Here is a 45,593-nt window from a genome sequence, read left to right as displayed (position 1 = left end):
TGTGCGTTGTTCGGTCTTGAGTGCACGATCTACATGGGTGAGATCGACACGGAGCGTCAGGCGTTGAATGTGGCGCGGATGCGGATGTTGGGTGCCGAGGTCATCGCGGTGACGTCGGGTTCGCGGACGTTGAAGGACGCGATCAACGAGGCGTTCCGTGACTGGGTCGCGAATGTGGATCGGACGCATTACCTGTTCGGTACGGTCGCGGGTCCGCATCCGTTCCCGGCGATGGTGCGTGATTTCCATCGGGTGATCGGTGTGGAGGCGCGGCGGCAGATCCTGGAGCGTGCGGGGCGGTTGCCGGACGCGGTGGCGGCGTGTGTGGGGGGCGGGTCGAACGCGATCGGTCTCTTCCACGCGTTCATTCCGGACGCGGGGGTGCGGTTGGTGGGTTTCGAGCCGGCCGGGCACGGGATCGAGACGGGCGAGCACGCGGCGACGTTGTCGGCGGGTGAGCCGGGGATCCTGCACGGTTCGCGTTCGTACGTCCTGCAGGACGAGGAGGGTCAGATCACCGAGCCGTACTCGATCTCGGCGGGTCTGGACTACCCGGGGATCGGCCCGGAGCACGCGTATCTGAAGGACTCGGGCCGGGGCGAGTACCGCGCGGTGACCGATGACCAGGCGATGCAGGCCCTGCGCCTCCTCTCCCGCACGGAGGGGATCATTCCGGCGATCGAGTCGGCGCATGCGCTGGCGGGTGCGTTGGAGTTGGGCAAGGAGCTGGGCAAGGACGGGTTGATCATCGTGAACCTGTCCGGTCGTGGTGACAAGGACATGGACACGGCGGCCCGCTACTTCGGCCTCTACGACGGCACCGAGGGGGAGAACAAGTGAACGCGCACTCCGGAAACGTAGAACTCCTCGCCCGCACCCTGGCGAAGGCGAAGTCCGAGAACCGTGCGGCCCTGGTGGCCTACCTCCCGGCGGGTTTCCCGACGGTGGACGGCGGGATCGAGGCGGTCAAGGCCGTCATCGCGGGCGGCGCGGACGTCGTCGAGGTCGGGCTGCCGCACAGCGACCCGGTCCTGGACGGCCCGGTCATCCAGACCGCCGACGACATCGCGCTGCGCGGCGGCGTGAAGATCGCCGACGTGCTGCGCACGGTCCGTGAGGCGCACGAGGCGACCGGGGCGCCGGTCCTGGTGATGACGTACTGGAATCCGATCGACCGTTACGGCGTGGAGCGGTTCGCGGCGGAGCTGGCGGCGGCGGGCGGGGCGGGGTGCATCCTGCCGGACCTGCCGGTCCAGGAGTCCGCGCTGTGGCGCGAGCACGCCGACAAGCACGGTCTCGCGACGGTGTTCGTCGTCGCACCCTCCAGCAAGGACGCCCGCCTCGCGACGATCACGGCGGCCGGTTCCGGCTTCGTCTACGCCGCCTCCCTGATGGGCGTCACCGGAACCCGCGTCTCGGTCGGTGAGCAGGCGCAGGAGCTGGTGGCGCGGACCCGCAAGACGACCGACCTCCCGGTCTGCGTGGGCCTGGGCGTCTCCAACGCCGCGCAGGCCAAGGAGGTCGCGGTCTTCGCGGACGGCGTGATCGTCGGCTCGGCCTTCGTCAAGCTCCTCCTGGACGCCCCGGACCTCCCGACCGGCCTCGCGGCCGTGCAGGCCTTGGCGGCCGACCTCGCGGAAGGCGTACGCCGGAACTAGGCCGCCCCGGAGGGGTCTACGGAACTACGTCGCGCAGCCCTTGCAGTACCCGGGCTCGGCCGCGCGGTAGGCCCGGTCGCACCGCTCACAGCTGCGCAGCGGCAACACCGGGGGCGCCGACGCCCCCGGTGTGCCGATGCCCGCCCGGCCCGACCTTTCGGGCGGAATCTGCGCGGTGAGCCGGTAGCCGATCAGCCCGGCCGGATTCCGCGGCCGCGGCGGCAGGTGGCCCGTGAGCGCGGCGGTCACGGCGTCCGGCGAGGCCCCGCGCTCCAGCCAGGCCTCGACCGCGGGCGCGAGCCGCTCGACGTCCCGCTGCCCGAGCAGCAGCCGCGGATCCACCCCGCGCAGCCGTACGAGCACCTGCTCCGCCGCGTCCCTGCGCGCGGCGCTGGCCGGTCCGGCGGGCCGGGGGAGCGGCCGCAGCGGCGTGGCGACCGCCACGGGTGGCGGCTCGGACTCCGCCTCCGCCTCCACGGCCACTGCCACGGGCCCGGCTTCCCGCCCCGCGTCCTCCTCGGGAACGGCGTATCCGGGCCGGTTGTAGAACACGGTCCGCGTGACCACCTGCCCGCCGGGCAGCCGGTCCCGGGTGCGCTCCAGGTACCCGTACTGCTCCAGCTCCCGCAGCGTCCGGGCGATCCGGTACTCGCTCTCGGGGAAGCGGGCGGCGAGGTCCTTGATGCCGACGGGGGTGCCGGTCGGCAGCGACTGGATGTGGGTGGCGAGGCCGATGCCCATCAGGGACATCTCGGGGTGCTGGGCGAGGTGGTTGCCCACCACGGTGAAGCGGCGGGTGTGCCGGATGTTGACGTGGATGACCCCGTACCCGGGGCTCCCGCCGGCATTCCGGGACGAGGCGCGCGAGCGCGCGTTAAGCTGCTGATTACCCATCGGGAAGTTCGTTCCTTCTCGCTGGTCAGGCCCCCGCCCGGGATTGCAGTCCCGCCGGGGGCCGACGCATGTCTGGAGTTGTAGCGCCGAGCATATGCCAGCCAACCCCCTCGGAAACCACCCCAGTTGGCCCAATTCACCCATGTGAGCTACCCCCGCCCCACCCCGCCCCCGGGAGGCTGGAGGGGCTTGGCAAGGGCCTTTCGCTCCCCCAGTACTAACCCCCTGGACGACTAACCCCACCGCATCGCGGCAACCCGCGACGCGGCTGCCTACGGCCGGTGCCCGTCGACCGCGTCCAGCGCCGACGCCCACGGGTCCGGACGCTTCTCCCCCGGCGCGTTCGGCTCGAACCCGCCCGCCCCGAACAGCCCCCGGACCCCGGCCGCGCGCAAGGTCCCCAGCGACAGCGGGAACAGCGGGTGCCACGCGTACGCCGAGTTCACGCAGGGCATCGCGGTCAGCGGGATGCCCTTGCCGATCGCCTCCGCGACGAACCCGACGAGCCACGTCCCGGTGCTGCCGAGGGCCCAGGAAGCGGTCCGCGCACGGCGGGGCCGGACCTGGTCGGGAAGCGGGGTCGGACAGGGCAGCGAACGCGGAGAGGAAGAAGGTCCGTTTGAGCTGCTTGTTTCCCCTCCGGGAGGGCTGTTCGCCGCGGATCGATGAGCCCGAGTTACGGGTCGCTGGGGCGAGACCCGCAGAGGAGGCGAGGTGGGCCGCGGAGGGGAAGTTGCTGCCGTCGCCGACGTCGATGAGGATCCTGGCTCCGGTCCTGATGCCGACACGTGCGTCCTCCGGTCGTACTTCCTCAAGCACTGCTGAAGGGGTGGCGACCGTTTGGTGATATGCGCACCGTCTGGATCAGGACGTTCGCTACTTGGCTCCTAGGGGGATTCGGGCAATGGCGTCAGCGCCGTCCTGCCTCGGCAATTCCCTGGATGATGAGGTCCATGTCCTTGTTGGCCTCCTCGCAGAACGCCTGATCTGTTTGCACGATTAGACGGCGGGCCTCCTGCATGCCTTCTCCATTCGGTCCCGTCGACGCATTAGCGAGCCGCAGGGGGAGGATGAATGAATTCTTGCGTTCGTGAAAGGTCCACTCGGTGTTCTTCGGTGCAGTGAGTGCGATCGACGCGAATAGTTCGCGTAGCTCGTCGTGAGGTTCGGCGAAGCGCCATACCAGGTCTGGGAGCTGCCAGTACCCATAGGTGGGATGGATCGCGGCAGTGGACTTCAGCTGGGCGACCTGGGCGAACTGCTCAAGTGCTGCCCGTGCCCGAAAGAATCGCGGATCATCCTTCATGCCGCAAGTCACCTCCACGGTTTCTTCGGAGAAGATAGGTCGTGCGGTCCATTTTGCCTGATGACTCGCTCGTCGTTCTGAGACCGCAGGGACCTTTCGTAGTCGCCGCGAGGGATTGGGTCGGCGCTCATTGTCGGGTCGTAAATGTATCGACCGTCGGTGTACACCTCATGGAATACCCATGTAGGCACGTCGGCTCCGCCCGCTTCGGGCGTTCGTATGTCCCCCGACGGAGTGATGTAGTGGATTATCTTCCCTTCGCCGCCGGCGCGTTCAAATATGAAGTTCGAGATGTCTGAACAGTCCACATAGTCTCCCTTGGGTGCCGCTCGCATGAGATCCGTCAGCTTTTGGCTCGGGGGGTGGTCGGGGTGAGGGTCTCGGAAATCGTAGGGACCTCGCGCCGGGCACTCCTCCGGCGCCAGACCCAGGGGGTCCGACCAGGTGTGCGGGTTGTGGACGTACGTCGTCGGGTTGGGGGCGGGGGAGAGGCCCAGGGGGTCCGGGGTGAGGTAGCGGGCGGTTTCGGGGTCGTAGGTGCGGAAGACGTTGTGGTGGAGGCCCGACTCCGGGTCGTAGTACTGGCCCGGGAAGCGGAGCGGGGTGTACGCGGTGGCGTCGCGGTTCCAGGTGGTGGTGCCCCACAGGGTGGTGCGGGTGTGCCAGGCGACCTCGCCCGCCTCGTCGATCAGCTGGGTCGGGGTGCCGACCAGGTCCGTGACGATGGCGAAGAAGCGGTCGGCCACCCCGTCCTGGTCGTGACGCTCCGCCTGGGTCAGGGGGTGCGGCCCCCGGTGGGTCCAGGTGAGCGTGACGGGCCCCGCGGTCTGTTCGCAGAGGGTGGGGCCGTCCCAGGTGAACACGACCTCCTCCGTCGGGCTCCGCTTCGAGGTGCGGCGGCCCAGGGGGTCGTAGGTGTAGGTCCAGCGCGTGCCGTCCGGGGTGGTGACCGCGGCCAGCTGGTCCTGCGCGTCCCATTCGTAGCGCCAGGTGTCGGGTTTGCGGGACGGGCGCGCCTTCTGGCGCAGTACGGTCCGGCCCAGGGCGTCGTACTCGTAGCGGACCGCGCCCGCGGTGGTGAGGCGGGTGCCCGCGTAGCTCCGGGCGCCCCGGGCCTCCGCGCCCGGGTGGCGGTCGGGCCAGTCGGCCGAGGTCTGGTTGCCGGCGTCGTCGTAGGCGTACCGCTCCGACCACGACCCGGCGTCCCCCGCGTCCACCGCGGTCACCCGGGCCGCCGCGTCGAGCGTGAAAGTGCGGGAGCCCGTGAGGGAGTCCTCGATCCCGGTCAGGCCGCCGTCGGCGCGGTAGCGGTAGCCGCGCCGTTGGAGGGTCCGGCCGTCCCGTGAGAGCAGCGACTGGGTGGTCGGGCGGCCGAGGTCGTCGTACTCGTGGGTGAGCGACGTCGGGCCCACCGTGCGCGCGAGTTCCCGGCCCGCCGCGTCGTGCGCGAAGGCCAGGGTGCGCCCGGAGGTGGTCAGGGCCGTGCGCCGGCCCGCCGCGTCGTACGTCCAGTGCGACTCGGCGCCGCTGGGGGTCGTACGGGAGCTGCGGCGGCCCAGCGCGTCGTAGGAGTACGCGAGCGTGCGGCCGTCGACCGTCTCCGAGCGGATCCGCCCCGCACGGTCGCGCAGCCAGCTGATCGTGGAGTCGGGGGACGAGGCCGACACCAGCTGGTCCGAGACGTCGTACTCGTAGGACGTGACGCCCGCGGGCGTCTCCTTGCGGACGACCTGGCCCAACAGGTTGTGCTCGTAGCGCGTGACTTCCGACAGGGCGTTCGTGCGGGAGGCGAGGTGGCCCGCCGGGTCGTGCGCGTACGTCAGGGCGCGGCCGTCGAAGTCGGTCTCCGAGGAGAGTCGGCCGACCGGGTCGTAGGCGTAACTCCACGTCAGACCTTGGGGGTTGGTGACCGCGGTCAGTCGCAGCTCCGTGTCGTGCGCGAAGGAGTGCCGGGCGCCGTCCGGGCCCGTGCGCGCGACCAGCAGGTCGAAGTCCCCGTACTCGGAGACCGTCACGCCTCCGACCGCGTCCGTGTGGGTCAGACAGTTGCCCTCGCCGTCGTACGTCCAGGACTCGGCGCTGCCGTCCGGGTACGTGCGCCGCAGCAGGCGGCCCTCCACGCTCCAGGCGAAGCGGGTGGTGCGGCCCGTGGGATCCGTGATCGCGACCGGGCGTCCGAAGGGGTCGCGCGCGTGGACCGTGCGCGCCCCCAGCGGATCCGTCACCGAGACCACGAGACCCGCCGCGTCGCACTCGACCGTCGTCACGGCGCCCAGCGCGTCCGTCACGGCGGCCAGATGACCCCGCACGTCGTACGCGAAGCGGGTCGTGGCGCCGGCCGTGTCGGTGACCGACGTGCGCCGCCCCTGGGCGTCGTAGGTCTGGCGGACCGACGTGCCGTCCGGGTTCAGCACCCTCACGGGGAGGCCCCGGGCGTCGTACTGCGCCCGGACGGCGCTGCCGTCCGCCCGGACGACGCGCAGCGGGTGTCCTTCCCCGCTCCACTCGAAGTGCGTGGTGCGGCCCAGCGGGTCGGTGCGCGCGAGGAGACGGCCGCGGCCGTCGTACGCGTAGTGCGTGGTCGCGCCCGTCGGGTCGGCCTCGGACACCACCCGGGCCCGGTCGTCGACCGCGTACAGCTTCCGGTGGCCCAGCGAGTCCGTGACGGTGGTCAGGCCGTCCGCGTAGGCGAACCGCAGGTTCAGGTGGCCGTTGCTGCCGGACTGGGCCACGCAGCGGTGGCGGTCGTCGTACGTGTAGTCGAAGCGCCGCTCGTTGGTGTCGGTCCAGGAGGTGATCCGGCCGAGGTCGTCGTAGCCGAAGCGCAACGGGCGACCCGAGGAGTTGGTGACCGCGGTGAGGTGGCCGTCCGCGTAGGCGTAGCGGAGGATCCCGGTGCCGCAGGCGCTCAGGCCGGTTATTCGGCCGTCGGCCGAGGTCAGGGTCACCTCGTAGCCGCCGCTGTGGGTGATGCGCAGCGGCGCGCCCGTCGTCGCGTCGTACGCGTACGAGATCCAGGCGCCCGAGCGGTCGTCCAGCTGGGTCAGCAGGCCCTCGGGCGAGAAGTGGCGGACCTGGCCGCTCTCCGGGTCGGTGACCGTGTAGCCGCCGTCCGGGTCGCGGGTCAGCGGCCAGGGCTGGCCGAGCGAGGGGAGGACGGGCAGCCCCGGCGCCGGGTGCGGATAGGCGAGCAGGCTGCCGTCCGCGCGGACCAGGACCACGCCCTCGGCGTCGATCTCCAGGCGCTGATCGACGGTGGACGCCCAGGTGGGGCCGAACCAGCGCCCCGATCGGTACGAGGATTCGAAAGTTCGGCTGAATATCAGGGGTAGCGAGCCGGGGAGGACCAGGTCGGTCTGGGGGAGGACCATCCGGCCCGTCGCGACGTCGACCGGATCGCCCTCGCAGGTCTTGCACGCCTGGTCGCGCGCCTTGTCGTGCTCGGCGCCGCGCAGCTCCTCGCGGGCGGCCGACCGCTCCAGGGCGCTAGCCTCCCGTGCCCCCTTGGCACCCGCGCGCAGGCCCTCGCCGATCCGGCCCGCGCCCTTGGCGCCGATGAGCTCGGGGATGAGCCTGCCGATGCCCTCGCCCGGGTCCTTCGCGAACTCGTCGATCATCGCCCGGCCGGCGGCGACCGGGTCGTTCGCCGTGACGAGCAGTCCGGCGGCCGTCCGGTTCAGCCGCATCCGGTATTCGGCGGGGTGCGTGAGGTTGTACGGGTCGTGCGGGTCCAGGGACCGCACGAAGTTGACCAGACCCGCCGTTCCCTTGACGACGCCTCCCGCCACGTGACCGGCATTGAGCGAGGTCAGGGCCATGGCGCTGACCTGCTGCTCCGCGAACGATGGCATCGGCGGGGCCGCGTCGCGCGCCGCCTCCAGGGCCGTGGCCGCCGTGCGGGCGGCGTCGTCGCGCTGGCGGCGGGCCTCGGCCAGCTTGTCGTGCGCGGCCTTGAGTCCCTCCGCGCCCGGGTCGGTGAAGCCCGAGGGGCGGGCGGGGAGCGGGGCCGCCCCGGCCTCCAGAGCCGCGTTGTAGGCGTCCACGCGCCCGTTGTAGGCGGCGCGCGCCGTCCGGGAGTTGCTGAGCGCCTTCTCGTACGCGTCGATCGCCTCCCGGGCCTGGCCCTGGGCCCATTCCACGGTGTCCGCGAAGTGCGTCAGCGCGCCCGCCGCCTTCGCGAAGGCGTCCGCGGCCTTGAACCAGGGCGGTGTGCGCCGGGCCAGGGCGGCGCGGAACGCGTCGGCGCTCTCGCCCTTGAGGGCGGCGGAATCCAGCCCCTTGAGGCCGCCCCCGGTACGGTCGCAGGCCGCCTGGAGGTCGTTCAGGTGGGCGGCGGTGGAGCGGAGCTTCGAGGGGCTGCCGTGGACCAGCTTCCCCGGGTCGTCGCTCTGGCCGAGCTGGACCTCGCCGACGTCGGCGCCGAGCCAGTTCGCGGCGGAGTCCACCGTGTCGCGGACCGCGTTCGCGCCCTTCTGCCAGCCCGCCGCCTCCAGGGTGTCGGCGGTCTTGTCACCGACCCACTCGACGCCCTCGCCGACGACCTCGGCAGCGCCGTCCGCCCAGTCGGGCAGGAAGTCCTTGAGCCCCATCAGCCCTCGTCCCCCCGGGCGCCTTCGGCCTGGGACCGGTCGACGAGGGCCGGATCGATGCCCGCGGCGCCGGCCAGCCGGTCGACGGCCGCACCGCCGAAGCCCTCGGTGGAGACTTTGCGACCGGCATCGGCCCAGGTCCGCTCGAAGTCCTCGGCGGCGCGACGGTCGGCCTCCGCGCTGAAGTCCGGCCTGTACGGGTTGCCTTGGAGGATCTCGTCCCAGGACCTGCCCTCGATCTCGTCCTCACTCGCGTGCGGGTTGCCGTAGAGGGAGTTCGCGCCGACCTTGAAGGCGCCCTGGAGGTACTGGTCCTCCTCCCAGAGCGCGCCCGCCGACAGGCCCAGGTCCCGTGCCAGCGTGCCGACGCCCTGCACGAGTGCCCGTACGCCCCATTCCCAGCGCCCGCAGAAGTCCTCGAAGACCGTCGCGACGGCCGGGTGTCCCGCTTCCATGCCGGTCAGCGCCAGCCCCGCGAAGCCCGCGCCGAAGGAGGCGCCCGCCGAGGACGCGTCGATGCCGCCGATCTCCGACAGCTCCGCCGTCGTGGCCTTCAGCCCGCCCAGCACCTGCTCGACGGCCACCGGATCCACCGCCAGGTCCTTCGACGGGTCTTTGCTGCTGCCACCGCTCATGATCCACCCCCATGGTCCGCAGAGCAGGCTACGGGCCCCGGGCGGGTGGAGTGATCTTTACGCGTGTGGATCCGGCCAGCGGGGGAGAGGGCCCCTGCCAGCAGTCCCCCCACCCCGTTCCCGGGCTGGTCAGGGGCTGTGAGAGGGTCCGGTGCACGTATGGATCTTGGGGGAGCGGGGAGCATGGCGAACGACGGAAGAGGCCGTGGGGACGGGGCCGGGGTTTCCGACGAGGAGTGGGAGCGGTTCGTCCGGGCGGCCGAGGGGGGCGCGGGGGAGGCCCCCAAGGAGCCTTCGGCGCGGGCGCGGATGGTCACCGAGCGGCTGCGCCGTGAGGACGAGCAGCGGGCCGCGGCCGCCCGCGGGCGCTTCGGGCGGCGCGGCAGGTCCGTGCCCGCGGAGCCGCCCGGCTGGCGGACCGGGCCGGCATGGCAGGAGATGCAGGGCCGGGGCAGGGCCAAGCGGCGGATCAAGACGACCCTGGCCGTCGTCTTCGTGGCCGGGCTCGCGATGGCCGCCCTGCGGCCCGAGCTGCTGGTCGACAAGCTGACCGGCGAGGGGGAGTCCCGGGACGGGGCCCGCAGCGCGGCTCCGCTGCCCGCCGAGACCGCACGTCCGACCGCGCCTCCGGGCCCGGTGGACCCGGACCGGCCGACCCTCGCGGAGCCCTTCCGCGGCTCCCCGGCCCTGCAGTGGGCGGACGGCGCCGCCGGTATCGAGCTGCCGGCCGCCACCGCCGTGAACGGGATACCCCAGGACCGGGTCGCGTCCCTGCTGACCCGCACCCGGGAGCTGCTCGTCGCCTCGAACCTGGACCCCGCGGTCCTGGCCGGGGGACGGCCCGAGGTCGCCCTGGGGCTCCTGGACCCGCTGCAGGACGACGTCAAGGGCCTCATGGAACGGGCGCTGGAGAAGCCCTCCGCGCAGGACAACCCGCTGTTCCTCTTCAGCCGCTTCGATCCGGCGGAGGTGCGCTTCCACGGCGGGGTCGTCAAGACCCGGGGCCGGATGACCGTCGAGGGCGGCAAGGAGGGGGAGGTGCTCGTGCACGCCGACTACACCTTCGTCTACCCGGTCGTGCGGGCGAAGGGCGGTTCCGACGAGGTGGCCCGCACGATCGTCCGGCGCACCGTGACGACGGCCTACCACGACCCGAAGCGCTGGCAGACGACCGACGGCACGCTGCAGCTCGTGGAGTGGAAGGAGAGCGCGGGCAACGACGACTGCTCCCGGGACGGGTCCGGCTACCTGCACCCGAAGTTCGCCAGTGACGCGGACACGGGGCCGAGCCCGACCGGGTCGGTCATGGACCCGTACGACCGGAGCACGTCGCTGGACGCGCTGCCGCAGGACTGCGGGACCGTCTCCCGGTCCTGACCCCCGCCCGGCCCCGGGCCCCGCACGGCGGCGTGCTGCGTGGTGCAGTTTGACCACGCAGCGCGACGGGGTATTGTTCTGCGCCCGATTGGCGCCATACGTGTCGGGTATGGCAGACTACTCAAGTTGCTCGGCTGAGTGCCGATGCTGCGCGCCTCCCGCCGGGAGGACCGGAAGCGAGTCCCACAGTACTCGTCGCCTTCATCTGCCCTCCGGGGCAGCACTGGGGCGGACGTACGGGAATCTTCTGGGAAGTGTCAGCACGGAGTAGGCCAGGCACTCGGTGGGTGTTTCTCCCCCGATGCGCGGTCCTGGGACCGCACCCCCTTGGCAGGGAATTTCCCTATGGAAATTTCTTTGGAGGGAGTGCGACACGCCCGACCGCGTGGGTCGGAGGAGGAGCTGTGGAGAGATCTGCGGCCGACCGAGAGCCAGAGCGTTTCCACAACAGACAGGACTACGGAGTAGCCATGGCGGGACAGAAGATCCGCATCCGGCTCAAGGCCTACGACCACGAGGTCATCGATTCCTCGGCGAAGAAGATCGTCGAGACGGTGACCCGCACTGGTGCGTCGGTCGCGGGCCCGGTGCCGCTGCCCACTGAGAAGAACGTGTACTGCGTCATCAAGTCGCCGCACAAGTACAAGGACTCGCGCGAGCACTTCGAGATGCGCACGCACAAGCGCCTGATCGACATCCTCGACCCGACGCCCAAGACCGTTGACTCGCTGATGCGCCTGGACCTTCCGGCCGGCGTTGACATCGAGATCAAGCTCTGAGAGGCACGGAGAAGATGGCAAAGCAGATCAAGGGCGTCCTGGGCGAGAAGCTCGGCATGACCCAGGTCTGGGACGAGAACAACCGTGTCGTCCCGGTGACCGTGGTCAAGGCCGGACCCTGCGTCGTTACCCAGGTCCGTACGAACGACATCGACGGCTACGAGTCGGTCCAGATCGCCTTCGGCGAGATCGACCCGCGCAAGGTGAACAAGCCCCTCAAGGGCCACTTCGCCAAGGCCGACGTGACCCCGCGCCGCCACCTGGTGGAGCTCCGCACCTCTGACGCCAGCGAGTACACGCTCGGCCAGGAGATCACTGCGGCCGTGTTCGAGTCCGGCGTCAAGGTTGACGTCACGGGCAACAGCAAGGGCAAGGGCTTCGCCGGTGTCATGAAGCGGCACAACTTCCGGGGCCTCGGCGCCGGTCACGGTGTGCAGCGCAAGCACCGCTCCCCCGGTTCGATCGGTGGCTGCGCCACCCCTGGGCGTGTCTTCAAGGGCATGCGCATGGCCGGTCGTATGGGTAACGAGCGCGTCACCACCCAGAACCTGACCATCCACGCGGTTGACGCGGAGAAGGGCCTGCTCCTCATCAAGGGCGCGGTTCCCGGTCCGAACGGCGGCCTCGTCCTGGTCCGTACCGCGGTTAAGGGGGCTTGAGTTAATGAGCACCATTGACATCCTTTCGCCGGCAGGCGACAAGGCCGGTACCGTCGAGCTCCCCGCGGAGATCTTCGACGCCAAGACCAGCGTTCCGCTGATCCACCAGGTCGTCGTCGCTCAGCTGGCCGCTGCCCGTCAGGGCACGCACAAGACCAAGCGTCGCGGCGAAGTCCGTGGTGGTGGCCGCAAGCCGTACCGCCAGAAGGGCACCGGCCGCGCCCGTCAGGGTTCGACCCGCGCTCCGCAGTTCGCCGGCGGTGGCGTCGTCCACGGCCCGCAGCCGCGTGACTACTCGCAGCGGACCCCGAAGAAGATGAAGGCCGCCGCTCTCCGCGGTGCCCTGTCGGACCGCGCGCGTCACTCCCGCATCCACGTCATCACCGGCGTGGTCGAGGGTGCCGCCTCCACGAAGGCCGCCAAGACGCTGTTCGGCAAGATCTCGGAGCGCAAGAACCTGCTCCTGGTCGTCGACCGCGCCGACGAGGCTGCGTGGCTGTCCGCCCGCAACCTGCCCCAGGTGCACATCCTGGAGCCGGGCCAGCTGAACACGTACGACGTGATCGTCTCTGACGACGTGGTCTTCACTCAGGCCGCTTTCGAGTCCTTCGTGTCTGGCCCCAAGGCCGACGAGACCGAAGGGAGCGACGCGTAATGTCTGACGCGACCGTTACCAGCAAGACCTTCACTGACCCGCGCGACCTGCTGATCAAGCCGGTTGTCTCGGAGAAGAGCTACGCGCTGCTCGACGAGAACAAGTACACGTTCATCGTCGCGCCGGGCTCGAACAAGACCCAGATCAAGCAGGCTGTGGAAGCGGTCTTCTCGGTCAAGGTCACCGGGGTCAACACGATCAACCGTCAGGGTAAGCGCAAGCGCACCAAGACCGGTTTCGGCAAGCGCGCTGACACCAAGCGCGCCATCGTGACCCTCGCTGAGGGCGACCGAATCGACATCTTCGGCGGCCAGGCCTCCTAACGGAGGTCTAGTCGTCCGGAATCGGACGAGGACTGAGAAATGGGTATCCGCAAGTACAAGCCGACGACCCCGGGCCGTCGTGGCTCCAGCGTCGCCGACTTTGTCGAGATCACGCGGTCCACGCCGGAGAAGTCGCTGGTTCGCCCCCTGCACAGCAAGGGCGGCCGTAACAACACCGGTCGGATCACTGTTCGCCACCAGGGTGGTGGACACAAGCGCGCCTACCGCGTGATCGACTTCCGTCGTCACGACAAGGACGGCGTGCCGGCCAAGGTCGCACACATCGAGTACGACCCCAACCGCACCGCGCGCATCGCGCTCCTGCACTACGCAGACGGCGAGAAGCGCTACATCATCGCTCCGGCCAAGCTGAGCCAGGGCGACCGGATTGAGAACGGCCCTGGCGCCGACATCAAGCCGGGCAACAACCTCCCGCTCCGCAACATCCCGGTCGGTACCACGATCCACGCGATCGAGCTCCGTCCCGGTGGTGGCGCCAAGTTCGCCCGCTCTGCCGGTTCTTCCGTGCAGCTGCTGGCGAAGGAGGGCCAGTACGCCCACCTGCGTATGCCGTCGGGCGAGGTTCGCCTGGTCGACGTCCGCTGCCGCGCCACGGTCGGCGAGGTCGGCAACGCCGAGCAGTCGAACATCAACTGGGGCAAGGCCGGCCGTATGCGCTGGAAGGGCGTTCGCCCGACCGTCCGCGGTGTCGCGATGAACCCGGTCGACCACCCGCACGGTGGTGGTGAGGGTAAGACCTCCGGTGGTCGTCACCCGGTCTCCCCGTGGGGTCAGAAGGAGGGTCGTACTCGCTCGCCGAAGAAGGCTTCGAGCAAGTACATCGTCCGCCGCCGCAAGACGAACAAGAAGCGCTAGGAGCGGGTTTAGATGCCGCGCAGTCTCAAGAAGGGACCCTTCGTCGACGGACACCTCATCAAGAAGGTGGACGTACAGAACGAAGCCGGTACCAAGAACGTCATCAAGACCTGGTCCCGTCGCTCGATGATCATCCCGGCCATGCTGGGTCACACCATCGCGGTGCACAACGGCAAGATCCACGTCCCGGTGTTCGTCACCGAGTCGATGGTCGGCCACAAGCTCGGCGAGTTCTCGCCGACTCGCACCTTCCGCGGCCACGTCAAGGACGACCGGAAGTCGAAGCGCCGCTAAAGGCGGGGTGGTTACGACTATGACTTACACCGAAGGGACAACCATGGAAGCCAGGGCCCAGGCGCGGTACATCCGCGTCACGCCCATGAAGGCCCGCCGAGTGGTGGACCTTATCCGTGGCATGGATGCCACGGAGGCTCAGGCGGTCCTGCGTTTCGCCCCGCAGGCCGCGAGCGTGCCGGTTGGCAAGGTGCTGGACAGCGCCATTGCCAATGCCGCACACAACTACGACCACACGGACGCCTCCTCGCTGGTAATCAGCGCGGCGTACGTGGACGAGGGCCCGACCCTGAAGCGGTTCCGTCCGCGTGCCCAGGGTCGTGCCTACCGGATCCGCAAGCGGACCAGCCACATCACCGTGGTCGTCAGCAGCAAGGAAGGTTCCCGGTAATGGGCCAGAAGGTAAACCCGCACGGGTTCCGGCTCGGCATCACCACCGACTTCAAGTCGCGTTGGTACGCCGACAAGCTGTACAAGGACTACGTCAAGGAAGACGTCGCCATCCGCAGGATGATGACGTCCGGCATGGAGCGCGCCGGCATCTCGAAGGTTGAGATCGAGCGCACCCGTGACCGCGTGCGTGTGGACATCCACACCGCTCGTCCCGGCATCGTCATCGGCCGCCGTGGCGCCGAGGCCGACCGCATCCGCGGTGACCTCGAGAAGCTCACGGGCAAGCAGGTCCAGCTGAACATCCTCGAGGTCAAGAACCCCGAGATGGACGCTCAGCTGGTCGCGCAGGCCGTTGCGGAGCAGCTGTCCTCCCGCGTTTCCTTCCGTCGCGCCATGCGTAAGAGCATGCAGGGCACGATGAAGGCCGGCGCCAAGGGCATCAAGATCCAGTGTGGTGGCCGTCTCGGCGGCGCCGAGATGAGCCGGTCCGAGTTCTACCGCGAGGGTCGTGTGCCGCTGCACACGCTGCGCGCGAACGTGGACTACGGCTTCTTCGAGGCCAAGACCACCTTCGGCCGTATCGGCGTGAAGGTCTGGATCTACAAGGGCGACGTCAAGAACATCGCCGAGGTTCGCGCCGAGAACGCTGCGGCCCGTGCGGGCAACCGCCCGGCCCGTGGTGGCGCGAACGACCGTCCGGCCGGTGGCCGCGGTGGTCGTGGTGGCGAGCGTGGCGGCCGTGGCGGCCGCAAGCCGCAGCAGGCTGTCGGCGCCGAGGCCCCCAAGGCCGAGGCCGCTGTCGCCGCTCCGGCCGAGAGCACCGGAACGGAGGCCTGACCGACATGCTGATCCCTCGTAGGGTCAAGCACCGCAAGCAGCACCACCCCAAGCGCCGCGGTATGGCCAAGGGCGGTACTGAGGTCTCGTTCGGCGAGTACGGCATCCAGGCGCTTACCCCCGCCTACGTGACGAACCGCCAGATCGAAGCGGCTCGTATCGCGATGACCCGCCACATCAAGCGTGGCGGCAAGGTCTGGATCAACATCTACCCGGACCGTCCCCTGACGAAGAAGCCTGCCGAGACCCGCATGGGTTCCGGTAAGGGTTCTCCCGAGTGGTGGATCGCGAACGTGCACCCGGGCCGGGTCATGTTCGAGCTGTCCTACCCGAACGAGAAGATTGCTCGTGAGGCGCTCACCCGCGCTGCTCACAAGCTTCCGATGAAGTGCCGGATTGTTCGGCGCGAGGCAGGTGAGTCGTGATGGCGACGGGAACCAAGGCGTCCGAGCTGCGTGAGCTCGGCAACGAGGAGCTCGTTGGCAAGCTGCGCGAGGCCAAGGAAGAGCTGTTCAAGCTGCGCTTCCAGGCGGCCACGGGTCAGCTCGAGAACAACGGCCGGCTCCGTTCCGTCCGCAAGGACATCGCCCGGATCTACACCCTGATGCACGAGCGCGAGCTCGGCATCGAGACGGTGGAGAGCGCCTGATGAGCGAGAAGAATGTGACTGAGACCCAGGACCGCGGCTTCCGCAAGACCCGTGAGGGCCTCGTCGTCAGCGACAAGATGGACAAGACCGTCGTCGTCGCCGTCGAGGACCGCGTGAAGCACGCCCTGTACGGCAAGGTCATCCGCCGTACGAACAAGCTCAAGGCGCACGACGAGCAGAACGCTGCCGGCGTCGGCGACCGCGTCCTCATCATGGAGACGCGTCCGCTGTCGGCGAGCAAGCGCTGGCGCATCGTCGAGATCCTCGAGAAGGCCAAGTAAGGAAATTGCCTGGGGGGTTTCCCCCAGGTCAGTTCCGCCAGGCTCGGTAGGGGCTTCCACCGCTTGAAAGAGCGCGCCGAAGCCCCTGCCGGGAACCGGCAGACAAACAGGAGATAGACGTGATCCAGCAGGAGTCGCGACTGCGTGTCGCCGACAACACTGGTGCCAAGGAAATCCTTTGCATCCGTGTTCTCGGTGGTTCGGGTCGCCGCTACGCGGGCATCGGTGACGTCATCGTCGCCACCGTCAAGGACGCTATCCCGGGCGGCAATGTGAAGAAGGGTGACGTCGTCAAGGCCGTCATCGTTCGCACCGTCAAGGAGCGCCGCCGCCAGGACGGCTCGTACATCCGCTTCGACGAGAACGCCGCTGTCATTCTCAAGAACGACGGCGACCCTCGTGGCACCCGTATCTTCGGCCCGGTGGGCCGTGAGCTGCGCGAGAAGAAGTTCATGAAGATCATCTCGCTCGCGCCGGAGGTGCTGTAAGCATGAAGATCAAGAAGGGCGACCTGGTTCAGGTCATCACCGGTAAGGACAAGGGCAAGCAGGGCAAGGTCATCGTGGCCATCCCTACTGAGAACCGCGTCCTGGTCGAGGGTGTCAACCGGGTCAAGAAGCACACCAAGGCCGGCCAGACCGCTGGTGGCTCGCAGACCGGTGGCATCGTGATCACCGAGGCGCCGATCCACGTCAGCAACGTTCAGCTGGTCGTGGAGAAGGACGGCCAGAAGGTCGTCACCCGCGTCGGCTACCGCTTCGACGACGAGGGCAACAAGATCCGCGTTGCCAAGCGGACGGGTGAGGACATCTGATGGCTACCACTCCGCGTCTCAAGACGAAGTACCGCGAGGACATCGCGGGCAAGCTGCGTGAGGAGTTCTCTTACGAGAACGTCATGCAGATCCCCGGCCTCGTCAAGATCGTCGTGAACATGGGTGTCGGCGACGCCGCCCGTGACTCGAAGCTGATCGACGGTGCCATCAAGGACCTGACGACGATCACCGGTCAGAAGCCGGCCGTCACGAAGGCCCGCAAGTCCATCGCGCAGTTCAAGCTGCGCGAGGGTCAGCCGATCGGCTGCCACGTCACCCTCCGTGGTGACCGCATGTGGGAGTTCCTGGACCGTACGCTGTCGCTCGCGCTGCCGCGTATCCGTGACTTCCGTGGTCTGTCGCCGAAGCAGTTCGACGGCCGTGGCAACTACACCTTCGGTCTCACGGAGCAGGTCATGTTCCACGAGATCGACCAGGACAAGATCGACCGTACCCGGGGTATGGACATCACCGTGGTCACCACGGCGACCAACGACGACGAGGGCCGCGCCCTCCTTCGTCACCTCGGCTTCCCCTTCAAGGAGGCGTAAGCGAGATGGCGAAGAAGGCTCTCATCGCGAAGGCTGCCCGCAAGCCCAAGTTCGGTGTGCGTGCGTACACCCGCTGCCAGCGCTGCGGTCGTCCCCACTCCGTGTACCGCAAGTTCGGCCTGTGCCGCGTGTGCCTTCGTGAGATGGCTCACCGTGGCGAGCTGCCGGGCGTGACCAAGAGCTCCTGGTAATTCCCTCCAGTCCTCAGGGACTTGGGAATCACCAGAGACTCTCGGTAAGCACCTGGCCGGTGGGTGCCCCGCTCCGCATGCCGTAGGCTTGTGGGGTTGGGCGCCCGCCGTCCATAACGACTTACTACGCCGTAGGTCCCCGCACCGCACCCGTCCCGCCACTGAGTGGGGAGAGGGATGGCGCATACAGGAAACCCCGGCGAGAGAGGCCGAAGGCCGATTCATGACCATGACTGACCCGATCGCAGACATGCTGACTCGTCTGCGTAACGCTAACTCGGCGTACCACGACACCGTCGTGATGCCGCACAGCAAGATCAAGTCGCACATCGCGGAGATCCTCAAGCAAGAGGGTTTCATCACCGGCTGGAAGGTCGAGGACGCCGAGGTCGGCAAGAACCTCGTCCTCGAGCTGAAGTTCGGGCCGAACCGTGAGCGCTCCATCGCGGGCATCAAGCGGATCTCGAAGCCCGGTCTGCGCGTGTACGCGAAGTCCACCAACCTGCCCAAGGTGCTCGGCGGCCTGGGCGTGGCGATCATCTCCACGTCCCACGGTCTCCTCACCGGCCAGCAGGCAGGCAAGAAGGGCGTAGGTGGGGAAGTCCTCGCCTACGTCTGGTAGTCGGGAACGGAGGAAAAGCAATGTCGCGAATCGGCAAGCTCCCCATCCAGGTTCCCGCCGGTGTGGACGTCACCATCGATGGCAGCACGGTTGCCGTGAAGGGCCCCAAGGGCACCCTCACCCACACCGTCGCCGCGCCCATCGGTGTCGTTAAGGGCGAGGACGGTGTCCTCACCGTCACGCGCCCCAACGACGAGCGTCAGAACAAGGCCCTGCACGGCCTGTCCCGCACGCTGGTGGCGAACATGATCACCGGCGTGACCGCGGGTTACGTCAAGGCGCTCGAGATCAGCGGTGTCGGTTACCGCGTCGCCGCGAAGGGCTCCAACCTGGAGTTCCAGCTTGGTTACAGCCACCCGATCCTGATCGAGGCGCCCGAGGGCATCTCCTTCAAGGTCGAGTCGCCCACCAAGTTCACGGTCGAGGGCATCGACAAGCAGAAGGTCGGCGAGGTCGCCGCCAACATCCGCAAGCTGCGGAAGCCCGACCCGTACAAGGCCAAGGGTGTCAAGTACGCCGGCGAAGTCATCCGCCGCAAGGTCGGAAAGGCTGGTAAGTAGCCATGGCATACGGTGTGAAGATCGCCAAGGGCGACGCGTACAAGCGCGCTGCCAAGGCTCGCCGCCACATCCGCATCCGCAAGAACGTCTCGGGTACGGCGGAGCGTCCGCGCCTCGTCGTGACGCGTTCCAACCGCAACATCGTTGCTCAGGTCATCGACGACCTCCAGGGTCACACCCTGGCGTCCGCGTCGACCCTGGACGCTTCGATCCGCGGTGGCGAAGGCGACAAGAGCGCTCAGGCCCAGGCTGTCGGCGCGCTCGTCGCCGAGCGTGCCAAGGCTGCGGGTGTCGAGACCGTCGTGTTCGACCGCGGTGGCAACCGATACGCCGGGCGCATTGCCGCTCTGGCTGACGCCGCCCGCGAAGCCGGGCTGAAGTTCTAAGCCCCGGTTCCGGGACTAACGGACGTAACAGAGAGAGGTAATCCAATGGCTGGACCCCAGCGCCGCGGAAGCGGTGCCGGTGGCGGCGAGCGGCGGGACCGGAAGGGTCGCGACGGTGGCCCTGCCGCCGAGAAGACCGCTTACGTTGAGCGCGTTGTCGCGATCAACCGCGTCGCCAAGGTTGTCAAGGGTGGTCGCCGCTTCAGCTTCACCGCGCTGGTCGTGGTGGGCGACGGTGACGGCACGGTAGGTGTCGGTTACGGCAAGGCCAAGGAAGTTCCCGCGGCCATCGCCAAGGGCGTCGAGGAAGCCAAGAAGAGCTTCTTCAAGGTCCCGCGTATCCAGGGCACCATCCCGCACCCGATCCAGGGCGAGAAGGCGGCCGGCGTTGTCCTGCTGAAGCCTGCTTCCCCCGGTACCGGTGTTATCGCCGGTGGCCCGGTGCGCGCCGTTCTGGAGTGCGCCGGCGTTCACGACATCCTGTCGAAGTCGCTCGGCTCCGACAACGCGATCAACATCGTGCACGCGACCGTTGCAGCGCTCAAGGGCCTGCAGCGTCCCGAGGAGATCGCGGCTCGCCGTGGTCTGCCGCTCGAGGACGTCGCCCCGGCGGCTCTCCTTCGTGCGCGTGCTGCGGGAGCGGGTGCGTAATGGCCCGTCTCAAGATCACGCAGACGAAGTCGTACATCGGCAGCAAGCAGAACCACCGCGACACGCTGCGTTCGCTCGGGCTCAAGCGCCTGAACGACGTCGTCGTCAAGGAGGACCGCCCCGAGTTCCGCGGAATGGTGCAGACCGTCCGCCACCTCGTGACGGTTGAGGAGGTTGACTAACATGGCTGAGAACAGCCCGCTGAAGGCCCACAACCTCCGTCCCGCCCCCGGCGCCAAGACCGCGAAGACCCGTGTCGGTCGTGGTGAGGCGTCGAAGGGTAAGACGGCCGGTCGTGGTACGAAGGGCCAGAAGGCCCGTTACCAGATCCCGCAGCGCTTCGAGGGCGGGCAGATGCCCCTCCACATGCGCCTGCCGAAGCTCAAGGGCTTCAAGAACCCGTTCCGCACCGAGTTCCAGGTCGTGAACCTGGACAAGCTCGGCGCTCTCTACCCCGAGGGTGGAGAAGTCACGGTGGCCGACCTGGTCGCCAAGGGCGCGGTTCGCAAGAACAGCCTCGTCAAGGTCCTGGGCCAGGGCGAGATCTCCGTGGCGCTGCAGGTTTCGGTTGACGCCGTCTCCGGCTCCGCCAAGGAGAAGATTGCCGCCGCCGGCGGCACCGTCACCGAGCTCGTCTAAGACGAACCCAGTGATTTATAGCTAGAAACCCGACCGGGGATGCCTCACATATGGGGCATCCCCGGTTGGTCGTTCCTAGGCGGGCCATCTCGCCGGTATGGTGGCCTGCACCTTTGCTTTGTCGTATTCGTCGATCCCTCAGACCGTCACCTCTGACGCAGTAGCGCGGGGGTCGCAGGAGGCACCGTGCTCACCGCGTTCGCCCGGGCGTTCAAGACGCCCGACCTGCGCAAGAAGCTGCTCTTCACGCTCGGCATCATCGTGCTGTTCCGGCTCGGGTCCCACATCCCGGTACCCGGCGTGAGCTACAAGAACGTTCAGATCTGTGTCCAGGCCGCAGGCAGCAGCAACAGCCTCTTCGGCCTCGTCAACATGTTCAGTGGCGGTGCGCTGCTGCAGATCACGATCTTCGCGCTCGGCATCATGCCGTACATCACGGCGAGCATCATCCTGCAGCTGCTGACCGTGGTCATCCCGAAGCTGGAGAACCTCAAAAAAGAGGGTCAGGCCGGCACGGCGAAGATCACTCAGTACACGCGCTATCTGACGGTCGCGCTCGCGATCCTCCAAGGCACCGGCCTCGTCGCCACCGCCAAGAGCGGCGCCCTGTTCCAGGGCTGCCAGGTCGCCAGCAAGATCGTCCCGGACCGCTCGATCTTCACCATGGTCACCATGGTGATCACCATGACCGCCGGTACCTGCGTCGTCATGTGGCTCGGTGAGCTCATCACCGACCGCGGCATCGGCAACGGCATGTCGATCCTCATGTTCATCTCGATCGCCGCGGGCTTCGTCAGCGCCCTGTGGACCATCAAGCTCCAGGGCAAGATCGCCGGTGGCTGGGTCGAGTTCGGCGTGGTCATCCTGGTCGGCCTCGCGATGGTGGCCCTCGTGGTCTTCGTCGAGCAGGCCCAGCGCCGGATCCCGGTGCAGTACGCGAAGCGCATGATCGGGCGTCGCGCGTACGGCGGCACCTCGACCTACATCCCGCTCAAGGTGAACCAGGCGGGCGTCATCCCCGTCATCTTCGCCTCGTCGCTGCTCTACATCCCGGCCCTGATCGTCCAGTTCAGCGGCTCGAAGGCGGGCTGGGCCACCTGGATCCAGCAGCACTTCGTCAAGGGCGACCACCCGTACTACATCGCGGCCTACTTCCTCCTGATCGTGTTCTTCGCATTCTTCTATGTGGCGATCTCGTTCAACCCCGAGGAAGTTGCAGACAACATGAAGAAGTATGGTGGGTTCATCCCGGGCATCCGGGCAGGCCGACCCACTGCCGAGTACCTGAGCTACGTGCTCAACCGGATCACCTGGCCGGGGTCGCTGTACCTGGGACTCATCGCTCTTGTGCCGACGATGGCGTTGGCCGGCTTCGGCGCGAACCAGAACTTCCCGTTCGGCGGGACGAGCATCCTCATCATCGTGGGTGTGGGTCTGGAGACCGTGAAGCAGATCGAGAGCCAGCTCCAGCAGCGCAATTACGAAGGGTTCCTCCGCTGATGCGTATCGTCCTCGTCGGACCTCCTGGTGCGGGCAAGGGAACGCAGGCCACCGTGCTTGCCGAGACCCTGTCCATCCCGCACATCTCCACGGGCGACCTGTTCCGCGCGAACATCAGCCAGAAGACCGAGCTGGGCCAGCGTGCGCAGGCCTACATGTCGAAGGGCGACCTCGTTCCCGACGAGGTCACGATCGACATGGCCAAGGACCGGATGGAGCAGTCGGACGCCGCCAACGGCTTCCTGCTCGACGGCTTCCCGCGCAACGTCTTCCAGGCCGAGGCGCTGGACGTGATCCTCAAGGCACAGGGCATCAAGCTCGACGCCGTCCTCGACCTGGAGGTCGAGGAGGACGAGGTCGTGAAGCGGATCGCCGGTCGTCGGACCTGCCGCAAGGACAACAAGCACATCTTCCACGTCGACTACGCCCCGCCGAAGGTCGAGGGCGTGTGCGACGTGTGCGGTGGCGAGCTCTACCTGCGCGAGGACGACTCCGAGGCCACGGTGCGCAACCGCCTCGACGTCTACCACACGCAGACCGAGCCGATCATCGACTTCTACAAGGCCCAGGGCCTGCTCGTGACGATCCCCGCCCTCGGCGAGGTCAAGGACGTCACGCAGCGCGCGATGGACGCCCTGAAGAAGTAGTTCCCGCTCCACACGTACCGGCCGCGGTGTCCACTGGGCACCGCGGCCGTACTGTTGTAAGACCCCGATCGACGATCCCGACCCGAAGGTGGAAGGCACGTTCATGGTCCAGCTGAAGACCCCCGAGCAGATCGCGAAGATGCGGGAGGCCGGACTGGTCGTCGCCGCCATTCACGCCGCCACCCGTGAGGCGGCCGTGCCGGGCGCCACGACGCGGGACCTGGACATGGTCGCGCGCAAGGTGATCGCCGACGCCGGAGCGAAGTCGAACTTCCTCGGCTACGGCGGGTTCCCCGCGACCATCTGCACCTCGGTCAACGAGGTCGTCGTCCACGGCATCCCGGACGACAAGACCGTCCTCAAGGACGGCGACATCATCTCCATCGACGCGGGCGCGATCATCGACGGCTGGCACGGCGACGCCGCCTACACGGCCTTCGTGGGCACCGGGCACGCTCCGGAGCTGGTGGAGCTGTCCCGGGTGACCGAGGAGTCGATGTGGGCGGGCATCGCCGCCATGAAGCTCGGCAACCGCCTCGTGGACATCTCCAAGGCGATCGAGACCTACATCAAGCGCCAGCCGCGGCCGACCACCGGTGAGCACAGCCTCGGCAAGTTCGGGATCATCGAGGACTACGGCGGCCACGGCATCGGGTCCGAGATGCACATGGACCCCCACCTGCTGAACTACGTCTCGCGCAAGCGGGGCAAGGGGATCAAGCTGGTCCCGGGCGTCTGCCTGGCGATCGAGCCCATGGTCTCCCTGGGCACCGCCCAGACGGAGGTCCTGGCGGACGACTGGACCGTCATCACGACCGACGGCACCTGGTCCTCCCACTGGGAGCACTCCATCGCACTGACCGAGGCCGGTCCCATCGTCCTGACCTCGCCGGACTGCGGCAAGGCCAAGCTGGCGGAGTACGGGGTCACCACGGCTCCCGACCCCCTCGGTTAATGATCTACACTTCGGGGCAAACTTTCCGGATTCGTCTTTCTGGGTGCCCTGACGTAGACTGACTCGTCGGCTCTCGTGCATTTCCATGCCTGCATGGGCGCGGAGCTGATCAAGGTAGCCGATTCGAAAGGCGAAGCGTGGCCAAGAAGCAAGGTGCCATCGAAATCGAGGGCACCGTGATCGAGTCCCTCCCGAACGCGATGTTCAAGGTGGAACTCCAGAACGGTCACAAGGTCCTCGCGCACATCAGCGGAAAGATGCGGATGCACTACATCCGCATCCTGCCGGATGACCGGGTCGTTGTGGAGCTGTCTCCTTACGACCTGACGCGTGGCCGGATCGTCTACCGATACAAGTAGATCTTGTCCTCACTCCTGCCTGGGCATCCGTCCCGGTGCGGGTGGTGGCACTGACCCGGAGAACCTCACCAACATGAAGGTCAAGCCGAGCGTCAAGAAGATCTGCGACAAGTGCAAGGTGATCCGCCGTCACGGTCGGGTCATGGTCATCTGCGACAACCTGCGCCACAAGCAGCGCCAGGGCTGACGCACGCCGACCGACCTGCCTTCCGCAGTTCTTCGCGCGACGTAAGAAAACGTACATACGCAGAACCCGCCCAGCCCTGAGAGGGGCCGGCGGCACCTCCGGCGGGGGCCGGGGACTCGGACGTACCACCACCCATCAGGTGTGGTCGGCGGTCGGGAGTGGTTCTGCGGAAGACCCCCGAACACACAGGAGCCATTGAATGGCACGCGTTTCCGGTGTTGACATCCCGCGCGAAAAGCGTGTGGAGATCGCACTTACCTACGTCTTCGGTGTCGGTCGCACCCGGTCCAAGGAGATCCTTGCGGCCACCGGTGTGAACCCCGACACCCGCGTTCGTGACCTGGCCGAAGAGGACCTGGTCAAGATCCGCGAGTACGTGGACGCCAACCTCCGCACCGAGGGTGACCTCCGCCGCGAGATCCAGGCCGACATCCGCCGCAAGGTCGAGATCCAGTGCTACCAGGGTATCCGCCACCGTCGTGGCCTGCCCGTGCACGGTCAGCGCACCAGCACGAACGCTCGTACCCGCAAGGGCCCGCGTCGCGCGATCGCCGGTAAGAAGAAGCCGGGCAAGAAGTAGTCCTCAGCCGGACGCTTATCAAGCGGTCTTCGCTGTAGGACCGACCACCTCCCGTAGGAGATTTAGATGCCCCCCAAGGGTCGTCAGGGCGCTGCCAAGAAGGTGCGCCGCAAGGAAAAGAAGAACGTCGCTCACGGGCACGCCCACATCAAGAGCACGTTCAACAACACCATCGTTTCGATCACCGACCCCGCGGGCAACGTGATCTCCTGGGCCTCCGCCGGCCACGTCGGCTTCAAGGGCTCGCGCAAGTCCACCCCCTTCGCCGCGCAGATGGCCGCTGAGTCGGCCGCCCGTCGCGCGCAGGAGCACGGCATGCGCAAGGTCGACGTCTTCGTCAAGGGTCCGGGCTCCGGCCGCGAGACCGCGATCCGCTCCCTCCAGGCCACCGGCCTCGAGGTCGGCTCGATCCAGGACGTCACCCCCACCCCGCACAACGGTTGCCGCCCGCCGAAGCGCCGCCGCGTCTGACGCAGCGCGCTGGGCGTACGTGAACGCGTACGCCGTGCGTTCTTGAGGTTCCGGGCGGCACGACCCCTCCGGGGGACGTGCCGCCCGTACCCTTGCTGTACGTAGTGCCCGTAGGGCGTCAAATAGTGGGCGTCCACGACTGAAGGAACACACACATGCTTATCGCTCAGCGTCCGTCGCTGACCGAAGAGGTCGTCGACGAGTACCGCTCGCGGTTCGTGATCGAGCCGCTCGAGCCGGGCTTCGGTTACACCCTCGGCAACTCGCTCCGCCGCACGCTCCTGTCCTCGATCCCGGGTGCCGCTGTCACCAGCATCCGCGTGGACGGCGTCCTGCACGAGTTCACCACCGTGCCGGGTGTCAAGGAAGACGTCACCGACCTCATCCTCAACATCAAGCAGCTGGTCGTCTCCTCGGAGCACGACGAGCCCGTCGTGATGTACCTGCGCAAGCAGGGTCCCGGCCTGGTCACCGCCGCCGACATCGCGCCCCCGGCCGGCGTCGAGGTGCACAACCCGGACCTGGTCCTCGCCACGCTCAACGGCAAGGGCAAGCTGGAGATGGAGCTGACCGTCGAGCGCGGTCGCGGCTACGTCTCCGCCGTCCAGAACAAGCAGGTCGGCCAGGAGATCGGTCGCATCCCGATCGACTCCATCTACAGCCCCGTGCTGAAGGTCACCTACAAGGTCGAGGCGACCCGAGTCGAGCAGCGCACCGACTTCGACAAGCTCATCGTCGACGTCGAGACCAAGCAGGCCATGCGCCCGCGCGACGCCATGGCGTCCGCCGGTAAGACCCTGGTCGAGCTGTTCGGTCTGGCCCGCGAGCTCAACATCGACGCCGAGGGCATCGACATGGGCCCCTCGCCGACGGACGCGGCCCTGGCCGCCGACCTGGCGCTGCCGATCGAGGAGCTCGAGCTCACGGTCCGCTCGTACAACTGCCTCAAGCGCGAGGGCATCCACTCGGTGGGCGAGCTCGTGGCCCGCTCCGAGGCGGACCTGCTCGACATCCGCAACTTCGGTGCGAAGTCGATCGACGAGGTCAAGGCGAAGCTCGCCGGCATGGGTCTGGCCCTCAAGGACAGCCCGCCCGGATTCGACCCGACCGCTGCCGCCGACGCCTTCGGCGCGGACGACGACGCCGACGCCGGCTTCGTCGAGACCGAGCAGTACTAAGAACTTTCCCGGGGCGTCCGCCCCGGGGGAACTGACACCGGTACCTGACACGGCCGGTGCAGATATGAAGGAGTAAGACCATGCCGCGTCCCGCAAAGGGTGCCCGTCTGGGCGGCAGCGCCGCGCACGAGAAGCACCTCCTCGCGAACCTCGCGAAGGCGCTCTTCGAGCACGGCCGCATCACCACCACCGAGGCCAAGGCCCGCCGCCTGCGTCCCTACGCCGAGCGTCTGGTCACCAAGGCCAAGAAGGGCGACATCCACAACCGTCGCCTGGTGCTGCAGACGATCACGGACAAGAGCATCGTGCACACGCTCTTCACCGAGATCGCCCCGCGCTACGAGAACCGCCCCGGTGGTTACACGCGCATCACCAAGATCGGCAACCGTCGTGGCGACAACGCCCCGATGGCGGTCATCGAGCTGGTCGAGGCCCTGACCGTGGCGCAGGTCGCCACCGGTGAGGCCGAGGCCGCCACGAAGCGCGCGGTCAAGGAGGCGGAGGCCAAGGCCGAGGCCGTCGAGACCCCCGCCGAGGAGACCAAGGAGGCCTGATCCTCCGGGATCTCGCTTGCTTGAACGGCTCTGAACGGGCCCGCCCCTTCCGGGGGCGGGCCCGTTCTGCATTCGAGAGGATCGCTCACGTGAGTGACGAGGTGGAGCCCGGGCACGTCCGGGTGCGGCTGGACCTGAGCTACGACGGCAAGGACTTCTCCGGCTGGGCGAAGCAGCGGACGCTGCGGACCGTCCAGGGCGAGCTGGAGTCGGCCCTGACGACCGTCATGCGGTTGCCCGACCCGGTGGAGCTGACCGTGGCCGGACGTACGGACGCGGGCGTCCACGCGCGCGGCCAGGTCGCCCAGTTCGACGTGGCCGAGGAGGTGTGGGCCGAGCACCACGACAAGCTGCTGCGGCGGCTCGCGGGGCGGCTGCCGCACGACATCCGGGTGTGGAAGGTCGCCGAGGCCCCCGCCGGCTTCAACGCGCGCTTCTCCGCGATCTGGCGCCGGTACGCCTACCGCGTGGCCGACCACACGGCCGGGGTGGACCCGCTGCGCCGCGGGCACGTGCTGTGGCACTCCTGGCCGCTGGACGTGGACGCCATGAACGAGGCCGCGCGGCCGCTGCTCGGCGAGCACGACTTCGCCGCCTACTGCAAGAAGCGCGAGGGCGCGACGACCATCCGCACGCTCCAGCAGCTCAGCTGGGTGCGGGACGACGAGGGGATCGTCACCGCGACCGTGCGGGCCGACGCCTTCTGCCACAACATGGTGCGCTCCCTGGTGGGGGCGCTGCTGCACGTCGGCGACGGGCACCGGCCGGTGGAGTGGCCGGGGCGGGTGCTGGAGGCCGCGGTGCGCGATTCCTCCGTGCACGTCGTACGTCCGCACGGGCTCACCCTCGAAGAGGTCGGCTACCCGGCGGACGAGCTGCTGGCCGCGCGCAGCAAGGAGGCGCGCAACGTGCGGACGCTGCCGGGGTCGGGCTGCTGCTAATCCGTTTGGGCGGATCGCGGGCGGACCGGGACAATGCCCGACATGGGACATCTCGAAGCGAGTCATCTGGAGTACTACCTTCCCGACGGGCGGGTCCTGCTTCCCGACGTCTCCTTCCGGGTGGGGGAGGGTTCCGTGGTCGCCCTGGTCGGGGCGAACGGGGCCGGTAAGACCACCCTGCTGAAGCTGATCTCCGGTGAGCTCCAGCCGCACGGCGGCGGGGTCGTCGTCACCGGCGGGCTCGGCGTGATGTCGCAGTTCGTCGGTTCGGTGCGGGACGAGACCACCGTCCGTGACCTGCTGGTCTCGGTGGCGCAGCCGCGGATCCGGGAGGCGGCCAAGGCCGTCGACCGGGCCGAGCACCTGATCCTGACCGTCGACGACGAGGCCGCGCAGATGGCCTACGCGCAGGCGCTGAGCGACTGGGCGGACGTCCAGGGCTACGAGGCGGAGACCCTGTGGGACGTCTGCACGATGGCCGCGCTGTCGATCCCGTACGACACCGCGCAGTTCCGCGAGGTGCGCACGCTGTCCGGCGGTGAGCAGAAGCGGCTCGTGCTGGAGGCGCTGCTGCGCGGTCCGGACGAGGTGCTGCTCCTCGACGAGCCGGACAACTACCTGGACGTGCCCGGCAAGCGGTGGCTGGAGGACCAGCTCAAGGCCACCCGCAAGACCGTGTTGTTCGTCTCGCACGACCGGGAGCTGCTGACCCGGGGCGCCGAGAAGATCGTCAGCCTGGAGGCGAGCCCGATGGGCTCGGACGTCTGGGTGCACGGCGCCGGCTTCGACACCTACCACCAGGCGCGCAAGGAGCGCTTCGCGCGCTTCGAGGAGCTCAAGCGGCGTTGGGACGAGGAGCATGCGCGGCTCAAGGCCCTGGTGCTGCGCCTGCGCAACCAGGCCGCGAGCAGCCCCGACATGGCCTCGCGCTACCGGGCGATGCAGACCCGCTTCCAGAAGTTCGAGGAGGCCGGACCGCCGCCGGAGCCGCCGCGCGAGCAGGACATCAAGATGCGGCTCAAGGGCGGCCGGACCGGCGTGCGCGCGGTCACGGTGGAGAACCTGGAGCTGACCGGCCTGATGAAGCCGTTCTCGCTGGAGGTCTTCTACGGCGAGCGGGTCGCGGTGCTGGGCTCGAACGGCTCGGGCAAGTCGCACTTCCTGCGGCTGCTGGCGGGCGAGGACGTCAAGCACACGGGCACCTGGAAGCTGGGCGCGCGGGTGGTCCCGGGCCACTTCGCGCAGACGCACGCGCACCCGGAGCTCTTCGGCCGCACCCTGGTCGACATCCTCTGGACGGAGGCGGCGAAGCCGCTGGGCCAGGCGATGGGCGCGCTGCGCCGCTACGAGCTGGAGCGCCAGGGCGAGCAGCCCTTCGAGAAGCTCTCCGGCGGGCAGCAGGCGCGCTTCCAGATCCTCCTCCTGGAGCTGGCCGGTACCACCGCGCTGCTGCTGGACGAGCCGACGGACAACCTGGACCTGGAGTCGGCCGAGGCGCTCCAGGACGGCCTGGAGAGCTACGACGGCACTGTGCTGTGCGTCACGCACGACCGCTGGTTCGCCCGTACTTTTGACCGTTATTTGGTCTTCGGTTCGGATGGTGTTGTACGGGAGACTCAGGAACCCGTATGGGACGAACGTAGGGTCGACCGGAAGCGCTGAGGGGGAAGACCGCCCCCGTGCGAGTCGAGGGGGAGGCGTTGTGGGCCTGCGGCCTAGCATCTGGCTCATGAAGTGGGACAAGTGGGGCTCCGGCAACCGGGCCGTCGACTGGCTGCTGCGCCCGGCGCCGCGGTCCTGGAAGGCCGTCTCCCTGACCGTCGTGCTGGGGATCGCCCTGTCGATGAGCCTCAAGGACAACTGGGGCTCGGACAACGCCTTCGTGGTGAAGGCCGCGGACACCCTGCTGTCGGGCGGCTCCCCGTACGAGGACAAGCGCTTCCTGTACCTGCCCAGCGCGGTGCTGATGGCGGTGCCGGAGGCGCTGCTGCCGATGCCGGTGCTGCGCTGGGTGCTGCCGCTGGTGATGTCGGGGCTGCTGGCGCTGGGCTGGTGGGCGGCGTTGAAGCTGTTCTCGGTGCCGCTGCGCTCCCGCTTCGCGGTGGGCGGTTTCGCGCTCTTCGCCATCGGTTACAAGCCGTACGCGAACCTGGTGATGATCGGGAACTGGACGGCGATCTCGGCCGCCGCCCTGCCGCTGGCGCTGCTCCTCGCGCACCGCAGGTCGTGGGGGGCGGCCGGGCTGGTGGTGGGCCTGGCGATCGCGTGCAAGCCGATGCTGGTGCCGGTGGGGCTGTTGTTCCTGCTGGCGCGGCAGTGGCGGGGGCTCGCGATCGCGGTGCTGGTGCCGCTGGGGCTCTCGCTGGCGGGGGCGCTGATGATGCCGAGCCCGAGCCTGTTCTTCACCAAGACGCTGCCGTTCCTGCTCCAGGGCCAGGACGCCTACGCGCTGCCCTGGGACGCCTCGCCGATCGCCGTGCTGCCGCGGCTGGGGGTGCCGCAGCCGGTGGCGGTGCTGGTGGCGTTCGCGGGGGCGCTGGGCGGGCTCTGGGCGGTCTGGTGCAGGTGGCGCCGCACCGACGACCGGGACACCGGTCAGATGCGGCTGGCGGAGACGGGCTGCATGGTGATGCTCGCCGCATTCCTGGTGTCGCGGCCGTCCTTCGACCACTACCTGCTGGTGGTGCTCCCGCTGCTGCTGGCGTCGGTGGTGCGGGAGGACTCGATGGTGCGTTCTCCCTGGTTCTGGGTGGGTATCGGGCCCCAGGTCGCGGGGGTTCCGTGGCCCGCCGAGCTGGAGCACAAGCGCCGCGCCTTCAAGGACTTCTTCACCCTGGGCGTGCTGGCGGTCACGCTGATGCGGAGGTGTACGGCTCCGACTCGGGTTAACCTGGACGACGTACGAACGGCAGGAGCCGTGCCCGGTCGCGCTCGCGCCGACGAGCCTGCGGATGCAGGAGCTCGTTCGGCGTTTTGACCCGTCCGGGGCATCACGGGTATCCTGCTGGTTCGTTATGCGTATTGGCTTGTTCATTCTCACGTGAAAGGGCCCTTACGCCGGTCCACCGGGCCGATGACCAGCGGTACACACGGGTTGCGTCCCCGTTGTGGACCAGGGCTGTCGTGATCGTCCGTGGTGGCCTTGTCAGGACCCGTTCCCAAGGTCTCACGCCATATGGGAATACCCATCACTGAAGAAGCGAAGGCTACGACCGTGCGTACGTACAGCCCCAAGCCCGGCGACATCTCGCGCGTCTGGCACGTCATCGACGCCCGGGACATTGTCCTCGGCCGTCTGGCGACCCAGGCCGCGAACCTGCTCCGCGGCAAGCACAAGCCGACTTACGCCCCCCACATGGACATGGGCGACTTCGTCATCATCATCAACGCCGACAAGGTTCACCTGTCCGGCAACAAGGCGACCCAGAAGATGGCGTACCGCCACTCTGGCTTCCCGGGCGGTCTCCGTTCGGTCCGCTACGACGACCTCCTGGCGAACAACCCGGAGAAGGCCGTCGAGAAGGCCGTCAAGGGCATGATCCCCAAGAACACCCTGGGCCGCCAGATGCTCTCGAAGCTGAAGGTCTACTCGGGCGAGGTGCACCCCCACGCTGCCCAGCAGCCGGTGCCGTTCGAGATCACCCAGGTCGCGCAGTAGTTCCGGCCACACCCCCTAAGACGTAGAAAATTCTGAGGAGCATCGTGGCCGAGACCACCACCGAGACTGTCATCGACGAAGAGTTCGAGGGCGCTGTCGAGGAGTACACCACCGAGTCTGCGGACGTCCCGGAGGGTGACTACACCTCCGAGTCGCTCGCCGGCCGCTTCGGCGACCCGCAGCCGGCTGCCGGCCTGGGCCGTCGCAAGAACGCCATCGCCCGCGTCCGGATCGTTCCGGGCACCGGCAAGTGGAAGATCAACGGTCGCACCCTTGAGGACTACTTCCCCAACAAGGTGCACCAGCAGGAAGTCAACGAGCCCTTCAAGGTGCTCGAGCTCGACAACCGCTACGACGTCATCGCCCGCATCTCGGGTGGCGGCGTTTCCGGTCAGGCCGGCGCCCTGCGCCTCGGCGTGGCCCGTGCGCTGAACGAGGCGGACGTGGACAACAACCGCGCCGCGCTCAAGAAGGCCGGCTTCCTCTCGCGCGACGACCGTGCGGTCGAGCGCAAGAAGGCCGGTCTCAAGAAGGCCCGTAAGGCCCCGCAGTACAGCAAGCGTTAATCTGCGCCTGCTGGTCTGCACGATCCCGCCCCGGCGGCACACTCTGTGCTGTCGGGGCGGTTCGTTTACCGCCACAAGCGGCAAATACCTGTCACAAGCGGTCACTGCGCGCAACGCGAAACCTCGGAGGACAACATGGGACGACTCTTCGGCACAGACGGTGTACGCGGTGTCGCCAATGCGGATCTGACGGCCGAGCTCGCGCTCGGCCTCTCCGTCGCGGCAGCCCATGTCCTCGCGGAAGCGGGCACCTTCGAGGGACACCGCGCGACCGCCGTCGTCGGCCGGGACCCCCGGGCCTCGGGCGAGTTCCTGGAGGCCGCGGTCGTCGCCGGCCTCGCGAGCGCGGGCGTGGACGTCCTGCGCGTCGGTGTGCTGCCCACCCCGGCGGTGGCGTATCTCACCGGGGCGCTGGGCGCCGACCTCGGCGTGATGCTCTCTGCCAGTCACAACGCCATGCCCGACAACGGCATCAAGTTCTTCGCGCGCGGCGGCCACAAGCTCGCCGACGAGCTGGAGGACCGGATCGAGTCCGTCTACGACGAGCACCGCACCGGTGCTCCCTGGGACCGGCCCACCGGCTCCGGCGTCGGCCGCGTCTCCGACTACACCGAGGGCTTCGACCGCTACGTCGCCCACCTGATCGGCGTCCTGCCGAACCGCCTGGACGGGCTCAAGGTCGTCCTGGACGAGGCGCACGGCGCGGCCGCCCACGTCTCGCCCGAGGCCTTCACCCGCGCGGGCGCCGAGATCATCACGATCGGCACCGAGCCCAACGGCCTCAACATCAACGACGGCTGCGGCTCCACCCACCTCGGCCTGCTCAAGGCGGCCGTGGTCGAGCACGGCGCGGACCTCGGCATCGCGCACGACGGCGACGCCGACCGCTGCCTGGCCGTGGACGCCGAGGGCAACGAGGTCGACGGGGACCAGATCCTCGCCGTCCTGGCGCTGGCCATGCGCGAGGCGGGCCACCTGCGGGAGAACACCGTGGTCGCCACCGTGATGTCGAACCTCGGCTTCAAGCTGGCCATGGAGGGCGAGGGCATCCAGGTCGTGCAGACCGGTGTCGGCGACCGCTACGTGCTGGAGTCGATGAAGGAGCACGGCTACGCGCTCGGCGGCGAGCAGTCCGGCCACGTGATCATCCTCGACCACGCCACCACCGGCGACGGCACCCTGACCGGCCTGATGCTGGCCGCCCGGGTCGCGGCGACCGGTCGGAGCCTGGCCGAGCTGGCCGGGGTGATGCGGCGGCTGCCGCAGGTCCTGGTCAACGTCCCCGACGTGGACCGCACGCGGGTCGGCACCTCCGCCGAACTGGCCGCCGCGGTGGCCGAGGCCGAGCGCGAACTGGGCACCACCGGCCGGGTGCTGCTGCGTCCCTCCGGTACGGAGCCGCTCGTTCGGGTGATGGTGGAGGCCGCCGACATCGAGCAGGCGCGCGCGATCGCGGGCCGCCTCGCCGACGTCGTGAAGTCCGCCCTCGGCTAGGCCTCTTAGGCCGCGGTACTAGGGCTTTCGCCGCCCACTTCCTGATGGCGCACCCGGCGACCGGAGCATCCGGTCCTGCTGGGTGCGCCACAGCAGTTTCTGGGCGGTGAGGGTCAGCGTGCCCGCGACCATGATCCCGGCGAGGTTCAGCAGCAGCTGCTCGGCGGAGCCCCACATCTGGGCGAACTCGCCGTAGCCGAGGGCCACCGCGGCGTTCGCCGCTGCCGGGACGGTGGTCACCGAGATCGCGACCCCGACCAGCGCGCCCGACTTGGCCGAGGTCAGGGACAGGACGCCCGCGATGCCCGCGAGCACCGCGACCACGAAGGAGAACGGGTCCGGCTGCCAGATGAAGCTGGTGTTCGGGCGCGGATCGTCGAGCATGCCGCGGTCGAACTGGCCCAGCGCGTCCATGGTCAGGCTGAAGAGGGTCGTGGCCGCCATCGCGACCGCGAAGCCCACGAGCAGGGCGATCAGGGACCGGGCGGCCAGTCGGGGCGCCCGCTGGACCAGGCCCGTGCACACCCCGGCGAGCGGGCCGAACTCCGGACCCACCGCCATCGCGCCCACGATCAGGATCGCGTTGTCCAGGACCACGCCGCAGGCCGCGATCATCGTCGCGAGGGCGAGGAAGGCCAGGTAGGTGATCGAGAGGGTGGACTCCTCGTGGGTCGCCTCGGTCAACTGCTCCCAGATCACCGCGTCGGCGCCCTCGCCCGGTGCCTCCCGCTCGGCCCGGTCGGCGCTGCGCGAGAGGGTCAGGTCGATCCCCTCGACCGTGATCGAGCCGACGTCGTCGAGGCCGAGCGCGCGCAGCTCGGCGAGCAGCTCGTCCGCCGACTCCCGGGCCACGTCGCACAGGACCACGTCACCGGGCGGATCGAGGGCGGCGCCCGCCAGTACGGCCAGGTGGGTGGTCCCGACCGTCCGCCGGACGAGCGCGACCACCTCGTCGGTGAGGCGGGCCGGGGCGATCATCCGTACGTGCAGCATCCCGGCAGGTTAGCGGCCGGGCCGCCGGTCCGAGGGGCTCAGAGCTTGCGCAGGCTGAGCTTCTGCACCTTGTGGTCGGGGCCCTTGCGCACGACGAGGGTGGCGCGGCCGCGGGTGGGGGCGACGTTCTCCAGCAGGTTGGGCCGGTTGATCGTCCGCCACATGGTCCGCGCGTAGTCCAGCGCCTCCTCCTCGGAGACCTGGGTGTACTTGCGGAAGTAGGAGAAGGGGTTCTGGAAGGCGGTCTCGCGCAGCTTGCGGAAGCGGCCCAGGTACCAGCGCTCGATGTCCTCGGGGCGCGCGTCCACGTACACGCTGAAGTCGAAGTAGTCGGCGAGGGCGACCCGGGTGCGGCCGTCCTTGCCGGGCAGCGCGGGCTGCAGGACGTTGAGGCCCTCGACGATCAGGATGTCGGGGCGGCGCACGACGAGCTGCTCGCCCGGGACGATGTCGTAGATGAGGTGCGAGTAGACCGGGGCCGTGACCTCGTCCTTGCCGGCCTTGATGTCGGCGACGAAACGGGTCAGCGCGCGGCGGTCGTAGGACTCGGGGAAACCCTTGCGGGCGGTCAGGCCGCGGCGCTGGAGCTCCTTCATCGGGTAGAGGAAGCCGTCCGTGGTGACCAGCTCCACGCGCGGGTGCTCGGGCCAGCGGGCGAGCAGCGCCTGGAGCAGGCGGGCCACGGTGGACTTGCCGACGGCCACGGAACCGGCGACCCCTATGACGAAGGGGGTGCCGCGCTGGGCGCCGTGGCCGTTGCCCGCGTCGCCGAGGAAGGTGTTCAGGGTGCCGCGCAGGTTGCTGGTGGCGCCGACGTACAGGTTGAGCAGCCGTGAGAGCGGCAGGTAGACGTCGCGGACCTCGTCCAGGTCGATCACGTCGCCGAGGCCGCGCAGCCGCTCCAGCTCTTCCGCGGTGAGCGGCAGCGGGGTCCGCTCGCGCAGGGCGCTCCACTCGGCCCGGGTGAGGTCGACGTACGGCGATGCGTCGGCCCGGCGGTGCGGGGGGCGGCCCGCCGGGTCCGGAGCGGTGGCGGCCGGGGCGGCGGCGGGGTCCGCGCCCGGGGCCGCGGGGAGGTCCGCTGCGGGGTCCGTGGTGCTTCGTGGCGGCGAAGTGATCACAACGCCATTGTCGGGGGTCCGGGGCCGTTGTGGGTCGTGTGGTCGGTCACGTGGGCGCCGATCTTGGCCGATTGCCGTCGAATCGACCGGTGCTCCAGGGACGGGAGCGACAGGGCGGTGCCGGAGCGGGTCGAGAAGCCCGTCGGAGTCGGTCAGGTCCGGGCGGGTCTCGCCGTGATCACGATTTCCGGCCGCGGCCGGATATTGCAGTACGCCAGTGCGAATTTACTCGTACATTACTCGGGCTGCCTGTCGCAGCGATCATTTGAGTCATAGGGGAGATTCATCGTGCGTTCCACCCTCGTCCGCCGTTCCGTGCTGACCGCTTCGGCCGTCTCGCTCGCGCTGCTCGTCACCGCCTGCGGTTCGGACAAGGCGGCGAAGGACGAGTCGAAGGACGGCGGCGCCACCTCGGCCGCTCCGTCCGCGCCGGCCGCCGACCCGGCTGCCAAGGCGAAGACGGCCGCCGAGCTCAAGGGTCTCCTGGTCACCCAGGCCGACCTGGCGGAGTACAAGCTCAAGGAGGCCGGCGCCACCGAGGTGAGCGAGGCCGTCGCCGCCAACGCCACCACCAAGACCGAGTGCCTGCCGCTCGGCGCCGTCATGTCGGGCTCCACGCCCGGCAAGCCCGCGGCGGGCGCGGCGACCAAGGTCAGCTCCGTGCCGAAGGCCCCGGCCGCCGACGCCTCCCCGGAGGAGAAGCTCAAGGCCATCACGGACGCCCTGAAGGTGACCGTCACGATGGTCGGCCTCGGCTCCTACGACGGCAACGGCGCCCAGGAGGCCTTCGCCGCGGTGAAGGCGGCCGGTACCGCGTGCGCCGCGGGCTACCCGGGTGCCAAGGAGGCCGACACGGGCAAGGTCACGAAGATCGCCCCCGGCGCCGCGGTGACCGGTGGCGACGAGGCGGTCTCCTTCGTCGTCGAGCGCGAACTGGACGGCGACAAGGCGCCCACCCAGCTCGTGGTCGTCCGCAAGGGCAACACCCTCGCGTCCTTCTACGCGATCGCCCCGGCGGGCGAGGCCGCGCAGCCCGTCGCGATCGTCGGCGCGCAGGTCAAGAAGCTCGGCTGAGTCCGACCGCGGTCCCGGCCGCCCGTCGGCCGTACGACGTGGACCCGCCCCGGCGCTTTCGCCGGGGCGGGTTTTTCGTCCGGTTCGGGTCCCGGAATGCGCGCCGGACGCGGCGTAGGGTGCCGCCTATGTGCGGAATCGTGGGTTACGTGGGAGCGCAATCTGCGCTCGATGTGGTCATCGCCGGACTCAAGCGGTTGGAGTACCGGGGGTACGACTCGGCGGGTGTCGCCGTGCTCGCCGACGGGGGCCTCGCCTCCGTCAAGAAGGCCGGCAAGCTGGTCAATCTGGAGAAGGAACTGGTCGGGCACCCGCTGCCGGCCGGTTCCACGGGACTCGGGCACACCCGGTGGGCGACCCACGGCGGGCCCACCGACCTCAACGCCCATCCGCACCTGGACAACGCCGGGCGCGTGGCCGTCGTGCACAACGGCATCATCGAGAACTTCGCCGCGCTGCGGGCCGAACTGACCGAGCGCGGGCACCGGTTGGAGTCCGAGACGGACACCGAGGTCGTCGCCCATCTGCTGGCCGAGCGCTTCGCCGAGGCGGGCGGCGACCTGGCCGAGGCCATGCGGCGCGTGTGCCGGCTGCTGGAGGGCGCGTTCACCCTGGTCGCGGTGCACGCGGACGCCCCGGACGTGGTGGTCGGTGCGCGCCGGAACTCCCCGCTCGTGGTCGGCGTCGGCGAGGGCGAGAACTTCCTCGCCTCGGACGTGGCCGCCTTCATCGCCCACACCCGGTCCGCGATCGAACTGGGGCAGGACCAGGTCGTCGAGCTGCGCCGCGACGGGGTCTCGGTGACCAACTTCGACGGCTCGGCCGCCTCCGTGCGCGCCTACCACGTCGACTGGGACGCCTCGGCCGCGGAGAAGGGCGGCTACGACTACTTCATGCTCAAGGAGATCGCCGAGCAGCCGAAGGCCGTCGCCGACACCCTGCTCGGCCGGATCGACGCGAGCGGCTCGCTCACCCTGGACGAGGTCCGCATCCCCGCCTCCGTCCTGCGCGAGGTCGACAAGGTCGTCATCGTGGCCTGCGGTACGGCGTACCACGCGGGCATGATCGCGAAGCTGGCCATCGAGCACTGGACGCGGATCCCGTGCGAGACGGAGCTGGCGAGCGAGTTCCGCTACCGGGACCCGATCCTCGACCAGCGCACGCTCGTCATCGCCATCTCGCAGTCCGGCGAGACGATGGACACGCTGATGGCGCTGCGCCACGCCCGGGAACAGGGCGCGAAGGTGCTGGCCGTCTGCAACACGAACGGGTCGACGATCCCCCGCGAGTCCGACGCCGTCCTCTACACGCACGCGGGGCCCGAGGTGGCCGTCGCCTCGACCAAGGCGTTCTTGACCCAGCTGGTCGCCTGCTACCTGGTCGCGCTCTACCTCGGCCAGGTGCGCGGCACGAAGTGGGGCGACGAGATCCGGGCGGTGATCCGCGAACTGTCCGACATCGCGGGCGCGGTGGACGCCGTACTGGAGACGATGGAGCCGGTCCGCAAGCTCGCCCGCTCGCTCGCGGACAAGAACACGGTGCTCTTCCTCGGGCGGCACGTCGGCTACCCGGTGGCGCTGGAGGGCGCGCTCAAGCTCAAGGAGCTGGCGTACATGCACGCCGAGGGCTTCGCGGCGGGAGAGCTCAAGCACGGGCCGATCGCGCTGATCGAGGAGGACGTGCCGGTGGTGGTCGTGGTGCCGTCGCCGAAGGGCCGTTCGGTGCTCCACGACAAGATCGTGTCGAACATCCAGGAGATCCGGGCCCGCGGGGCGCGCACGATCGTGATCGCGGAGGAGGGCGACGAGGCGGTGGTCCCGTACGCCGACCACCTGATCCGGATCCCGGCCACGCCGACGCTGCTCCAGCCGCTGGTGGCGACGGTGCCGTTGCAGGTGTTCGCGTGCGAGCTGGCGACGGCGCGGGGCAACGAGGTGGACCAGCCGCGTAATCTCGCCAAGTCCGTGACGGTGGAGTGAGCGAAGCGAGTTCTCAGAAGTGATCATCGGTGTGGGGATCGACGTGGCCGCGATCGACAGGTTCGCGGCGTCGCTGGAGCGTACGCCCAGGCTGGCGCGGCGGCTCTTCCTCGAGGCGGAGTTGAACCTGCCGAGCGGCGAGCGGCGCGGACCCGCCTCGCTCGCCGCCCGGTTCGCCGCGAAGGAGGCCCTGGCCAAGGCGCTCGGCGCGCCCGCCGGGATGCTCTGGACCGATGCCGAGGTGTACGTCGAGCCGACCGGGCAGCCGCGGCTGCGGGTGTCCGGGACGGTGGCGGCGCGGGCGCAGGCGCTCGGCGTGCGCTCCTTGCACGTCTCGCTCAGCCACGACGCGGGAGTGGCCTCGGCCGTCGTGATCGCCGAGGGATGAGCCGGGCGGGCCGGGCGGGCCGGGTGATCGGGGGACCGGGAGATCCGGGGATCGGGCACGCTGGTGCCATGCGTACTGCTTACAGCGTGGAGACCGTACGGGCCGCCGAGCACGAGTTGATGGCGCGGCTGCCCGAAGGGGCCCTGATGCAGCGGGCGGCCGCGGGACTGGCCGCCGTCTGCGCCGGACTGCTCGGGCGGGTGTACGGGGCGCGCGTGGCGCTGCTCGTGGGGACCGGGGACAACGGCGGTGACGCGCTCTACGCGGGCGCGCGCCTGGCGCGCAGGGGCGCGGGGGTGACGGCCGTGCTCCTGGACCCCGAGCGGGCGCACGCGGGCGGACTGGCCGCGCTGCGGGCCGCCGGGGGACGGCAGGCCGAGCGCGTGCCGCAGCGGGTGGACCTGGTCGTGGACGGCCTGCTGGGCATCGGCGGGCGCGGGGGGCTGCGTCCGGCGGCGGCCGCGCTGGTGGCGCAGGTGCCGCCGGGGGCGCGGGTGGTCGCGGTGGACCTGCCGAGCGGGGTGGACGCGGACACCGGAGAGGTCGCGGGGGCGGCCGTACGGGCCGACGTGACCGTGACCTTCGGGGCGTACAAGCCGGGGCTGCTGATCGACCCCGGGGCCGAGCGGGCCGGGGTGGTGCGGTTGGTGGACATCGGGCTGACGCTGCCGGACACGGCCGTGGCGCGGGCCCTCCAGCACGCCGACGTGCGCGCGCTGCTGCCCGTACCCACGGCGGAGAGCGACAAGTACCGGCGCGGGGTCGTGGGCGTCGTCGCCGGGTCGGAGCAGTACCCGGGCGCGGCGGTGCTGTCCGTCGCGGGCGCGCTGCGGGGCGGGGCGGGGGCCGTGCGCTACGTCGGGCCCGCGCGCGCGGCGGAGATGGTGCTGGCGAGGTACCCCGAGACGCTGATCGGGCGCGGCCGGGTGCAGTCCTGGGTGGTGGGGCCGGGGCTCGGGGCGGGGCGCGAGGGCGAGGTCGCGGAGCTGCTGGCGGGCGCGGCGGCGGACGGGGTGGCGGTGCTGGTGGACGCGGACGGCTTGCGGGGGCTGGACCCCGGGGTGCTGCGGGCGCACCCGCGGCCGGTGCTGCTGACCCCGCACGCGGGGGAGGCGGCGGCGCTGCTGGGGGTCGGGCGGGCGCGGGTGGAGGGGGCGCGGTTGGCCTCCGTGAGGGAGTTGGCGGGGCGGTACGGGGTCGCGGTGCTGCTGAAGGGGTCGACGACGTTGGTCGCGGGGGCGGGGGGTGGCGGGCCGGTGCGGGTGAACGCCACCGGGACGCCCTGGTTGGCCACCGCGGGCAGTGGTGACGTGTTGTCGGGGGTGGCGGGGGCGTTGTTGGCGGCGGGGCTGGGGGCGGTGGACGCGGGGTCGGTGGCGGCGTACCTGCACGGGCTGGCGGGGCGGCGGGCGGCCGCTGGTGCGCCTGTGCTCGCGCACGGCGTTGCGGAGGCCCTGCCGGGTGCTTGGCGCGACGCCTGCGCTCCGGCCTGAGGCCGCACCGCCGTTCGGGCGCTCCCGTGTGCGGGTGCGTGGGGCCTCCGGCGGGTCCTCAAACGCCGGACGGGCTGGGTTGGTGCCGGGTCCTCGGTCCAGCCTCGCCGGCGTTCGAAGCGCTCCCGTGTGCGGGTGCGTGGGGCCTCCGGCGGGTCCTCAAACGCCGGACGGGCTGGGGTGGTGCCGGGGGCGTCCTCGGGGGCGGACGTGGTCAAGGTGTGGGCTCCTTGGGTGCTTGAGCGGCGCGCTGGTGGGGTTCTGAGACACTTGCGGCGATGAACGAGACACCGCCGCGCGTACACGCCGAGATCGATCTTGACGCCGTACGGGGGAACGTGCGCGCATTGCGCGACCGGGCACCCCGGGCCCAGCTGATGGCCGTCGTCAAGTCGGACGCCTATGGTCACGGGGCCGTGGCCTGTGCCAGGGCTGCCCAGGAGGCCGGCGCGACCTGGCTCGGCACGGCGACCCCGCAGGAGGCCTTCGCCCTGCGCGACGCGGGCGTCGAGGGCCGGATCATGTGCTGGCTGTGGACCCCCGGCGGGCCGTGGCAGGAGGCCCTCGAGCGCGACGTGGACGTCGCGGTGAGCGGCCTGTGGGCCCTGGAAGAGGTACGCGCGGCCGCCCGCGCCACCGGTCGCACGGCCAGGATCCAGCTCAAGGCCGACACCGGCCTCGGCCGCAACGGCTGCCAGCCCGCCGACTGGGCCGAACTGGTCGGCGCCGCCGTCGCCGCCGAGGCCGAGGGCACCGTCGAGGTCACCGGCCTGTGGTCGCACTTCGCGTGTGCCGACGAGCCCGGCCACCCCTCCATCCAGCTCCAGCTGACCGCCTTCCGCGAGATGGTCGGCTACGCCGAGAAGGAGGGCCTGGACCCCGAGGTCCGGCACATCGCCAACTCCCCGGCCACGCTCACGCTCCCCGAGAGCCACTTCGACCTGGTGCGCTGCGGGCTCGCGGTCTACGGCGTCTCCCCGGCCCCGGAGCTGGGCACCTCCGCCCAGCTCGGACTGCGCCCCGCGATGACGCTCAAGGCGTCCGTCGCGCTGGTCAAGGACGTGCCCGGCGGCCACGGCGTCAGCTATGGCCACCACTACACGACGCCGTGCGACACGCGGCTCGCCCTGATCCCGGCCGGGTACGCCGACGGCATCCCGCGGCACGCCTCGGGCACCGGCCCGGTGCTGGTCGGCGGCGCGGTGCGGACGGTGGCCGGGCGGGTGGCCATGGACCAGTTCGTGGTGGACCTCGGGCCCGGCGCGGACGTGCGCTCCGGCGACGAGGCCGTCATCTTCGGCCCGGGCGACGGGGGCGAGCCGACCGCCGAGGACTGGGCGCGGGCCGCGGGGACGATCGCCTACGAGATCGTCACGCGGATCGGGTCCCGGGTGCCCCGGGTGCATCTCCATGCGTGATCCGATGATCCGTACGGGTGGTTCCTGTGTCAGGCTGAATAGCTGTTTGTCCGGTACGTCTGGGTTTCATGGCTGAGTGAGGTCGGCGTGAGCGAGAACTGGCGAAAGGCGGGCTGGGCGGGCGCCGCGATCGGCGTCGTGGCGGCGGGTGCGGCGGCCGGAGTGGCCGTCGAGCGGCTCACGGTCGGCCGCGGGATCCGGGCGAAGGCGCGCCTCGCGCTGGACGCGTCGGGCCCCTACGGCACCCTGCGCGGCACCGAGGGCACGTGCCGCGCCGAGGACGGCACCCTGCTCCACTACGAGAGCGACGAGCTCCCCGAGGACGGCGCCAAGCGCCGCCGCCTGCGCCGCAAGTCCGCTCCGGCCGCCACCGTCGTCTTCTGCCACGGCTACTGCCTCGCCCAGGACTCCTGGCACTTCCAGCGCGCCGCGCTGCGCGGGGTGGTCCGCGCCGTGTACTGGGACCAGCGCAGCCACGGCCGCTCCGCGCGCGGCCTCGCGCAGGCGGACGGCGAACCGGTCAGCATCGACCAGCTCGGCCGCGACCTCAAGGCCGTCATCGACGCGGCCGCGCCCGAGGGGCCGCTGGTCCTCGTGGGCCACTCCATGGGCGGCATGACGATCATGGCCCTGGCGGCCCAGTATCCCGAGCTGGTGCGCGACCGGGTGGTCGGCGTGGCGCTCGTGGGCACCTCCAGCGGCCGGCTCGCCGAGGTGACGTACGGGCTCCCCTCGGTCGGGGTCAGCGCGGTGCGCCGGGTGCTTCCGGGGGTGCTGCGCGCGCTGTGCTCGCAGGTCGAGCTGGTGGAGAAGGGGCGCCGGGCCACCGCGGACCTCTTCGCGGGCATGATCAAGCGGTACTCGTTCGGCTCGCCGGACGTGGACCCGGACGTGGCGCGCTTCGCCGAGCGGCTGATCGAGGCGACCCCGATCGACGTCGTGGCCGAGTTCTTCCCGGCGATCATGCTGCACGACAAGACGGCCGCCCTCCAGCGCTTCGCGGACCTCCCGGTCACCGTGGTCGCCGGGGACCGCGACATGATCACCCCGCCCGAGCACAGCGCGGCGATCGCCGCCGAGCTGCCGGACGCGGAGCTGGTGGTCCTGGAGGAGACCGGCCACCTGATGATGCTGGAGCGCCCGGAGACCGTCACCGCACTGCTGACCGACCTCCTGGCGCGCACGGGCGCGGTCCCGGCAGCGACTAACGTTGGCGGGCATGGAAGCACCGCTGCAAGCACCGCACGGCCGGGCGGCTGAGACCGCGACCGGCCGGGCCCTGCTCACGATCGATTCCCCCGACGCCATGCGGGACCTGGGCCGCGACCTCGCCGCACTGCTGCGCCCCGGAGACCTCGTCCTGCTGACCGGTGAGCTGGGCGCGGGCAAGACCACGCTGACCCGGGGCCTCGGCGAGGGCCTCGGCGTGCGCGGGGCCGTGACCTCGCCGACCTTCGTGATCGCCCGGGTGCACCCGCCGCTGGGCGACGGCCCGGCGCTGGTCCACGTGGACGCGTACCGGCTCGGCGGCGGGCTGGACGAGATGGAGGACCTGGACCTCGACGTCTCGCTGCCCGAATCCGTGATCGTCGTCGAATGGGGCGACGGCAAGGTGGAGGAGCTCTCCGACGACCGGTTGCACGTGGTGATCGCGCGCGCGGTCGGCCACGAGGAGGTCCTCGACGACGTGCGCCAGGTGTCGGTGTACGGGGTGGGCGCGCGCTGGGCGGACGCCGGGATCGCGGCGCTGGCCGACGGGGGCGCGGACAAGGCCTAGGCGCGGTCCTCGCGGCCCGGTCCGTGCGTCCCTCCGGGGCGTGCGGGCCGGGCCGTTCGCGTGGGGAGGCGTCTGGACGTTCCGACAACGTTGGGACGGGTACCGACAAGGTGTCGGCAAAATGTTGCGCCGATGGCGGGTGGCGTGATGACATGGTACCGAGAGCTGGTTAGGTATACCTAACTTCGACGTAGGTCGAGCGCCCAGGAGGCAGCCATGTCGGCAGCAGAGCGTGTTCCCCGCCCGTCCGGGGCGTCCGCGGGCGCGCCCTCGATGGGTGCGCTGCTCGCGTCCTGTCTCGCCGCCACCGCCGTGTCGACCCCGCCCGCGCGGCCGACGCCGCCCGCCCGCCCGGCCGCGTCCGCGCCCGTACGCATGCAGGCCGCTCCGGAGTCCGAAGCGGCCTGAGTCGTCGTGCGCCGTGCCTGTCGTGTTCACCCGTTCGGGTCAATCCGGCGGTCGTCCCGCAGGAGCCGCGCGCGCCGTCACGCGACGACGTTGACCCGCGTGCCGATCGTGGCGAAGTTCCACATCGCGTCGCCGTCGGCCCGCGTCATGCGGATGCCGCCGGTCTTCTTCGACGGGTCCGGCTCCGGCGTCGCGCCGTCCTTGCGGGCGCTGAAACCGATCACGACCCCGTCGGTGGTCGCGAACCGCACGATGTGTTCGACCGCCGCGCCGTCGGACCCGGTGACCGCGCCCTGGCGCGTGTCGACCGAGTAGCTGCCGGTCTTGGGGTGCACCGTGCTCGGCATCACCGAGAAGGTCTTCGTCTCCACGCCGTCCCCGCCCACCAGCCAGACCCGCTTCTGGGACACGGAGTAGACGACGCGCACGCCCTTGCCCGAATCGGCCGGAACCGGCCCCGGCTTGCCCGGCGCGTCGGGTGCGGTGGACTGGCTCGGCGCGGTGGAGGGGGTCGGCTGCTGGGCGGCCGCCGCGGGGCGGGCCGGAGCGCTCGCCGACGCCTGGTAGCCGAGGAAACCGACCGTGGCCAGTGCCGCGGCGGTGAGCCCGGCCACGATTCCCGAGCTGCTGCGTGCCACCTTGCTCCACCTCTCCGCTGCCTTCGGGTCCCCCGGTCTCCCGAGGGCCCCCGCGGTGATCCACCGCTCGGTGGTTCCCGCTGGTACACCCGCGCTGACGGTAGCAGCCGGGGTGCCGCTCGACCGGCCGCAAGGGGCCCGGGCCGCGGAGTCGTAGGCTGTTCGCGTGCTCTTGCTCGCTGTAGATACCGCCACGCCCGCCGTCACCGTCGCCCTGCACGACGGTGAGTCCGTCGTCGCCGAGGCCCACCAGGTCGACGCCCGCCGCCACGGGGAGCTGCTGCTGCCCTCCGTGGACAAGGTCCTGGCCGAAGCCGGACGCACGCTCGACGCCGTCACCGGCATCGTCGTGGGCGTGGGCCCCGGCCCGTACACCGGACTGCGCGTCGGCCTCGTCACCGCCTCCACCTTCGCCTCCGTCCTCGGCGTGCCCGTGCACGGCCTGTGCACCCTGGACGGGCTGGCCTACGCCGCCCGGGACGCCGGGATCGAGGGCCCCTTCGCGGTGGCCACCGACGCCCGCCGCAAGGAGGTGTACTGGGCCCGCTACGAGGACCCGCGCACCCGGGTCACCGAGCCCGCCGTGGACCGCCCG

Annotated in this window: 56 protein-coding genes and 1 pseudogene (1 of these 57 only partly in view); 48 read left to right on the top strand and 9 right to left on the bottom strand. The window is 69.9% G+C overall.

Annotated features, from left to right (window positions below; translation table 11 throughout):
- Both trpB and trpA read left to right on the top strand, forming a co-directional pair.
- Positions 1-840: tryptophan synthase subunit beta (gene trpB / locus ACFWAR_RS17260; RefSeq protein ID WP_385777867.1), on the top strand; the 840-nt coding region annotated here is incomplete at its 5' end.
- Positions 837-1,658 carry a tryptophan synthase subunit alpha gene (trpA, locus tag ACFWAR_RS17255; RefSeq protein WP_385777865.1) on the top strand — a complete coding sequence of 274 codons (822 nt, stop codon included), beginning with the start codon at positions 837-839 and terminating at the stop codon, positions 1,656-1,658. The genes trpB and trpA, both read left to right, overlap by 4 nt.
- 24 nt (positions 1,659-1,682) lie before the next feature.
- Here trpA and ACFWAR_RS17250 read toward each other — a convergent pair whose 3' ends face one another.
- The 6 genes and pseudogenes from ACFWAR_RS17250 to ACFWAR_RS17225 form a co-directional block, all read right to left on the bottom strand.
- Positions 1,683-2,552, bottom strand: coding sequence for a helix-turn-helix domain-containing protein (locus tag ACFWAR_RS17250; protein ID WP_385777873.1), 870 nt, complete (start codon positions 2,550-2,552; stop codon positions 1,683-1,685).
- Positions 2,553-2,824: 272 nt separating this feature from the next.
- Positions 2,825-2,998: a hypothetical protein gene (locus ACFWAR_RS17245; RefSeq protein ID WP_385777875.1), complete on the bottom strand. Its 174-nt coding sequence runs from the start codon at positions 2,996-2,998 to the stop codon at positions 2,825-2,827.
- Positions 2,999-3,119: 121 nt separating this feature from the next.
- Positions 3,120-3,338 (bottom strand): annotated as a pseudogene (locus tag ACFWAR_RS17240) (IS110 family transposase); the annotation flags it as partial.
- A 124-nt stretch (positions 3,339-3,462) separates the two neighbouring features.
- Positions 3,463-3,858 carry a hypothetical protein gene (locus ACFWAR_RS17235; protein WP_385777863.1) on the bottom strand — a complete coding sequence of 132 codons (396 nt, stop codon included), beginning with the start codon at positions 3,856-3,858 and terminating at the stop codon, positions 3,463-3,465.
- A gap of 8 nt (positions 3,859-3,866) precedes the next feature.
- A complete protein-coding gene (locus tag ACFWAR_RS17230; RefSeq protein WP_385777861.1) occupies positions 3,867-8,447 on the bottom strand; it encodes a putative T7SS-secreted protein in 4,581 nt (1,526 codons plus the stop codon).
- Positions 8,447-9,082 carry a hypothetical protein gene (locus tag ACFWAR_RS17225; RefSeq protein WP_385777859.1) on the bottom strand — a complete coding sequence of 212 codons (636 nt, stop codon included), beginning with the start codon at positions 9,080-9,082 and terminating at the stop codon, positions 8,447-8,449. Before ACFWAR_RS17225 ends, ACFWAR_RS17230 begins: the two co-directional genes overlap by 1 nt.
- A 183-nt stretch (positions 9,083-9,265) precedes the next feature.
- On the opposite strand from ACFWAR_RS17225, the gene ACFWAR_RS17220 reads away from it, so the two are divergent.
- The 37 genes from ACFWAR_RS17220 to glmM all read left to right on the top strand — a co-directional run bounded on the left by ACFWAR_RS17220 (position 9,266) and on the right by glmM (position 33,709).
- Positions 9,266-10,459: a hypothetical protein gene (locus tag ACFWAR_RS17220; protein WP_385777857.1), complete on the top strand. Its 1,194-nt coding sequence runs from the start codon at positions 9,266-9,268 to the stop codon at positions 10,457-10,459.
- Between the two features lie 470 nt (positions 10,460-10,929).
- Positions 10,930-11,238: a 30S ribosomal protein S10 gene (gene rpsJ, locus ACFWAR_RS17215; RefSeq protein WP_003948644.1), complete on the top strand. Its 309-nt coding sequence runs from the start codon at positions 10,930-10,932 to the stop codon at positions 11,236-11,238.
- A 14-nt stretch (positions 11,239-11,252) separates the two neighbouring features.
- Positions 11,253-11,897, top strand: coding sequence for a 50S ribosomal protein L3 (gene rplC, locus ACFWAR_RS17210; protein ID WP_354382999.1), 645 nt, complete (start codon positions 11,253-11,255; stop codon positions 11,895-11,897).
- 4 nt (positions 11,898-11,901) lie between these two features.
- Positions 11,902-12,552, top strand: a complete 651-nt coding sequence (gene rplD, locus ACFWAR_RS17205; protein WP_354383000.1) for a 50S ribosomal protein L4 — start codon at positions 11,902-11,904, stop codon at positions 12,550-12,552.
- A complete protein-coding gene (gene rplW / locus ACFWAR_RS17200) occupies positions 12,552-12,875 on the top strand; it encodes a 50S ribosomal protein L23 (protein ID WP_215023440.1) in 324 nt (107 codons plus the stop codon). Before rplD ends, rplW begins: the two co-directional genes overlap by 1 nt.
- Before the next feature lie 39 nt (positions 12,876-12,914).
- Positions 12,915-13,751: a 50S ribosomal protein L2 gene (gene rplB, locus ACFWAR_RS17195; RefSeq protein ID WP_354383001.1), complete on the top strand. Its 837-nt coding sequence runs from the start codon at positions 12,915-12,917 to the stop codon at positions 13,749-13,751.
- A 12-nt stretch (positions 13,752-13,763) separates the two neighbouring features.
- Positions 13,764-14,045, top strand: coding sequence for a 30S ribosomal protein S19 (gene rpsS, locus ACFWAR_RS17190; protein WP_023539342.1), 282 nt, complete (start codon positions 13,764-13,766; stop codon positions 14,043-14,045).
- A gap of 43 nt (positions 14,046-14,088) precedes the next feature.
- Entirely contained in the window at positions 14,089-14,436 is a 348-nt protein-coding gene (gene rplV / locus ACFWAR_RS17185; RefSeq protein WP_354383077.1) for a 50S ribosomal protein L22, read from the top strand.
- Positions 14,436-15,275, top strand: coding sequence for a 30S ribosomal protein S3 (gene rpsC / locus ACFWAR_RS17180; RefSeq protein ID WP_385777854.1), 840 nt, complete (start codon positions 14,436-14,438; stop codon positions 15,273-15,275). Before rplV ends, rpsC begins: the two co-directional genes overlap by 1 nt.
- Before the next feature lie 5 nt (positions 15,276-15,280).
- Positions 15,281-15,700 carry a 50S ribosomal protein L16 gene (rplP, locus tag ACFWAR_RS17175; RefSeq protein WP_030026326.1) on the top strand — a complete coding sequence of 140 codons (420 nt, stop codon included), beginning with the start codon at positions 15,281-15,283 and terminating at the stop codon, positions 15,698-15,700.
- Entirely contained in the window at positions 15,700-15,924 is a 225-nt protein-coding gene (rpmC, locus tag ACFWAR_RS17170) for a 50S ribosomal protein L29 (RefSeq protein ID WP_073912892.1), read from the top strand. Before rplP ends, rpmC begins: the two co-directional genes overlap by 1 nt.
- Positions 15,924-16,205 (top strand): 30S ribosomal protein S17, encoded by a 282-nt coding sequence (gene rpsQ, locus ACFWAR_RS17165; RefSeq protein ID WP_053682619.1) that lies wholly within the window; start codon positions 15,924-15,926, stop codon positions 16,203-16,205. Before rpmC ends, rpsQ begins: the two co-directional genes overlap by 1 nt.
- Before the next feature lie 119 nt (positions 16,206-16,324).
- A complete protein-coding gene (gene rplN, locus ACFWAR_RS17160; protein ID WP_003956455.1) occupies positions 16,325-16,693 on the top strand; it encodes a 50S ribosomal protein L14 in 369 nt (122 codons plus the stop codon).
- Between the two features lie 2 nt (positions 16,694-16,695).
- Positions 16,696-17,019, top strand: coding sequence for a 50S ribosomal protein L24 (gene rplX, locus ACFWAR_RS17155; protein ID WP_330332032.1), 324 nt, complete (start codon positions 16,696-16,698; stop codon positions 17,017-17,019).
- Positions 17,019-17,570, top strand: a complete 552-nt coding sequence (gene rplE / locus ACFWAR_RS17150; protein WP_030388859.1) for a 50S ribosomal protein L5 — start codon at positions 17,019-17,021, stop codon at positions 17,568-17,570. Before rplX ends, rplE begins: the two co-directional genes overlap by 1 nt.
- A 5-nt stretch (positions 17,571-17,575) precedes the next feature.
- On the top strand, positions 17,576-17,761 hold the full coding sequence (locus ACFWAR_RS17145) for a type Z 30S ribosomal protein S14 (RefSeq protein ID WP_003956452.1): 186 nt from the start codon (positions 17,576-17,578) through the stop codon (positions 17,759-17,761).
- Positions 17,762-17,984: 223 nt separating this feature from the next.
- Complete coding sequence (gene rpsH / locus ACFWAR_RS17140; RefSeq protein ID WP_007265911.1) at positions 17,985-18,383, top strand: 30S ribosomal protein S8; 399 nt, start codon at positions 17,985-17,987, stop codon at positions 18,381-18,383.
- A gap of 20 nt (positions 18,384-18,403) precedes the next feature.
- Entirely contained in the window at positions 18,404-18,943 is a 540-nt protein-coding gene (gene rplF / locus ACFWAR_RS17135; protein WP_354383003.1) for a 50S ribosomal protein L6, read from the top strand.
- Positions 18,944-18,945: 2 nt separating this feature from the next.
- Complete coding sequence (gene rplR / locus ACFWAR_RS17130) at positions 18,946-19,329, top strand: 50S ribosomal protein L18 (RefSeq protein WP_030026334.1); 384 nt, start codon at positions 18,946-18,948, stop codon at positions 19,327-19,329.
- A 45-nt stretch (positions 19,330-19,374) separates the two neighbouring features.
- The gene (rpsE, locus tag ACFWAR_RS17125; protein ID WP_354383004.1) at positions 19,375-19,980 is read left to right on the top strand and encodes a 30S ribosomal protein S5; all 606 of its coding nucleotides are present in this window, start codon (positions 19,375-19,377) and stop codon (positions 19,978-19,980) included.
- Positions 19,980-20,162, top strand: a complete 183-nt coding sequence (rpmD, locus tag ACFWAR_RS17120) for a 50S ribosomal protein L30 (protein WP_053682614.1) — start codon at positions 19,980-19,982, stop codon at positions 20,160-20,162. Before rpsE ends, rpmD begins: the two co-directional genes overlap by 1 nt.
- A gap of 1 nt (position 20,163) precedes the next feature.
- A complete protein-coding gene (rplO, locus tag ACFWAR_RS17115; RefSeq protein WP_053682613.1) occupies positions 20,164-20,619 on the top strand; it encodes a 50S ribosomal protein L15 in 456 nt (151 codons plus the stop codon).
- Between the two features lie 186 nt (positions 20,620-20,805).
- Complete coding sequence (gene secY, locus ACFWAR_RS17110) at positions 20,806-22,119, top strand: preprotein translocase subunit SecY (protein ID WP_385777850.1); 1,314 nt, start codon at positions 20,806-20,808, stop codon at positions 22,117-22,119.
- Positions 22,119-22,766, top strand: coding sequence for an adenylate kinase (locus tag ACFWAR_RS17105; RefSeq protein WP_385777847.1), 648 nt, complete (start codon positions 22,119-22,121; stop codon positions 22,764-22,766). Before secY ends, ACFWAR_RS17105 begins: the two co-directional genes overlap by 1 nt.
- 103 nt (positions 22,767-22,869) lie before the next feature.
- On the top strand, positions 22,870-23,721 hold the full coding sequence (map, locus tag ACFWAR_RS17100; RefSeq protein ID WP_330332037.1) for a type I methionyl aminopeptidase: 852 nt from the start codon (positions 22,870-22,872) through the stop codon (positions 23,719-23,721).
- A gap of 137 nt (positions 23,722-23,858) precedes the next feature.
- Entirely contained in the window at positions 23,859-24,080 is a 222-nt protein-coding gene (infA, locus tag ACFWAR_RS17095) for a translation initiation factor IF-1 (protein ID WP_003956442.1), read from the top strand.
- Between the two features lie 73 nt (positions 24,081-24,153).
- On the top strand, positions 24,154-24,267 hold the full coding sequence (gene rpmJ / locus ACFWAR_RS17090; RefSeq protein ID WP_003956441.1) for a 50S ribosomal protein L36: 114 nt from the start codon (positions 24,154-24,156) through the stop codon (positions 24,265-24,267).
- 199 nt (positions 24,268-24,466) lie between these two features.
- Positions 24,467-24,847: a 30S ribosomal protein S13 gene (gene rpsM / locus ACFWAR_RS17085; protein ID WP_008739674.1), complete on the top strand. Its 381-nt coding sequence runs from the start codon at positions 24,467-24,469 to the stop codon at positions 24,845-24,847.
- Between the two features lie 66 nt (positions 24,848-24,913).
- Positions 24,914-25,318, top strand: coding sequence for a 30S ribosomal protein S11 (rpsK, locus tag ACFWAR_RS17080; RefSeq protein ID WP_006376016.1), 405 nt, complete (start codon positions 24,914-24,916; stop codon positions 25,316-25,318).
- Between the two features lie 155 nt (positions 25,319-25,473).
- Entirely contained in the window at positions 25,474-26,496 is a 1,023-nt protein-coding gene (locus ACFWAR_RS17075) for a DNA-directed RNA polymerase subunit alpha (RefSeq protein WP_283521070.1), read from the top strand.
- Positions 26,497-26,576: 80 nt separating this feature from the next.
- The gene (gene rplQ, locus ACFWAR_RS17070) at positions 26,577-27,050 is read left to right on the top strand and encodes a 50S ribosomal protein L17 (RefSeq protein WP_354383007.1); all 474 of its coding nucleotides are present in this window, start codon (positions 26,577-26,579) and stop codon (positions 27,048-27,050) included.
- Positions 27,051-27,139: 89 nt separating this feature from the next.
- Entirely contained in the window at positions 27,140-27,991 is an 852-nt protein-coding gene (gene truA, locus ACFWAR_RS17065) for a tRNA pseudouridine(38-40) synthase TruA (protein ID WP_385777842.1), read from the top strand.
- Between the two features lie 42 nt (positions 27,992-28,033).
- The gene (locus ACFWAR_RS17060; protein ID WP_385777840.1) at positions 28,034-29,653 is read left to right on the top strand and encodes an ATP-binding cassette domain-containing protein; all 1,620 of its coding nucleotides are present in this window, start codon (positions 28,034-28,036) and stop codon (positions 29,651-29,653) included.
- A 67-nt stretch (positions 29,654-29,720) separates the two neighbouring features.
- Positions 29,721-30,968 (top strand): glycosyltransferase family 87 protein, encoded by a 1,248-nt coding sequence (locus ACFWAR_RS17055; RefSeq protein ID WP_385777838.1) that lies wholly within the window; start codon positions 29,721-29,723, stop codon positions 30,966-30,968.
- A gap of 237 nt (positions 30,969-31,205) precedes the next feature.
- Complete coding sequence (rplM, locus tag ACFWAR_RS17050) at positions 31,206-31,649, top strand: 50S ribosomal protein L13 (protein ID WP_354383011.1); 444 nt, start codon at positions 31,206-31,208, stop codon at positions 31,647-31,649.
- A 44-nt stretch (positions 31,650-31,693) separates the two neighbouring features.
- Positions 31,694-32,215 carry a 30S ribosomal protein S9 gene (gene rpsI / locus ACFWAR_RS17045; protein ID WP_330332043.1) on the top strand — a complete coding sequence of 174 codons (522 nt, stop codon included), beginning with the start codon at positions 31,694-31,696 and terminating at the stop codon, positions 32,213-32,215.
- 135 nt (positions 32,216-32,350) lie between these two features.
- Entirely contained in the window at positions 32,351-33,709 is a 1,359-nt protein-coding gene (glmM, locus tag ACFWAR_RS17040) for a phosphoglucosamine mutase (RefSeq protein WP_385777835.1), read from the top strand.
- Between the two features lie 18 nt (positions 33,710-33,727).
- Here the strand turns inward: glmM and ACFWAR_RS17035 are convergent, their stop codons facing one another.
- The gene (locus ACFWAR_RS17035; RefSeq protein ID WP_385777833.1) at positions 33,728-34,702 is read right to left on the bottom strand and encodes a DUF389 domain-containing protein; all 975 of its coding nucleotides are present in this window, start codon (positions 34,700-34,702) and stop codon (positions 33,728-33,730) included.
- 38 nt (positions 34,703-34,740) lie between these two features.
- Positions 34,741-35,823, bottom strand: a complete 1,083-nt coding sequence (gene coaA / locus ACFWAR_RS17030; protein ID WP_385777831.1) for a type I pantothenate kinase — start codon at positions 35,821-35,823, stop codon at positions 34,741-34,743.
- Between the two features lie 288 nt (positions 35,824-36,111).
- Between coaA and ACFWAR_RS17025 the strand changes: the two genes are divergently transcribed.
- From ACFWAR_RS17025 to ACFWAR_RS16990, 8 genes are all read left to right on the top strand, one after another.
- A complete protein-coding gene (locus tag ACFWAR_RS17025; protein ID WP_385777829.1) occupies positions 36,112-36,897 on the top strand; it encodes a hypothetical protein in 786 nt (261 codons plus the stop codon).
- A gap of 128 nt (positions 36,898-37,025) precedes the next feature.
- Positions 37,026-38,876: a glutamine--fructose-6-phosphate transaminase (isomerizing) gene (glmS, locus tag ACFWAR_RS17020; RefSeq protein WP_385777826.1), complete on the top strand. Its 1,851-nt coding sequence runs from the start codon at positions 37,026-37,028 to the stop codon at positions 38,874-38,876.
- A gap of 19 nt (positions 38,877-38,895) precedes the next feature.
- Complete coding sequence (locus ACFWAR_RS17015) at positions 38,896-39,264, top strand: holo-ACP synthase (RefSeq protein ID WP_385777823.1); 369 nt, start codon at positions 38,896-38,898, stop codon at positions 39,262-39,264.
- Positions 39,265-39,332: 68 nt separating this feature from the next.
- Positions 39,333-40,757 carry an NAD(P)H-hydrate epimerase gene (locus ACFWAR_RS17010; protein ID WP_385777820.1) on the top strand — a complete coding sequence of 475 codons (1,425 nt, stop codon included), beginning with the start codon at positions 39,333-39,335 and terminating at the stop codon, positions 40,755-40,757.
- Positions 40,758-41,035: 278 nt separating this feature from the next.
- A complete protein-coding gene (gene alr / locus ACFWAR_RS17005) occupies positions 41,036-42,175 on the top strand; it encodes an alanine racemase (protein WP_385777817.1) in 1,140 nt (379 codons plus the stop codon).
- A gap of 87 nt (positions 42,176-42,262) precedes the next feature.
- The gene (locus ACFWAR_RS17000) at positions 42,263-43,435 is read left to right on the top strand and encodes an alpha/beta fold hydrolase (RefSeq protein WP_385777814.1); all 1,173 of its coding nucleotides are present in this window, start codon (positions 42,263-42,265) and stop codon (positions 43,433-43,435) included.
- Positions 43,395-43,952 (top strand): tRNA (adenosine(37)-N6)-threonylcarbamoyltransferase complex ATPase subunit type 1 TsaE, encoded by a 558-nt coding sequence (gene tsaE, locus ACFWAR_RS16995; protein ID WP_385777811.1) that lies wholly within the window; start codon positions 43,395-43,397, stop codon positions 43,950-43,952. The genes ACFWAR_RS17000 and tsaE overlap by 41 nt, the downstream gene beginning before the upstream one ends.
- Positions 43,953-44,168: 216 nt before the next feature.
- Positions 44,169-44,360, top strand: coding sequence for a hypothetical protein (locus ACFWAR_RS16990; protein WP_385777808.1), 192 nt, complete (start codon positions 44,169-44,171; stop codon positions 44,358-44,360).
- Between the two features lie 77 nt (positions 44,361-44,437).
- Here ACFWAR_RS16990 and ACFWAR_RS16985 read toward each other — a convergent pair whose 3' ends face one another.
- Complete coding sequence (locus ACFWAR_RS16985; RefSeq protein WP_385777805.1) at positions 44,438-44,998, bottom strand: hypothetical protein; 561 nt, start codon at positions 44,996-44,998, stop codon at positions 44,438-44,440.
- Between the two features lie 166 nt (positions 44,999-45,164).
- On the opposite strand from ACFWAR_RS16985, the gene tsaB reads away from it, so the two are divergent.
- Positions 45,165-45,593, top strand: the 5' portion of a protein-coding gene (tsaB, locus tag ACFWAR_RS16980) for a tRNA (adenosine(37)-N6)-threonylcarbamoyltransferase complex dimerization subunit type 1 TsaB (protein ID WP_385777802.1). The gene runs 234 nt beyond the window's last position; 429 of the gene's 663 nt are visible here — the first part of the coding sequence; the start codon lies at positions 45,165-45,167; the stop codon falls past the right edge of the window.

Origin of the sequence: Streptomyces sp. NPDC059917, from assembly GCF_042730635.1 — a bacterium.
Classification (GTDB): domain Bacteria; phylum Actinomycetota; class Actinomycetes; order Streptomycetales; family Streptomycetaceae; genus Streptomyces.
The sequence above is the reverse complement of the archived record's forward strand: the minus strand, read 5'-3'. Positions and strand labels throughout refer to the sequence as shown.

Excerpts from the sequence above, each read along its gene's own strand:
- ACFWAR_RS17250 (WP_385777873.1), bottom strand. The coding sequence starts at position 2,552 with ATGGGTAATCAGCAGCTTAACGCGCGCTCGCGCGCCTCGTCCCGGAAT.
- ACFWAR_RS17235 (WP_385777863.1), bottom strand. The coding sequence starts at position 3,858 with ATGAAGGATGATCCGCGATTCTTTCGGGCACGGGCAGCACTTGAGCAG.
- ACFWAR_RS17230 (WP_385777861.1), bottom strand. The coding sequence starts at position 8,447 with ATGGGGCTCAAGGACTTCCTGCCCGACTGGGCGGACGGCGCTGCCGAG.
- ACFWAR_RS17225 (WP_385777859.1), bottom strand. The coding sequence starts at position 9,082 with ATGAGCGGTGGCAGCAGCAAAGACCCGTCGAAGGACCTGGCGGTGGAT.
- ACFWAR_RS17220 (WP_385777857.1), top strand. The coding sequence starts at position 9,266 with ATGGCGAACGACGGAAGAGGCCGTGGGGACGGGGCCGGGGTTTCCGAC.
- rpsJ (WP_003948644.1), top strand. The coding sequence starts at position 10,930 with ATGGCGGGACAGAAGATCCGCATCCGGCTCAAGGCCTACGACCACGAG.
- rplC (WP_354382999.1), top strand. The coding sequence starts at position 11,253 with ATGGCAAAGCAGATCAAGGGCGTCCTGGGCGAGAAGCTCGGCATGACC.
- rplD (WP_354383000.1), top strand. The coding sequence starts at position 11,902 with ATGAGCACCATTGACATCCTTTCGCCGGCAGGCGACAAGGCCGGTACC.
- rplW (WP_215023440.1), top strand. The coding sequence starts at position 12,552 with ATGTCTGACGCGACCGTTACCAGCAAGACCTTCACTGACCCGCGCGAC.
- rplB (WP_354383001.1), top strand. The coding sequence starts at position 12,915 with ATGGGTATCCGCAAGTACAAGCCGACGACCCCGGGCCGTCGTGGCTCC.
- rpsS (WP_023539342.1), top strand. The coding sequence starts at position 13,764 with ATGCCGCGCAGTCTCAAGAAGGGACCCTTCGTCGACGGACACCTCATC.
- rplV (WP_354383077.1), top strand. The coding sequence starts at position 14,089 with ATGGAAGCCAGGGCCCAGGCGCGGTACATCCGCGTCACGCCCATGAAG.
- rpsC (WP_385777854.1), top strand. The coding sequence starts at position 14,436 with ATGGGCCAGAAGGTAAACCCGCACGGGTTCCGGCTCGGCATCACCACC.
- rplP (WP_030026326.1), top strand. The coding sequence starts at position 15,281 with ATGCTGATCCCTCGTAGGGTCAAGCACCGCAAGCAGCACCACCCCAAG.
- rpmC (WP_073912892.1), top strand. The coding sequence starts at position 15,700 with ATGGCGACGGGAACCAAGGCGTCCGAGCTGCGTGAGCTCGGCAACGAG.
- rpsQ (WP_053682619.1), top strand. The coding sequence starts at position 15,924 with ATGAGCGAGAAGAATGTGACTGAGACCCAGGACCGCGGCTTCCGCAAG.
- rplX (WP_330332032.1), top strand. The coding sequence starts at position 16,696 with ATGAAGATCAAGAAGGGCGACCTGGTTCAGGTCATCACCGGTAAGGAC.
- rplE (WP_030388859.1), top strand. The coding sequence starts at position 17,019 with ATGGCTACCACTCCGCGTCTCAAGACGAAGTACCGCGAGGACATCGCG.
- ACFWAR_RS17145 (WP_003956452.1), top strand. The coding sequence starts at position 17,576 with ATGGCGAAGAAGGCTCTCATCGCGAAGGCTGCCCGCAAGCCCAAGTTC.
- rpsH (WP_007265911.1), top strand. The coding sequence starts at position 17,985 with ATGACCATGACTGACCCGATCGCAGACATGCTGACTCGTCTGCGTAAC.
- rplF (WP_354383003.1), top strand. The coding sequence starts at position 18,404 with ATGTCGCGAATCGGCAAGCTCCCCATCCAGGTTCCCGCCGGTGTGGAC.
- rplR (WP_030026334.1), top strand. The coding sequence starts at position 18,946 with ATGGCATACGGTGTGAAGATCGCCAAGGGCGACGCGTACAAGCGCGCT.
- rpsE (WP_354383004.1), top strand. The coding sequence starts at position 19,375 with ATGGCTGGACCCCAGCGCCGCGGAAGCGGTGCCGGTGGCGGCGAGCGG.
- rpmD (WP_053682614.1), top strand. The coding sequence starts at position 19,980 with ATGGCCCGTCTCAAGATCACGCAGACGAAGTCGTACATCGGCAGCAAG.
- rplO (WP_053682613.1), top strand. The coding sequence starts at position 20,164 with ATGGCTGAGAACAGCCCGCTGAAGGCCCACAACCTCCGTCCCGCCCCC.
- ACFWAR_RS17105 (WP_385777847.1), top strand. The coding sequence starts at position 22,119 with ATGCGTATCGTCCTCGTCGGACCTCCTGGTGCGGGCAAGGGAACGCAG.
- map (WP_330332037.1), top strand. The coding sequence starts at position 22,870 with ATGGTCCAGCTGAAGACCCCCGAGCAGATCGCGAAGATGCGGGAGGCC.
- rpmJ (WP_003956441.1), top strand. The coding sequence starts at position 24,154 with ATGAAGGTCAAGCCGAGCGTCAAGAAGATCTGCGACAAGTGCAAGGTG.
- rpsM (WP_008739674.1), top strand. The coding sequence starts at position 24,467 with ATGGCACGCGTTTCCGGTGTTGACATCCCGCGCGAAAAGCGTGTGGAG.
- rpsK (WP_006376016.1), top strand. The coding sequence starts at position 24,914 with ATGCCCCCCAAGGGTCGTCAGGGCGCTGCCAAGAAGGTGCGCCGCAAG.
- ACFWAR_RS17075 (WP_283521070.1), top strand. The coding sequence starts at position 25,474 with ATGCTTATCGCTCAGCGTCCGTCGCTGACCGAAGAGGTCGTCGACGAG.
- rplQ (WP_354383007.1), top strand. The coding sequence starts at position 26,577 with ATGCCGCGTCCCGCAAAGGGTGCCCGTCTGGGCGGCAGCGCCGCGCAC.
- ACFWAR_RS17060 (WP_385777840.1), top strand. The coding sequence starts at position 28,034 with ATGGGACATCTCGAAGCGAGTCATCTGGAGTACTACCTTCCCGACGGG.
- ACFWAR_RS17055 (WP_385777838.1), top strand. The coding sequence starts at position 29,721 with ATGAAGTGGGACAAGTGGGGCTCCGGCAACCGGGCCGTCGACTGGCTG.
- glmM (WP_385777835.1), top strand. The coding sequence starts at position 32,351 with ATGGGACGACTCTTCGGCACAGACGGTGTACGCGGTGTCGCCAATGCG.
- ACFWAR_RS17035 (WP_385777833.1), bottom strand. The coding sequence starts at position 34,702 with ATGCTGCACGTACGGATGATCGCCCCGGCCCGCCTCACCGACGAGGTG.
- glmS (WP_385777826.1), top strand. The coding sequence starts at position 37,026 with ATGTGCGGAATCGTGGGTTACGTGGGAGCGCAATCTGCGCTCGATGTG.
- ACFWAR_RS17010 (WP_385777820.1), top strand. The coding sequence starts at position 39,333 with ATGCGTACTGCTTACAGCGTGGAGACCGTACGGGCCGCCGAGCACGAG.
- alr (WP_385777817.1), top strand. The coding sequence starts at position 41,036 with ATGAACGAGACACCGCCGCGCGTACACGCCGAGATCGATCTTGACGCC.
- tsaE (WP_385777811.1), top strand. The coding sequence starts at position 43,395 with ATGGAAGCACCGCTGCAAGCACCGCACGGCCGGGCGGCTGAGACCGCG.
- ACFWAR_RS16990 (WP_385777808.1), top strand. The coding sequence starts at position 44,169 with ATGTCGGCAGCAGAGCGTGTTCCCCGCCCGTCCGGGGCGTCCGCGGGC.